Origin of the sequence: Bacteroides zhangwenhongii, assembly GCF_009193325.2 — a bacterium.
GTDB classification, from domain to species: Bacteria; Bacteroidota; Bacteroidia; order Bacteroidales; family Bacteroidaceae; genus Bacteroides; species Bacteroides zhangwenhongii.
In genome coordinates this window covers 2362601-2420271 of sequence record NZ_CP059856.1, presented here as the reverse complement: position 1 = coordinate 2420271, position 57671 = coordinate 2362601, and the positions used below count along the sequence as shown (strand labels likewise).

Sequence of the window (57671 nt, the reverse complement as noted above, 5' to 3'; positions counted from 1 at the left end):
TAAAATGATAGTAAGTATTCGTTCTGAAAATAGCACTTTTATTAAATAAATTTCCTCCTAGAAACTTAAATCTGAAAATAACTATAATAATGATTGTACCTATACAACTTTTTATAGCTGCAGTATGTATGTTTATTTGTTTAATTAATTAAGGAGGAATAAGATGTTGAACGTACTGACATTTATGAAAGAAGTAGCCGATGGGTTACAAATGGGAGGAAACTTTGGGACCGCCCATGTATATCGCAGCAGTCTCAATGCCATTATCGCTTATTGTGGGGGTGAAGATTTTACATTTAACGAGATCACGCCGGAGTGGTTAAAGGGGTTCGAGATTCATCTTCGTAAGCGCAAGTGCAGTTGGAATACAGTGTCCACTTATATGCGCATACTTCGTGCCGTGTATAATCGTGCTGTCGACAACAATGAGGCGAAATATATCCCTCGTTTGTTCCGTTACGTTTATACCGGAACCCGGGCGGAACATCAACGTGCTTTGGAGACAGGGGACGTGGAAAAGATATTTGCCGGATTAATTTTATTATCCGGAGTAAATCCGGCCATGCAACGCGCACGACACTTTTTTATTCTTATGTTCCTGATGCGCGGTATGCCTTTCGTTGATCTCGCTTATCTTCGTAAAAGTGATCTGCATGGCAATGTCATCACTTACCGCAGACGGAAAACAGGACGTCCCCTTTCGGTGACCTTGACTAATGAGGCGATGAGAATAGTAAGAATGTATATGAATCAGGATGTACATTCCCCCTATCTGTTTTCGTTCTTAAGAAGTCCTGAAGGGACAATGGAAGCTTATCGGGAGTATCAGTTGGCACTACGCAGTTTCAATCGCCAATTATTGATATTAGGAGAGTTTTTGGGAATACCGAACAGATTAAGTTCGTACACCGCCCGGCATACTTGGGCTACTACCGCTTATTATTGCGAGGTGCATCCTGGAATTATTTCACAGTCTATGGGGCATTCATCCATTACTGTGACCGAGACGTATTTAAAGCCATTTCAGAATAAGAAAATTGATGAAGCAAACAAACTCATTATTGATTTTATTAAACGCTCTTTCGATTGCGTAATCATCTGATATATTGTCTGTTACTTTATAGGTAACGGCATTGAACAGCGCTGCAAAGATGCATATATTTCCGGAAACAAGCAAACAAAAATAATATTATTTCGGAGAAACTACTAAAAAAAAGAAAATAATAGGGCAAAACTGAGGATTTCTTTCTACCGGACTTTTTATGATCTGAGTAATTGATATAATGATTTCCTTCCCCTCTGCCGTTTTTACTAGCAGGGGTAAAAAAGTTTCATCTCCATTTGAAATGCTTTTTCCATATAGACTACTCAAAAGAGCAGGAACAAAGGTTCTCCCGTTACCTATAAAGTAACGGGGATGCTATTATTGAAACTTAGTGTTTAATAATATATTATTAATGTAATTTTTAAGTAGTTATGAAAAGAAAATTTGTAAAAGTGATGTTCCTTGGAGCGTTGACTTTGTCCACAGTCACCTATGTAGGCTGTAAGGACTACGACGATGACATCGACAATCTGCAGACACAAATCGATGCAAACAAAGCCAGTATTGCTGAGCTGCAGAAATTTGTTAAAGAGGGGAAATGGGTTAAAAGCGTTGAGCCAATCACCGGAGGTTTCAAAATTACCTTTAATGACGGAACGCCCTATGAAATTGTAAATGGAGCAAAGGGGGATAAAGGAGATACTGGAGCAACTGGAGCAGAAGGTCAAAGCTCTATTTTGACTGTTGACCCTACTACAGGCGAATGGCTGATTAATGGTGAAAAGACCGGATGGTCGGCAAAAGCTCCTTATATTCAAGACGGATATTGGTACTACTGGAGCAAAGAAGCTGGTAAATTTGTGAAAGGAGATAAAGCTACAGGTGAACAGGGAGAAGAGGGGCCGGCAGGTGCTAATGGTTTCTCTCCTTATATAGCAAACGGTACTAATGGTGATAAAGGATATTGGTACTTCTACGAACCGGACAATAAAGATGCCATTACTAGTGGTGACTTGAAAGGTTGGGTAAAAGGAGCTTTCACTGATGCAACAACGACCCTTACAAAGATTGAGGATAGACCATGTTGGCTTTTGACACAGCTTGACGGTGATGAGACTAAAGAGGTTATTTTGCCTACAGCTGACAATTTGATAAACATAAAAGGAGTAGCTATTAGTGATGATGGAAAGATATCTACTGACGGAACTAAAGAAGTGACATTATATTACGGAATATTAAAAAATGAGGTAAAATTTGGTCCTAAAGAGGACCAAAATACTTATTCTAAAGATAAAGTTTTGACCAGTAACAATGCCGTAATTAATGTGATGGTGAATCCGGTAGACATTTCATTAGAGGAATACACTTTTACTTTACAGAATTCTAAGGGAACAAATACTTATCTTGAACTTGGAAAACCTGTACAGAATGTAACTCCTAAGGCATTGACACGTGCTGAAAGTACTCCAAATATCGGTCTCTATGATTTGTCCGTTAAAATAAAAGACGGTTTGAATTCATCTGCAGAATTGCCGCAGGCAGTTTATGCTTTGGCTACAAAGAATGCTTGGGATAAGACAATTATGTCCGCTTATGATGTAAAGGTTACATTGAGCAACCAGAATATTCCAGAATTAACAGATCAGACATTGGCTGCAATTAAGAATTGTGATGAGACTTATGTTTTGGATGACCTGCTTAAAGAGGCAGGTGAGACAAACCTAGGTTATGTTGCAGATTATTATTACACAGCAGATAATGTGGAGATTAAGAAAGATGTGGAAACCGGAAAATGGCAGATTCTTTCTAAGATTGGTCAGTCTGTAATAGTAACTGTACATTATTTGACAGTAGAAGGTGTAGAAAAGTCTTCTACATTAACCATTCAGTTCAAGAAAAAACTGGAAATGGTAACCGTTGATCCTATTAACTGGACTGTGACAGATGCAAAGGATGGTAAAGAGAAGAAGGTATCTTTGGAAGTAATCAAAGACTTACTGGATAAAGAAGATTATAGCGTAGTTTATCTAAGTAAGGCTGCTTTGGATGAAACTCCTGCTGAAACTGATATTGATTATGCGGTTGCTCCTGTTGTTAAAGCTGAAAATGGAGGTATTGCTTTGTCAGTAGCAAAAGATGCAAAGGATAAGAAGTGGTATTTAACGGCTATTTTCGATGAAACGAAAGTTACTGCAACAGAACATACTATCCATTTAGCAGTGAAAAACGCAAAAGGCGAAGACGATCTTGGTACATTATTGGTGAAAGGTATTGATCTGAAAGTTAATATTACAATGCCTAAAACTCCAGTTTTTGTATTTGATAGAATTCCGGGCTATTTTAGTGAAAATGGAAAAGGTAATACAGCTAAAGCATACGGTACTCCTGTTGCTGGTACTGAAGGTAAAGATAAGGTTACTTATGATTTGACAAAACTTTACACTAATGTAACGAATAATATGGATAATATTTCTTATGCGGAAGATGACTCGGAAGCATGGAAGGGTGCTCAATGGTTGCAAAGTGATGTAAATCCTGTTTTGTCATTACCTGTTGGACCAGATAATATCGGTAAGGAACATGGATTGATAGTTAGCTATCAACCTTATGGGAATAAGAATTTAGCTGCTATCTTGGATGAGTTTAATTTGACAGTTTTGTCTGAAATCGCAGAGGGTACGGAAAAAGGAACTGTTTCAAATAAATATCTTTCTAATGTAGTAAGGGAATTTACATTGAATTTGACAGATTTTGTATGGAAGGATTATAAAGGTGAATCTATAGTATGGAGCTCAGATTCAGAAAACAGAATTAAATCAATTACATTAGTTCCAAGTGATACAGCTGGTAAATATATGGATTTATCTGCTACTGATTTCAAAGCAAGCACTCCAATTAAAGTGACCTTGAAAAATAGCGTAGGTGTCATCTTATCACCTGAGTCAGAAGAAAATAGCTACATCGAAATGAAGGTTCTTGACGCTTGGGGTATAACTTCTACGGTTAAGATTCCTGTACCTATTAAAAACGAAAATAAATAAGATTTCTTCGCAACTAATGATGTGAAGAATATGTCGAGAAGAAACAACAAAAGGGATGCCTCCCTTATTTCCCACAGGTATCCCGCATAGTATTCTAAAAACATCTTTTTGATTTGTTGCTAGGTGAAAACTAGCGCCCTCATTTTCCTAATATAAAAAGATGTCTTTTAAGAATATAGAAAAACCCGGGCTTGTGAAAGTCTGGTTTTTTTGTATTCTTAATATTAATCGTATATTTGCGAAAAGAATCAAGATCGGGAATGATGAACGAAAACGTCTTAGCTAAACTGAAGATACTTGCAGAATCTGCCAAGTACGATGTTTCCTGTTCTTCCAGTGGTACGGTGCGTTCCAATAAGCCGGGAACGCTGGGAAACACTGTGGGAGGATGGGGGATATGCCACAGTTTTGCCGAGGACGGTCGATGTATCTCGCTATTGAAAATCATGCTTACCAATTATTGCATTTACGATTGTGCCTATTGCGTCAACCGTCGTAGCAACGATCTTCCCCGCGCTACCTTTTCCGTTTCGGAATTGGTGGAGCTGACGATGGAATTCTACCGTCGTAACTATATCGAAGGGCTGTTTCTTAGCTCCGGAGTGGTCCGTAATCCGGACTATACAATGGAGAGACTTGTGCGTGTAGCCAAAGATTTGCGGCAAGTGTACCGTTTTAACGGTTATATCCATCTCAAGAGTATTCCCGGAGCCAGTCGCGAATTAGTGAATGAAGCCGGATTGTATGCCGATCGTCTTAGCGTCAACGTCGAAATTCCCAAAGAAGAAAACCTGAAACTTCTGGCGCCGGAGAAAGACCATAAAAGCGTATTTGCTCCGATGAAATACATTCAACAAGGCGTGTTGGAGAGCAAAGAAGAACGGCAAAAGTTTCGCCACGCACCTCGTTTCGCACCTGCGGGACAAAGTACCCAGGTGATTGTGGGAGCTACCTCCGAATCGGATAAAGATATTCTTTTCCTTTCGTCGGCACTTTACGGGCGCCCCACCATGAAACGTGTCTATTACTCGGGCTACGTTTCCGTGAATACGTATGATAAGCGTCTTCCGGCATTGAAACAGCCGCCTCTGGTACGTGAAAACCGGCTCTATCAGGCTGACTGGTTATTGCGCTTTTATCAATTCAAGGTAGATGAAATTGTGGATGATTCTTATCCGGATCTCGATCTCGAAATAGACCCGAAACTTTCGTGGGCTTTGCGCCATCCCGAACAGTTTCCTGTCGACATCAATAAGGCAGACTACGAAATGTTGCTCCGTGTGCCGGGAGTAGGGGTGAAGTCGGCGAAACTGATTGTTGCTTCCCGTCGTTTTTCGCGGCTGGGATTTTATGAACTGAAGAAGATAGGAGTGGTGATGAAGAAAGCGCAATATTTCATCACTTGCAAAGAACTACCTCTCCAGATGCAGACAGTGAACGAACTTTCTCCGCAACGGGTGCGCAGCTTATTGTTGCCGAAACCGAAAAAGAAAGTGGATGAACGTCAGCTGTTGCTTGATTTTGGCGAATAGTAAATATGCTTGGTGTTTTTTATGAATGTTTATATTTACGATAAAACCTTTGATGGGCTGCTGACGGCTGTGTTCGACGCCTATTTCCGCAAGACTTTTCCTGATGCTTTGCTGTCGGAAGGAGATGCTTTGCCTTTATTTTGTGATGAGCTGCATACGGTAGTGACCGATGAAGAAAAGGCCGGGCGTGTGTGGCGGGGATTGCAGAAGAAAGTTTCCTCTTCCGCTTTGGGTTGCCTCACGCAAAGTTGGCTGTCGGAACTTCCGGAAATAGGAATACTTATTTTTCGATATATCCGTAAAGCAATCGATGCACCCCGCTCTATTGAAACCAATTTTGGTGATCCGGACGTTTTGCAATTAGCGCAAATATGGAAGAAGGTGGATGGCGAACGTGTGCACCTGATGCAGTTTGTCCGTTTCCAGAAAGCTGCCGACGGTACATTCTTTGCCGCTTTCGAACCGCAGTATAATGCGCTCCCGCTGACCGTTCACCATTTCAAAGACCGTTTTGCCGATCAGAAGTGGATTATTTACGACATGAAACGCCGTTACGGATTTTATTATGATTTGCAGGAGGTGACAACTATCTCGTTTGATGATGACAGCCGTGAATCCCATTTGATTACGGGGATGCTGGATGAAAGCCTGATGGACAAGGATGAGAAGCTTTTCCAACAACTTTGGAAGACATATTTCAAGGCCATTTGTATCAAAGAACGCATGAATCCGAGAAAGCACAGGCAGGATATGCCTGTACGTTATTGGAAGTATTTGACGGAGAAGCAAAAGTGAAAATCACCATAAGGCAACTTTCCCTAAATTGTCTATTTCTAATTTGGCACTTATACCCATCGCTTTAAAGACTTTAGCTAGCGTGGAAAGAGTTAAGTTTTTCCCGCTTTCTATGCGGGAGATTTGGGCTCTTTGTACGCCTATCAGATTTCCTAGTTCTTCTTGAGTGAGATTTTTGGATTGTCTGGCTTTTTTTATGGCTTCTCCAATAAGGAAAGATTGTAAGTCCTCTTCAAATTTATTACGTGCAAGAGTTCCTTTCTTTCCTATATGTTTATCTATAATTTCTTCTTCTGTATAAAACTTCATCTTTTCCATATTCTTATTTTTTAGAATTAAAATATATTTTTCTTATCTCTTCCGCTTTTGTTATTTCTTTGGAAGGAGTCTTCTGGGTTTTCTTTATAAATCCATGGGTAGCAATGACTAAAGTATCTACTCCATCCACTTTATCCCAAAAAGCTAATAGTCTATATTGGTTTTTGTTATAGAGTGTCCTGAACTCCCATATATCTGTATTGTCTAATTTTTTAAAGAGTTCCGGGTCTATAACAAATTTAGACTTTGCTATGTTGTAGATAATTTTGTCTTTTACTTTTGGGGGCAATTGGTTAAGAAAATTGTCCGCTTCTTCTGAATATACTATTTTAAATTTCGCTTTTGCCTCCATGGATTTATTTTTTACGTAGCAAAGGTACTGAAAATAGTTCTATATATGGAAACATTTGAGATGTTTTTTTTAAAGGAGTTATATGTACTTTTCTCTTATTCAATCCTTTGCACCGTTACATCCGGAAACTCCTGTATCAGCGAAAGCAGATGCCCTTCATCATTATTTCGCTTCGACTTGATAACCATCGTAACCTGATAATATTCTGTTTCACCCGTGTGTTGCGTTTCCATCTCGTAAGAGACTATCAGGTAGTCTTTAGAGTTGAATCTGTCCGCTATCTGTTTCAGTATGTCTTTGTTGGGAGTTGAGAAAGAAACCATCGAGCTTTTCATTCCGATGCTTTTAAATAGATAGCTAAGTAGTTCCAGTCCGACGAGGGTTAACACCGTGGCGGCAATGCCGATGGTGTACATTCCTGCACCTACCGCCAAGCCGATACCTGCTGTTGCCCAGATTCCTGCGGCGGTAGTCAGTCCGCGTACAATCTGTTTTTGAAAGATGATGGTTCCTGCACCGATAAATCCGATACCGCTGACAACCTGTGCCGCCACCCGACTGGGATCGAGTGTGACACTACTTTCTTTTATAATTTCTTGAAATCCGTATTGGGAAACAATCATAATCAAAGCACTACCTAGCGACACGAGAAAATGAGTGCGGTATCCGGCTTCTTTGGCATGGTATTCACGATCCAGTCCAATGATGGTTCCCAGTATTCCGGCGACCAATAAACGGATTACAAAATCCATATTCAACATCATGTGTTCAATCTCCTTTCTGTTTTTTATTGTTTGTGGAAAAATGCTTAGGACTATAAATATACAATTATTTCCCCTTTTTGTATCAATCATTTAGTAATATTTGAACGTATCCAATTCATTTTATCGTATATTCGCAGATTCAAATAAATGTTTAATCCCGCGACCGAGCAAATAATGAAGAAAAGAATTTTTTATATAATCAGCTTTCTGGTGATCTTCTGTATTGAGGTGTTGATAGCTTTGTATGTGCGCGACCGTTTCATACGTCCCTATGTCGGAGATATGCTGGTTGTGGTGCTGGTATATAGCTTTGTACGTATCTTTCTACCGACGGGGATTCCGCGGATGCCGTTTTATGTCTTTCTTTTTGCCTGTTTCGTAGAAGTGTTGCAATACTTCCAGCTGGTGGAAACATTGGGCATTACGAACCGCGTAGCCCGAATTGTGCTGGGTTCTACGTTCGATTGGGGAGATATTGCCTGCTATGCTGTGGGATGCGTTTTCATTGTCTTATTCGAGCATTTCGTCCGGCGTAGATCGTAGAGGATTTATTTCTCTTCCGCTTTGGTTTCGGATGGGTCCAGGCTGTGGCCGCAATATTTGCAAAACTCTGCATTATCTTCGTGTCCGGAGCGATGGCAGTTGGGACATTCTTTGTCTCTCCTGCGTTTATACTCTTTCATCATGGAGGCAGATACGATACCTGTGGGTACGGCAATAATCGTGTAACCGATCAGCATGACACAGGCGGAAAGGAATTTTCCGAGGCCGGTGGCGGGAGTAATATCTCCATAACCTACGGTAGTCATGGTGACGATAGCCCAATAGATGCTGTTCGGGATATTGTTGAACTGGGAGTTGGGTTGCGTTCCTTCAATCATATACATTAGCGTTCCGATGGAAGTCACCAGAATGACGACAAACAAGAAGAACACTGCAATCTTCTTACTACTTTCACGCAAGGCAGTGAGCAGCCGTTCCCCCTCATTCAGAAAGTTGAAAAGCTTGAAGACGCGGAACACACGTATCAGGCGGAAGGCACGGATGATGAGTAGATAACGGGCACCCGGGAAGAGCAGGCCGATGTAAAGAGGCAACGTGGCCAGTAAGTCTACGATACCGAAAAAGCTGAATATGTATTTCCGGGGACGGGGTGAACAGTAGATCCTCGTCAGGTATTCGAAAGTAAAGAAGCCGGTGAAAAGGAATTCCATAATGACGAACGGAGTCGTCAGATAGGTGGGAAGTCCTTTCAGACTTTCGATGATGACGAGCAATACGCTGACCAGAATACAGGCGATAAGAATCACGTCGAACAATTTCCCGGCAGGGGTGTCCGATTCGAAGATGATGACGTATAACTTTCGTTTCAGTTTCTCGTCATGCAAAAAACGATGGATTCTTTCTTTCAGTTTCATATCAATAGTGCTTGGCCGGAATTAAAGAAAAAGCCTTTTTAGTCGATAACCCACTGTTTATTGTAGGCAACGGTCTTTTGCGGGTTGTAATACATTCCCTCTTGTGTGGGAATATAGAGAATGTATGTCTTTCCGGTCTTGTTTTTCAATGAAGTGTCGCGCAGCCAGGGGTTGGCATCACGGAGTTGGGCATAGGTGATTCCCTGTGACTTTGCGTAGTCGTTCAGATCGTCGATAGAAGTGTTGACGGTTACCTCTTTATAAGGAATAGGCGGATACAGATGTTCCCGTTTCAAGAGGAATCCGTAACGTTGCGGGTTATTGAATATCTCTTTGGCTGCCAGCAGGCGGAACATGTAGCGGGAAGTTTCCTCTACCAGCCATAAGTCCATGGCATGACTTGCCAACTGCTTTTCAAGTTGGGAGGAGATGCGTCCCTGTCCGGCGTTATAGGCGGCGGAGACAGCCATCCAGTCGCCATATTTGGCATACGCTTGTTTGAAGTATTTGCAGGCGGCAACGGTTGCTTTTTCAATATGATAGCGTTCGTCTACGTTATCGTTCACTTCCAGCCCGAATTCCCGTCCGGTGGCAGGCATAAATTGCCACAGACCTGCTGCTCCTGCCGGAGAGCGTGCAATGTTATTCAGATTGCTCTCGATGACCATCAGGTATTTGAAGTCATCAGGAATACCGTTTGCTTTCAGTATCGGTTCGATGATGGGAAAGTAACGGTTGGCACGCTTGATTAATAACATGGTGGTGGAGTGCATATAGGTGAAGGCCATCATCTCGCGGTCCATCCGTTCGCGGCGGTCATAGCGCCGGAGGTCGATCGTTTCCCCGTCGAAGGTGACCTGTGTGGGAACAGTAGGCGGAGTGACACAATAAGGCACTTCCGATTTGGCGGAATGTTGTTCGTTCACCTGGCTGCTGCCTGTCAATACTGGGATGGAAGCGCCGATGCAAAATACTAATATAAGTGTAAGAATATAGTTGATTTTCATTCGTCTTTTCATTTTATAACCTTTTTGGATGCTTCAATGTTTAAGTCTATCTTGCAAAGATAACCTCATTTTGCTTTTTTCAAAGAACTTTTCTTGCATTTTATACGTTTTTCTAATAGAGTTAAAATAAACAACGAATCAAGATGAATATAGCAATGACCGGAGCTACCGGATATATAGGTAGACATCTTTCTAATTATCTCACAGAAAAGGGCGGACATCGGATCATTCCTCTGGGAAGGTCGATGTTTCGCGAAGGTATGTCCGGTTATTTGATTCAGACACTGACCCATTGTGATGTTGTCATCAACCTGGCAGGTGCACCTATCAATAAACGTTGGACACCGGAATATAAACAGGAGCTTTTCAACAGTCGTATTGTCGTAACCAATCGTATTATCCGTGCTTTGAATGCAGTCAAGACGAAACCGAAACTGATGATTTCGGCTTCTGCCGTAGGTTATTATCCTTCGGAAGCGGAGGTGGACGAATATACCCGTACCCGTGGAGAAGGCTTTCTGTCCGATCTTTGCTATGCGTGGGAAAAAGAGGCGAAACACTGTCCCGAACCTACAAGGCTCGTTATCACACGCTTTGGCGTAGTGCTTTCTCCGGACGGGGGAGCGATGCAGCAGATGCTTCGCCCTTTGCAAGCTACCAAGATAGCTACCGCCATCGGTCCCGGTACGCAGGCTTTTCCGTGGATATCGATACGTGATCTTTGCCGTGCAATGGAGTTTTTTATCACTCACGAAGAGACACGTGGGGTATATAATCTGGTTGCTCCGCAGCAAATCTCGCAATATGCTTTCACCCGTGCGATGGGAAAGGCTTATCGGGCATGGACGACGATGGTGGCCCCGCAAAGGATTTTCCGTATCTTATATGGTGAAGCGGCATCCTTCCTGACTGCGGGCCAGAGAGTCCGCCCAACGCGTCTGACGGAAGCAGGATTTCATTTCTCCATTCCCAATGTCGAACGTCTTTTCAGAGGTACAAACCATAGTACGGTTACCTCTCTCGACCTGCACCGGTATATGGGACTTTGGTATGAAATAGCCCGCTACGAGAATCGCTTTGAATACGGACTTGTAGACGTCACGGCTACTTACACGCTCCGTCCCGACGGCATGATTCGTGTGGAGAACCGGGGATGCAAACGTAATTCTCCTTACGACATCTGCAAGACTGCCAACGGACACGCCAAAATACCCGATCCCACACAGCCGGGCAAACTGAAAGTGTCTTTCTTCCTTAGTTTCTATTCTGATTATTATGTCTTGGAACTGGATGAAGAGAATTACAATTATGCCCTGGTAGGCAGCAGTACTGATAAATATCTCTGGATACTAAGCCGTACACCCCAACTGCCGGAAGAAATCAAGAAGAAACTCGTCACCGCTGCCGAACGTCGTGGATACGATACGAGCCAGTTGAAGTGGATCGAGCAACTCTGATCGCAATCTGCGCCTGATAACCTAAGATTATTTTGCCGGAGTGCTTAACGAACAATGAGACAACTTTAAAACAACAGAAATTATGGATTACGAAATTATTCATCAGCCCGAACAAAAATTGTTCAAGACAGAAGTAGACGGTCGCACCGCCTTTGTACAATATCGCCTGATAGGTGATTCTCTTGATATTATCCACACAATTGTGCCACAACCTATTGAAGGGCGGGGGATTGCCGCTGCTTTGGTAAAAGCTGCTTACGCCTATGCATTAGCTAACGGGATGAAGCCGAAAGCAACATGCTCTTATGCAGTGAAGTGGTTGGAAAGACACCCGGAAATAAATGGTGGTATTGATTGATTTCAAAGAAGATACTTTGTCAGCTAAAAATGCGTCAGAAACATAATTCTTAATAGTTTCCGACGCATCTCTGTATTACTGATTTACTGTTTCCACCTCTTCAACTGTGGAAAGTACTCCTTCATCGTTTTCCGTGCTTCCTCCACAGTGTATTTCACTTCCGAGTCTTTATTGAACTCATCCAGATAATTCAGATTAAGCTCAATCATCTCGTCCATGGTACACTCTTTCGTGAAATGTCCGTCCGCATAGCAATAGTGGCAATAATCTTCGTTCTTGCTACCGTCCGCTTCTTTTCCAAAAGTTGAGTCGTCTATCGGCATACCGCAACTTTGACAAAATTTTTGTTCCATCTTTTTTTGTTAGATTATAAGTTTATGTTACAAGACAAATGTAAGTAGAAATATTGGAAAAGAAGTGATCCGGTTTTGCTATTTATTCATTTATTTCTTTCCTGGTTTACTTTTGGTGTTAATTGGTTTTCACGGGCAGCCGTTTCCACATCCAACGGGGAATCATTTTCCAGAAAAAGACCAGTATCCGGTAGCGCCAGTCGATTACTACTATCCGTTGTTTCCGCTCCAGTGACCAGGCGATGTGACGTCCCACTTTCGCTGCATCCATCAATAGCGGATAATGTTTTCCGTCGTTGAGCAAGTCGGTGGCAACAAATCCGGGACGGATATCAGTAAAACGGATATTCAGTTTTTGTAAATATGAAAGTTGTTCGAGAGCATCTATGTAAGTGTTCTGGAAACGTTTGGTGGCAGAGTAGGCAGGAGCCACCCCAAGTCCTTTCGTTCCCGCGATGGAGCTGATGACTGCCAAGTGGCCGCCTCCGCTTTTTCTGAAATAGATGAAAGCGGTATCCACCATGCGGATAAATCCCTCTACATTGGTGTATGCTGTGTTCAGCTCCACCTCCATGTTCAGATTCGTATTCTGGAAACCGATGCCCGAGCTAAGAAGAAACAAATCCATGCCGCCCACCTTGTCGATGAGCATATTCAATTTCTCGCCTGCATCTTCCTGGGTTACGTCCAACGCTTGAATTTGAATCTGATCCGGTGCTGCCCGTTGCAGGTTTTCGAGAGCAGATTGCCGTCTGCCGGCTACTCCGATTTGCCATCCATCCAGTAACAGACATTTTGCAACTTCTTGCCCGATGCCGGAGGTAGCGCCAATGATAATGGCTTTTTTCATTACTGATTTTTTAGTAAGTTATAGGTTCAATAAATGTCGTATGGCCTGCCAGGGTGCATAAAGCAACATCCTCGGTCCGGAGAAACGCATCACCTGTCGCATTCGTTCGCGCATGACGGGCTTGTAACAATGTACGGTGCATTCCTTGCATGCACTCTTCTTCTCTCCAAACGGACAATGGTCGAGACGGGCGTGGGCATAGCGGAGCAACTCTTCACAGTCGGCACAAAGAACTGTATTTTTTTCTTTTTTCCGGCAATAGAGGCGGATCATCAACTCTACCGTTTTCTTTTCGTGCGCAATGCGTGATGCTTTCATCTCTTTCTTTTTTACACTTTGGAGTGACAAAGATAGCGAAGATTATGCAGAATTTGTATCTTTGCGGCATGAAAAAGTTATTGTGTCCGCAATGCAAGATTGCAGCTATGTATGTGAAGAATGAACAGGGTGACAGGCTGCTGGTTTATGTGCTCGAAGATGGTGAAGTCGTTCCCAAATATCCGGAAGATTCGATGGAGGGGTTCGATTTGACAGAAGTCTTCTGCCTGGGATGCTCGTGGCATGGTTCACCTAAACGGTTGGTGAAACGATAGACCGGGGGCATTCATGCTCTCATTCTGATTTTTTGATTTATGTCAACTAAAAGAGGAACGCAAATCGAGAACTAATTCATTGAATTTTCCGTATCTTTGCATCCGATTTTAGAACATAGACGTATGGCAACTTCTAAAGAAATGACGGCAGGGTCGGCATTACCTCTCATTTTAAAGTTTACGCTGCCGCTTTTACTCGGCAATCTGTTGCAACAAACGTATTCGCTTGTTGATGCTGCAATTGTAGGAAAGTTTTTGGGAATTAACGCGTTAGCTTCTGTTGGAGCCAGCACATCGGTTGTTTTCCTGATTCTTGGATTCTGCAATGGATGTTGCGGAGGTTTCGGGATACCCGTTGCGCAGAAGTTTGGTGCACGTGATTACAGTACGATGCGCAGTTACGTTTCCGTCAGTTTGAAACTGGCAGCGGGGATGTCTGTGGTCATTGCTCTTGTTACCAGTATCTTTTGTGCGGACATACTCCGGATTATGCGCACGCCGGAGAATATTTTCGAAGGGGCGTATGCTTATTTGCTTGTTACGTTTATTGGCGTTCCTTTCACTTTCTTCTATAATCTTCTTTCAAGCATCATCCGTGCGTTGGGAGACAGCAAGACGCCTTTCTGGTTTTTGCTGTTCGCTGCTGTTCTGAATATCATTCTCGACTTGTTCTGTATTCTGGTACTCGGCTGGGGAGTGGCGGGAGCTGCCATTGCTACTGTCTTTTCGCAGGGGTTGTCGGCTGTTCTCTGCTATATTTATATGTACCGGAAGTTTGAAATATTGCAGGGTACTCCGAAAGAACGCCGGTTCCAGTCGAAACTGGCTAAGACACTGCTTTACATTGGTGTGCCTATGGGATTACAATTCTCTATCACGGCTATCGGCAGTATTATGCTTCAGAGTGCGAATAATGCGTTGGGAACGGCGTGTGTGGCTGCTTTTACATCTGCCATGCGAATCAAGATGTTCTTTATCTGTACGTTCGAGAGTCTGGGAATTGCGATGGCTACGTATAGCGGACAGAATTATGGGGCAGGAAAACCGGAGCGTGTCTGGTTGGGAATCAAAGCGAGTGCTTTGATGATGATCGTTTATGCGGCATTTACGTTCGTTCTTCTGATGGTGGGAGCCAAATATTTTGCATTGATCTTTGTAGATCCGTCGGAAACGGAAATACTGTTGGATACCGAGTTATTCCTGCATATCTCCTGTATGTTCTTCCCGATGCTTGGATTGTTATGCATCCTGCGCTACACGATTCAGGGAGTGGGATATACCAATCTTGCCATGTTTTCGGGAGTGGCGGAGATGATTGCGCGTATCCTTGTCAGCATTTACGCTGTGCCTGCATTCGGCTTTATTGCTGTCTGCTACGGTGATCCGATGGCTTGGATAGCGGCAGATTTGTTCCTCGTACCGGCATTTATCTACGTTTATCGCAGGTTGAAGAAGCAGGTGTTCACAAGTACGGTTACTGTTTAGAAGTCGGCCTCTTTCTGTATGCGTAGAATCTTTCCGCTGATGGGATGACGGAACTCTATATATTCGGCGTGGAGGTATAGTCTGTCCGCTTTCTTTCCGTAAAGTTCATCCCCAAGAATGGGGCAACCCAATCCCTCCGGATGGGCGGCGTGTACCCGTAATTGGTGTGTCCGTCCGGTCAACGGATAGAAAGCAATCCGGGTGTGTTTTTCTGATTCACAGATGATTCGGTATTCTGTAATCGCTTCTTTCCCGTGTTCTCTACTGACGATTTGCCGGGGACGATCAAGGGGATTCAAACAGAGAGGGAGTTCAATTCTTCCTGTTCTTCCGGGCGGCAGTGCTGTCTTCTCTACTGTTGCTGTTGCCCCATCCAACACGGCTACATAGCGTTTCTTGATACTTCTGCTTGCAAATTGTGCCTGCAAATGTTGATGTACCTCTTTCGTTTTAGCTACGAGCAATAATCCGGAAGTCGCCATATCAAGGCGATGTACAATCATAGGTCCGGTAGCATCGGGATACTTCTTTTTCAGGCGGTGATAGACTGAATCTCTGTCCTCCTCCTTTCCCGGAACGGACAACATTCCTGCCGGCTTATTGACTACCACTAACCATTCATCTTCATATACGATTTCCAGTTCTTCATCCTCATGGATGGAGTTCAGCAACGGATTCTCGTCTACTTTCAGTCCTTGCAACATGTGCTGCAAAATAGGTTCACATTTTCCCTTGCAGGATGGATAATAATATCCATGATGCCGGATTTCGTTTTTAGGAGAGTCTCCCCACCAGAATTCGGCCATAGCCAATGGCTTTAATTGATGAAGATATGCATATTGCAACAACTTAGGCAAAGCGCATTCACCCGCACCGGCAGGAGGAACTTTCTGAACTGTCTGCTCGAAGATTGTGTATAGGTCTTTCACTTCTCCTCTGGCATTCAGCATCCGGAATTGCTCGAACAATTTTCTTTGCAAGGCTGCCGAACGTTCTTTCCGTTCGGTTTTCAGTTGTTCTATTTCAGTCTCGAAGTGTCTCGTTTCCGTTTCGAGTTCTTCCAATCGTTTCTTCCATTCTTTTTCCAGTCGTTTGTATTCCGCTTTCTGGTATTGGCTTTCCCGGATCAGGGAGGCTTGTTCCTCTTCGGAAAGGGTAGAGGGGGATTGGCGGCGAATCTCTCTCGCCTCCTTTGCTGCTTTGAGTTCTGCTTTAGCCTGATTCAAAATAGCTTTAGCCTGTTCTGTTTCCGTCTTCCACTTTTCTTTTAAATCGAGATAAGAACGATTGTTTTCTAATTCACGAATACGGATATTGATGGAAGATATTTGTTCTTCTTCAATTTTGAAGAATCCTTCCGGTTGCAATAAGTCGTAGACAGGAGGGACAAAATAAGGATGCAGATTCTTTCCTGCCAGATTGCCGGAGAAAGCAGCGAGATAGCCAATTTCATTGACTGCTTCTTTTTTTGTAGTCTCTTGTTTATTTTCTTTTTGTACAATCAGTATCCCGAACATTTTTCCGAAAGCTAACTCTTCTTGCCATTCCTTCCGGCTCGCGATATGTTTTTTCACTTCTTCCGCTGCCAACACACACAATGGATGAGGCGTATAGTGGAAAGGATAAGTGAATTTATCCGGTAACGCAAGGTGAGAAATGGGTTGCTTGAAAAAATGTATCATCGGTTTATATATATGAATGAATGTGATTACCTTTGCAAAAGTAAAGTAAATCCGTGAATTATTGAATGAAGTAACATGAATAGAATGGGAGAGAAACCTAAATTAGCCTTTCTTGGCAACAGTCACATGGCATTTTGGGCATTGGATGTCTACTTTCCTTCATGGGAATGTCTGAACTATGGTGCTCCCGGTGAAGGGCTGGCTTATGTAGAGTCTTTTACCGTAGACACTTCCGATTGCCAAGTCGTCATTCAATTCGGAACCAATGATATTTATCAGTTGAATGATGAAAATATGGACGATTATGTGGAACGTTATGTAAAAGCGGTCCTTGCCATCCCTTCACTGAAAACATATCTTTTCTGTATTTTTCCACGTAATGATTACGATGATTACAGTACGGCTGTGAATCAATTCATTCGTGTCCTTAACCGGAAGATATACGAGAAATTGCAGGGGACGGACGTTGTCTATCTCGATGTATTCGACCGTTTGTTGCTGGATGGCAGGCTGAATCCGGAGTTGACTCTCGACGATTTACATTTGAATGGCAGAGGTTACAGTATTTTGTCAGAAGCACTGAAACGGGCTTCCGGTTTGTAAAACATACCTAAATACTTCATTCCTTGCTTTTATTTATAAATTTGGTGGCATATCAGTTTATTTTTCCTATTTTTGTCCCCAATTTAATAGTAAATAACCCCCATAAAAACGATAAGACTTATGGAAAAAGTAATTATCAATTCGTATGAAGAATTCGAAAAACTAGTAGGCCAACAGATAGGTGTTTCCGATTATGTGGAACTCTCGCAGGAACGTATTAATCTTTTTGCTGATGCAACGCTGGATCATCAATGGATTCATGTAGATACGGAACGTGCGAAAGTAGATAGCCCTTATCATAGCACGATTGCTCATGGCTACCTGACATTGTCTATGCTTCCTTATCTGTGGAATCAGATTATCCAGGTAAATAACCTGAAGATGATGATTAACTACGGTATGGATAAGATGAAATTCGGTCAGGCTGTATTGTCAGGACAGAGTGTGCGTCTGGTGACTACTTTGCACTCATTGACCAATCTGCGTGGTGTGGCAAAAGCAGAAATTAAGTTTGCTATCGAAATAAAAGACCAACCAAAGAAGGCGCTGGAAGGAATTGCTGTATTCCTTTATTATTTCAATTAATGGCAAGCAGTTAAAGAAACAGATTTTATCCCCGGAAATGATCGAAATACGTCTCAAAAGTTAGATACAAAAACTTTTGGGGGTGCTTCAGATGGATCGTTTCCGGGGATAATTTTATCCTTTTACTCCCATAAATCTGAACGGCTGTGCCGGTTGAAATTCTTTCGTTGCATTTCCATGATAAGTTTCGCCGTTGGCGATAGATAATTTGAGTACCGGAGCTCCTTCCGACAAGTCTGTTTCCCGCAGGTTTACCCAGAATGTATTAGGTGTCAGACTTGATTCGAAGAAGTAGAGCAGATTCTTACTATCCGATACCGTTCTCCATTGTGTGGTGGAAATTTCCGGAAATTCGGGAGTGGATATGCCATAAGGAACAGAAGTATTACGGATAACGCTGAATACACTTGCCACGGCTATCCTCACATCATCTGTTGGGGGCAGGGCATTGATATAAAAACTGGCTCTTGCAAAACGGTCGGACGGCCGGTTGGTTCCGGGCAGGAAGCTCAATCCTCCTATTGATTTCCAGTATTCGTTTAGTGCCAGTTGCTTGTTGTAGGTAGGGGAGTTGGTCATCACTTTGTACTCCTTGCTGTGGTAGACAGTCAGCTTTCCACCCGTATATTCGAATATCGCACAATCGCCCGTTGCGTCAGAAATAGATAAATGCAAGGTTGCCAGGCGGGAACCATCCGGCATCAGGTCTGATACCACTTGGAAAGTGTTTTCATCAATGAGAGCGACCGCCTCGTCTACGGTGGCGAAGTTATCCAGCATATATTGCACCCATGCAGTAATGGCAAGTCCCGGTTTACTTTGATCTCTGACCGGATACTCCGTTTCGGGCAACCATAACAGATTGGCAACCAACCCTTTTTCATTCATCCCGTCTGTACTGGCAATCTCGAAAGCTGAAGTCACCACGCTGCCATACTTGGACGTCCATTTCAGGGAGTTGGCTCCCGTTTCTCCATTTCTTTCCATACCTTTGGGAAATACCCAAAGATTGCTGTGCATTTCTGTTTTCCAGTCCATAGACCGGCCGGTTGCCACCATTCCATTTTTTCCCGAATAAACGACTCTTGTACACATAATTTTAATTTCTAGTTAAAGGTTTATTATAAGCTGCTTTCACGGGGTATCCAACCGATACGGATTCCTTTCGCAAAAGCATATTCTCAAAACAATAACGTTCCATTTATGTTTTATAATAAAGCATTGATATATGAAAATGAAAAAGATTTTAGCAGTTTTATTAATCCTGTTGCTTATACTTATTCTGGTTTTGGTAGTACGGACCGTAACCTATAAATTTGGTAAAGTGCCCAAGAATGTGGATGATAAAGAGCTGGTGAACACAGCTCCTTCGGAGCAATCCGTACGTCGTTTTGTCGGAGGAATACGAATCCCGACAATCAGTAATGAAGTGTATGAAGAGACTGATTTCAAGCCTTTTGATGAATTTATGAAGTACCTGTCCGATTCTTATCCGGAGGTATATAGGGTGATGGATGCAGATACCATTAATACATATGGGCTGGTGTTTCATTGGAAAGGCAAGAACAGTGATCTGAAACCGATATTATTCTTGTCCCATTACGATGTGGTTCCGGTAGTCGGATATGATCCGTCTACGGCGACTGTTGCGGATACGGTTTTCCGGTTTCACGACAAACCGTTGCCTCCCATCGGTACTTATTCGGAGAAGTGGGATTATCCTCCCTTCTCGGGAGCTGTTGCAGGCGGACGCATATACGGTCGTGGAACACTTGATATGAAATGTATGCTCTTCTCTCTGATGGAGGGAGCGGATAACCTGATAGCCGAAGGCTTCCAACCGGAAAGAGACATCTGGTTTGCTTTCGGGCAAGACGAGGAAGTGAGCGGACGTCAGGGAGCTTTCAAAATAGCTGATTATTTTAAGCAGAAAGGGCTGCGTTTCAGTGCGGTTTATGACGAAGGAGGCATCATTGCAGCTCCCGGTTCGGCAATAGAATCCATACAAGAACCGTTGGCATTGGTGGGAGTGGGAGAAAAAGGCTTTCTGACCTTGCGTCTTACGATAAAAGGGATGGGAGGTCATTCTTCGATGCCACCTTCAAAGAGTTCTCTGGTGTATGCTGCGGAAATCATAGAGAAGCTGAATGACAACCAGTTCCCGGCAGAAATCATTTCTCCCATAGCTGCATTCTTCGATAATGTAGGAGGGGAAATGGGATTCTTTTCGCGGATGGCGATAGCCAATCAATGGCTGCTCGAACCGTTACTGCTGAAGACTATGGAAAAATCTCCCGCCTCCAATGCGCTGGTACGCACTACAACCGCCATCACGATGGCTAAAGGCAGCGATGCGGCCAATGTATTGGCTTCGGAGGCTGAGGTTACTGTAAACTTCCGCATTTTGCCCGGTGAATCGGTTGCCGGGGTGATAGAGCATGTAAAGAAGTTGTGTGAAGGTTACGATGTTGCCATCCATGTGGTATCGGAACGTGAGCCTTCAAACATTTCTCCTGAAAACGTTAGAGGCTTCGAGATTATCAAGGAAGAGATGGCAAAAATATATCCCGCAGCTATCGTTACCTCTTATATTACGATCGGGGGTACCGATTCCTACAAATATCAGACGGTGAGCGATGACATCTACCGTTTCTTGCCTATTTGTCTGAACCAGTACGAGCAGCGTACGATACATAACGAAAATGAGTATATATCTCTGGAGAATTTCGGGAAGATACAATGGTATTTTAAGGAACTGATGAAGAATTATTAGTTCTTCTTTGCCTTGATTGCCTCCAACGTGTTTTTGCGCACAGAGCGGATAGCGGGAACCAGTAATTCGGGTTCCATGATTTCCAGCATTGTGCGCAATTCCTGTTGTAGCTCCGGGATGGAACGGGTCAGTTGGTAAGCAAGTTTGATGCAAAGTGACTGCACTCCGGGCGGTTCCTGCCGGGATACCATACGCTCTATGCAGAAATCCAGCAAGTCCACCCGTGGAGGGTCGGCTAGCGGTTGCTGACATAGCAGGTTCAGGAGCATTCTTCGTTTTCCTGAATGCGGGCAGGTAAGCGCTGCATCAATCAATTCATTTTGTTTCCCGCTCAGCCATTCTACTTCCGGTTTCGAGAAATGGGTACAAACCCACAGTGCCTGGTAAGAGATGATGCTGTCCTCATCATATATCAGCCGGTAGATTTCTTCTCTGAGGCGTTCGTCGTCTTGTACGTAATGAAGTATCTCTCTGATATTCTCGATGTGTACACGCTCAGATAGTCTTGCACGCAGGTTCATATGGCTCTCGTTTTTTGGGGAATGAGTTGTTTTTACTTGTTGCCGTTCTCTGCCTCCGGCAGTTGCAGATGGAGAATTGGATAAGGCTTGCCCATACCGTCTGTTTCATCTCGGCCTATGATCCGGAATCCCATGCGGAGATAAAATCCGAGCGCTTTGTCGTTCTGCTCGTTTACATCTACTTTGTTCATCTGTTTTCTCCGGATGGCGTATTCCAGCAATCGTCTGCCATATCCTTTTCCCTGTTCGCCGGGGCTTACGAACAGCATTTCGATGAGTTCGTCGCTCAGTCCCATAAAGGCGACAATCTTCCCATTGGTATTGCGGATGATATACAGTTCTACAGCCGATAAGTAGTGGTTGCGTACCAATGGTTTGTAGAATTGGATATGCTCTTCCGTGAGGAAGTGATGCGTATGGCGCACGGAATCTTCCCATACTTGCAGAATCTCGTCGTAGTCTTCCGAAGCAGGTCGGCATATATTAGGCAGATAATAACACAGGTGATCGTATATATTTCCGTTGTAAGTAAGTTCCGCCTGATGCAGTACACCTTCACAGATAAAGCCGTTGCGCTCCAATACTTGCTGAGACCGCTTGTTGTGCGGATAACAGTTGGCGGTGATGAGGCTGAGCTGAAGTTCGTTGAAACCATAGTTAAGCACAGCTTGTACCGCTTCCGTCATATATCCTTTTCCCCAGTGAGCCTCGTCGAGCCAGTATCCCAGCATACGTACTTGCGGGTTCTCCCGCTTCGGGTCGGGAACGATGCCGATGGAGCCGATGAGCTGTCGGGTGTCTTTCAGTGTTATAGCCCAGATATCCTCCTGACCGATAAACACGTTCTGGAGGATTTCACGCGATTCTTCTATCGATTTATGGGGAGCCCATCCGGCATTATTGCCCAGATTCGGATTCTGGCAACAAGCGAAGAATGTTTCTGCATCATTTTCCCGGAAAGGCCGGATGAGTAAGCGTTCCGTTTCAAACGAACAATCATCCTGTGGTTCGTCTGCCTGCGGGGGGCATACGCATTCTATCCGGTTACCGTCAGGATCAAGAACTACACTTTCGAAATAACCATCTCCCGAAGTACGTGGCTCGCCTGCTATGGTGTATCCCTCGGAGCGCATTTGTTCCGTGAAGCGAAGCACTTCTTCCCGACTGGGGAAGGTGAAGGCAAGATGCGTCAGTCCGAGACGATTCTCTTCTATCGGAGTATTTTGTACGTCTGTCCGGCTCATCAATTCCAGAGAAGGACCTTCTCCGAAAGAGATGAAATAGGACTCGAATCCTTTCTTCGGATTGATGTATTTTTCATTACTCGTTCCACCCAGAAAGCGGACATAGAAATCTTTTAATTCTTCCAGACGAAAAGTCCAGATAGCGATATGATGTAGTTTCATGCTGATTTTGATTTTAATTTTTGTCTTTATCTTTATTGTTGTTGCTGTATTACTTTGTTGTCCGGATTACATATTTATAGACAATGCGGGAAATATCGGCGATAATCTTACTGTTTTCCAGACTGCTTTCCGCAGAGTCTTTCACGAAAACGGCTATACTGTATGCGTGTCCGTTGGGCAGGAGAACGAAGCCAATGTCATTGCAGCCTATCTGCTGCCCTTTCGCATTGAAATCTCCCGTTCCTGTTTTATGTCCTACGGTCACCCCTTTATCCAGTAACGGAGCAACCAGACGGTCCTGCCCGGTCTGGCATTCTACCATTGTCTGTTCGATGAAGTCTTTGTAGGCTTCATCGAACAATGTTTTGCGGCGGAATATTTCCAGTAATTTGGCAGCAGCCAGCGGTGTGCTCCAGTTGCTATAGCAGAGGTCTAAGTCTTCGTGCATATCATTCTCCGTATGAGTGACCTCGCAATCACGAATCCCCAGTGATTGTATATACCGGTTGACAGAATCCGGCCCGCCTTGATAATTGAAAAGAATATCACAAGCATTATTGTCGCTCTGTTGCAGGGTGTATTTCAATAAATCAGCGATACTCATTTCGAACCCTCCCTGTGGGAACTGATCTCGCAACGGACTGTATGTATTCGGTTTTAAATCTGATTTCTTAATTGACAACAGAGTCCCTAACGGCAATTTCTTTTTATCCATATAATCGGCCAAGGCCACTGCCTGATGGAACTTGAAAACACTCATCAGCGGATAGTGGGTGTCGTTATTCACAGTGACTGTATCTTTCCCATCGATAATAACGGCAATCCCTATTTCCGCCTTTTTCCCTTTAATAGCTTGTTCTAACAGTGTCTTGAGCTGGCTCTGTCGGGCAAAAAGGAGAGTCGGTATCAGACAGAGAAGAATAATGAATGAGCGCATAATCTATTTTTTGTTAAACAGGTTTCTTATTTCTTGTTGAAAGCACAAAGATATGAATACTAAGCTTAGAGACAAATTCTTATTCAAAAATAGTGATGTTGGACAAGAAATACTTATTTTTGTGAATTAAACAATTAATGAGTCGATGTTATGTTAAAATGCCAGTCGGAATTGTTTCAGCCGTCATTAAATTTGGTGGATGGCTTGAAGACGAATACAAAAGAGGAATTAAAGCGGATGGCGAAAATCCTGCTTTTACCTGTTCCTACCAAATTGCGCAAAGATGAGTATGTAACTTATTTTGCAGAAGCGGTTTTAGCCTGTCCTGATATGTGGCTTCCCCGGTTGACACATTATGAATTGACATTACTTGATAAGTTAGTGAAAGCGGGATCTGGTAGTTACGTAGAATGTACAAATTCTTTTTTGGTGACTACTTTGGAAATTCTTTCTTTCATAGCAACGGACTGTAATCACATGGATGAGAGTAAAGTCCGTTATATGATCTGCGATGAATTGCGTGAGGCAGTAGCTCCTTATCTGAATAAACTGTTGACTTCCAAAAAGCAATCTGTCCGTTTTATGGTAGAACAGTATGCCTGTGGGATCGTAAATTTATATGGTTTTCTCTCTTATTCGGACTTATTGTATATATTGGTAGGCTATTTGCAGCATTCGGCGACAAGAGAAGAAATAGCTGACAGTTTGGCTAATTCGGCATTGATACAGCGACTAACCTTTGAAGTGGAAAATGGTTATAATACAAACCTTTACATAGAGTCTCCTTTTTTGGATGATTTTGAATATTTGGAGGAACAATTGCATCTACGTCGTGATATACCGGACAGGAAGAAGTTCTCTAAAGAGGAAGCCTTTTCAGCGGGAATGATGCCATTGAGTATCATTCCTAATCCGTGTTTGGATGAATTGAAGGAATATATGATGAAGAAATTGCGGTATACGGAAGAAAAGGCGGATAGCAGTTTATTGTATATGTGGTATACTGGCCAAACTGTAGATAATCCAATGTCTATTATCAATTCTTTTATTAACCGTCAGCTTTCTTCCATGCAAGAACTTCAAGAGGCCATTGAAATATTTATGGATTATTTGAATCACTCTCCCCGTTGGTTCTTGAAAGGTTATTCTTCAGAGGAGGTATTCGTTTTATTTGAAAAAGAAAAATTGAAAAATAATCCTCCCCGTATTGTCGCAGGTCCGAATATGAAGGCTGCCGGTATGGATATTACTCCGGAAATGCAGGCGATGGTGGACAATATGTTTCGTGCTGTACCTACCGGGCACACAGTCGGAAGAAATGATCCTTGTCCCTGTGGAAGTGGGAAGAAGTATAAAAAGTGTTGTGGAAGAAATAATTAAGCGGAAGATAATTGTGACAAGAATGTAACATAAATACAGAAGAGGGTACGAGAATAAAAAGGTTATACAAAAGAGTAAAATATTCATTATGATTGCATTGGATAATTTTGAGAGCTGTGTGCCATATAGAATATTACTGCGCGGAGAAGAGTATTATGAAATAGGGGCTGTTTCTGAATTGGAAGAAGATTCGCCTGGTGAATGGACTGCGACAGTAGAGGGTACGGAGAATTATAGCGTAGAGATATCTATGGACGGAAAAGAAATAAAGTCTTGGTACTGTGATTGTCCGTATGATGGGGAGATTTGTAAACATGTCGTAGCAACCTTACTGGCAATTCGTGATAATGAGAAAAAGGTGAATCGCAGTGCCTTTTCCAAGGTGAAAGTAGAGGTAGAGGAAGCCGTCGTTATAGATGAAACTGTGGACATACAACAATTGCTGTCATTCGCTAACCCGCAAGAACTTTCACAATTTATATATGAATATGCCTCTATGCATTCAGAATTTAAAACAGCCCTTTTGAATCGTTTTATGGCTAAAGAGTTGTCCGCAACATCAAAAGAAAAGGATTACAGAGCAGAGATTCAGAGCGTGTTTAATGACTCTTATTATAACAGAAAGTCTCGTTACCATAATCGTTATGATGATTTTGACTGTGATTGGGAAACTGTTTTCAATCGGATGGATATTTTTTTGGAGAAAGCAGACTTCTTTTTGAATGTGGGAAACATAGATACTACTATTGATATAGCTCTTCAAACTCTTCGTTCAATCGGTGAGAATTATGAGGATGGACTTTTGTATAATGATGATCTCTATCCTTCTGATTATTGTGAGCAGGCAGGAGATTTGCTGATAAAAGTAATCGAGCACCCAAAGACTACCCAAAAGCAAAAGACAGCAATTCTTCAGGAACTGGGCCAGCTGGCTAAACTATCTACTTATCGTGATTATGACCTTTATGATATAGACGAATTGCTGATGAAGATAAATCTTTCTGTTCAGCCGGCAGAAAAAGCGTTGGAATTGATTGACAAACTCTTGGAAGAAAGAAAAGATACTTACGACTTATATCAAATCGTTCTTCGGAAAGTCAATCTGTTAACCGGACTACATGAAGAGCAAAAAGCGGCTGATACGATTCGTCAATACCTTTATTTAACCGAAATTCGAGAAATGGAGGTGGATAAATTGATTGCCAGTTGTCAATATGATGAAGCTATCCGTTTGCTGAATGAAGGAATAGAGATTGCGGAAAAAGAAGAACATATCGGAACCGTAGATGAATGGTTGAAAACTAAATTGAGGATTTACGAGATGACTCATCAAACTTCTGATGTCATTAATACATGTCGTTTGTTGTTTGTGTCGGGTAGAGATCGGTTAGAATATTATAGTAAACTTAAAACTCTTGTTCCGAAAGAAGAATGGAAGAGCTTTCTGGATACGATGATGAAAGAGACGCAGTTTAGTAAATATTTCTCTTTTGGTGAAAATGATGAGGCGGAAATCTATGTGAGAGAAAAGGATTATGAACGTCTATTCATGTTATTGTTATCAGTAAACTATAATCAGTTGAAAGCATTGATGAAATATGCCCATCATCTGAAAAATACTCATTCGGAGCCATTGATTGCTATGTATGCTTCTTTGTTGAATGATTACGCTGAACAGAATATGGGAAGGAATCATTATGAATTTGTAGCACAGGCGTTGTTGTGTGCAAAGAAGCTTAATGGGGGACAGGAAGCTGTGAAAAGGTTAGTTGCAGAGTTCCGGATAAAATATAAACGTCGTCCGGCAATGATGGAAGTATTGGCGAGGTTTTAAAATACTTAGTTAACGTGAGTTCGATATAATTCAAAACAAATTTAGTTGCCTGTCATTGATAACACTCACATCAATGGCAGGCTTCTTCTCAAAGAAGCAATAAGCGGCAATGGCTGATAGTGCATTGGCGATGAAGTTGTTGAAGGACCGGTGCCTTGAGTGTTCTATTTGCGCGATATTCTTCGATTCATCGTTGACCGTTTCAATCAAGGCTCTCTTCCTCAGCAGAATCTTATCGGCTATGCTCATCAGCGAGTTCTTCATATTGTTCTTTACCTTGGTGACAAGCTGTATGCCATTAAGAAAGAGGTTCTCAAACAAGGCCTGTCCGATATACCCTTTGTCGGCACATAGCTTTCCTTTTATATTTTCCAAAAATTTTCCTTGTTTCAGGGGCTCGCGGTCATCCACATTGCCCGGAGTAAACATGAAGTTCAGTATCTCCCCTTTGTCGTTGATTATCAGATGAAGCTTAAATCCGAAGAACCATCCCATGGAACATTTTCCACGTTCGGCAAGTCCCTCAAAGGTCTTGTGAATCAGTATCCGCTGGTTGCGGCAGACACGCAAGGGAGTGGAGTCGACAAAACTGATGCCCGTACAGGTGCCCAGCAAAACCTTCTTAATAAAAATGGTCAGTGGAAGCAACACTTCCTTTTCCAGTTCCACAAAGCGGTTGTAGGATACACGTTTGGGAAACAGGTGTGTCAGGTGTTTGCAGACATACTTCTTATAATAATGCTTGAAGCATCTGAAACCGCCCGAATGAAACAGGATAAGAATAACCATAATTTCAGCATCGCTCATCCGGTTAGGCTTGTTACGGTGCTGATGTTTCTTGTCTTCAACCATATATTTTTCTTGTTGCAATGCAAATTCTTTGCTAAAATCATCTGCCATACAATAAATCTCTGTAACTTTGGACTCTGGGAACATAGTGATAATCGTTTAAATGTTATAATTTAGCACTATAAATTTAATACTTTTATCGCTATGTTCCTAATTTTCAGAGAAATATTTATTTGCTTATATCGAACCCACGTTAAGGTTATGTAATTTGGGGAGGAACGAAATAAATATTTGTTTATAATCTTATGAATATGGGATTCATCGGATGATGCTTAAAATACACAATGAGTCTATATGTGTTTAATGTATCTTTATATAGCTTATTATTTCATCTAATTGGGATGCAATATTTTTAAAATCTGTATATAAGTCGAGAGTTTTGACATAGATTCTATTTCCACATATACTGGTTTCTAAATCAGGAGTAATTTCTTCATTTGTTTTTGCATATAAAAGCATACCTGCAACATTGCTTGAATTTTGTATATCATAGTTTTTTACATAGGTGAAAATCTGGTATAAGTTGTTAGAATGAAGGGTTTGTTTGTTATATTGTTTTTGCATTGTTTGCGAATAATATTTGGTGTCAATAATAAGCGTTCTTCCATTGTATTCTAACATGATATCTGATTGCATACATGGAAGTAATTCTAGTGCTTTGTTATCGGGTTGATAGTCAATATTCCATTTTATTCGGGAGGTACTGGTCTTTAATTCAGGGTGTTCTGTTTTGTAATATTCTAATACAAATTTCTCATAAAGCCGATGCATGTATTCATCAGAAAAAGTTGCCATGTGATATTTACCATCTTCAGTTGTCTGTAGTAAACCTTCCAAAATGAAATAACAAATATTCATCAGCATTTTATAGGTCTGATTATTACGTTGAAAATAGAGTGTATTCCACTTTACGATGGATGGTTCAATGGTATTAATGTTGACGAAGAATGGTAGGACTTTCTTTAATTTGTTTTTTCGTTCTTTGGCTACTATCTTTTCTTGGAGAAGAATACTGATTGTAGTTTTTAATATTTGGTTAAATATATTATTTTCTGATAGTTCATCAAATTCACATGATAGGATCTGCTGACATTGTATTCTATGCTTAATAGTTTTTGTTATGTCAATTTTCCCTCTCATTGTAGATAGTGATTCTGTTCTTGGTACATATTCACGATATAATCCTTGTTTTAATTGATACGAAATACCTCGCGATAGGATTTCTGCAAACAAGTCTTCTATATGCTCGAATTTTTCAGAAGCTATATTTGCATAGTTGTTACGCTTAAGTACCTGAAAGGCATAAGCTAGCATGTAATAAATATTTTTGATTAATATATTTTTGTCGTTTGTCATTAGAATAAGCTCTTTAGTTCATTTTCCCAAAAATCAACTTTTTGTTTATCATCAAACCAATATTCATGTAACATAGGAATAATGTCATAGAATATAATTTCTTTTACTTTATCACAAGATTCTAATCCACATAAATAGCTGTGTCCTATTTGGAATCCGTCACCGAGTGATTCATCTCTGGATATTTCATCATTTAATCTCTTGAGCGTTTCAATTAATTTGTCGAAAGTGGTATTATGTAATTCATTTTGGTACTTTTGGAAGCCGATTGAATCAAATCCTGGTTTCATGTTGTAGAAACAGAATCTTCTTCTCAATGCATAATCAATCATAGCCAAGCTGCGATCTGCGGTGTTCATCATACCTATGATGTGGAGATTGTTTGGCACAGAGAAAAGTTCTCCATTGTGTGCTAATGCTATTTTAACATTACGGTAATCTTTTTCAATTAGCATTAATAATTCTCCGAATATTTTACTCATATTACCACGATTGATTTCATCAATTATGAAAAAATAATCGTGTTCTGGATCATTTCCGGCAGTAATACAAGATTTGTAAAATATTCCCTTCTTTAGTTCGAATTTTTCTTCTTGAGGTTTATAGCCCATAACAAAATCTTCGTATGAATAATTTTGATGGAATTGGACTATTGAGATTCTTGAATCATCTTTTTCTCCCATTATTGTATAAGCCAGTCGTTTGGCAGAGTATGTTTTACCTACTCCCGGGGCTCCCTGCAATATGATATTTTTTTTGTATTTGAGTATACTTTTTAGGGTTTTGAGTTCTTGTTCATCAAGGAACACATCATTTAGAAAATCTTCATCTGTGTATCGGCTGATATTTTCATTTGTTCGTTTAATAGGATTTGTATCTCGAATTATATCCATAATGAAATCATATTCATTTTGGGTAAGTTTGAATAAACTGCCATTAGGATTAGCGAAGAACTCCATATTATTGAGTTCCTCGCAGTTTTTTAAAATCGAATAATCAATAGGATAAGTAAGCGATTCAGTCTTTTGGAAATAGATATGTTTTCCATCATTCTTTTTGTAAATCTTAGCAAGTGCAACTACTTGTTTGGTAGGAGTTGCTTCATAACAGATTGCTATATCACCAGCTTCTGCATCTAAAAAATTCTGGAATACACGACGTTTATTTCCATTGTCATTATATAAAGTGTATGACTGAATTTCTCCTATGCTCCAATTGGACAAACTCCACATTTGAGGATTAGCATTTAGCCACCAGTAGTGAAGTTTGGAAGTAGGGGGAGTTAAAGGAGGGATGTCTTTTTCTTGCTTTTTTCCTGCTATCTGAAATGTTTTTTGATTTTTCTGATTATTCTTATCTAAGAAGTATAGAAAATCTACAGTAGTAGTTGTTAATTCGAGATCTGGATCACAATTCGGAGTGCGAGTGAGGACATCAGAAAGCATTGCTTTCAGTTCTGTATCTTGTTGCAAAATCCATTTGATTTCATTATATAATTCGTATGCTTGCAATACAGTATTGGGAGTAGCACCTTTTTTGAAGGTGTAACTAGTATTTAAAATTTGAGATACTCGCGAGAATTCCCTTGGTTTAAATATGTAATATCGTTCTGGATATCTAAGCCATAAATAGGTGCTTATTGTTCTATAATCTTGAAAGTGATTTCTCCAAGTGCTTTTGTATTTCTCAAGTATAAAGTCTGATTCTTTAATAAATTTATAAATTCGATCGGAAAGGGGAATATGTTCATTATATAAATCAATAAACATCTTTCTTACATCTTCAGGGGCAACCATTGCGAAATTCTTTATCATGCGTCTAGGAAAATAATGTTGTGCTCCTAGAAGATTTTGAGTTTTCGAAAGAGAAGTTTTAAGCATTTGTGTGAAATCTGGGGACTTGATATCCCAATGGGATTGAAACCAGCTTACTGCTTCCCATTTATACTTTTCATCATTCCAAGAGGAGAAGAAATTTGCCTTATAATCTTTTATTTCCTTCTCTAACTTATTTATGTCTATATTCATAATAGGGTATTTTTATTGTTGTTCTTTGGGGTATAATATTCAACTCTTTCATCTGCCGCCATTGGAGGATATGTTTCGTTATGAAAATCATATTTTCTAGTTTCGTTGAGTAATGAGTTGTAATTATCAGAATCATTATCAGTCCATTGTTCACATTGATGAATAACTGTTTCCAGTGCATTTTCAGCTTCTTCTGGTGGATATTTGTATTTTTTCAGAAGTCTTTTTATCATACGACGCATCCCTGCTCTGGCGGATTCTTTCTTCTGCCAGTCGATTGTACGATTTTTGCGTAGGGCGTCTGTTAACTCCTTTGTCATCGCAACTAGTTGTTCGTTCGTATATATATCTTGTACTGCTCTCGGTTTGGTCAAAGCATCGTAAAATGATTTTTCTTCTGCAGTAAGTCCTAATTCATTGCCTTGATTTTCTGATTCCGAGATTTCTGCAGCAAGCTTTAATAACTCTTGAATGACTTCTTCATTAGTAAGTAATCCTTTCAAATAGTTAGATAATGCTCTGTTTAATAAATCAGAAAACTTTTCCGCTTGAACTAAATTAGTTTTTTGATATATGGTAACTCTTTCCGCCAAAAGTTTCTTTAATAGCTCTATTGCTATATTTTTCTCTTTCATTTTGGATATTTCTTCCAAGAATGCTGCGTCAAAAATGGAGAATTCGGCTTTTACATCCGAGAATAAATTGATTACACCTTCACTTTTTACACTTTGTTTGATAAGTTCGCCAATACGGGCGTTTATTTCTTTTTTGGAAACTTTACCTTTGCCTGTCATTCTGGATAGTAATATGCGTACTGTCTCAAAAAAAGCTGCTTCATAGCGTTGTTGCTCATTAAGCAGGCTACGGCATAATGTGATTGAACTATGTAATAAGGATGATTCCTTTTGGAATAGTTGCATTTTATCATTCTTATTACTGTCCATGAGGAAGTTGACTCCACCTTTGATAATTTGTGCACGATCGTTATCAGTGCCGGATTGGAATTTGCTATAATCAAAACCGTGGAAGATATCTCGGCAAACTTCCAATTTCTCTTGAAACTTAATAAGAGCAGTTTTTTTGATATCGGGATTGCCGAATCTTTTTTGATCTCGTACTGTATAATCGTGCATTGCTTGTTTCAATGCTTTGGCTATCCCGATATAGTCGACAACAAGACCACCAGCTTTATCATTAAAGACGCGGTTCACACGAGCTATTGCTTGCATGAGATTGTGCCCACTCATTGGCTTATAGACATACATTGTCGCCAGAGATGGTACGTCAAAGCCTGTAAGCCACATATCTACGACTATGGCTATTTTCATAGGGTCATTGTTGTCTTTGAATTTCTTGGCAAGTTCTTTCTTGTATTGTTTGTTGCCAATAATGTCATGCCACTCTTCCGGATCTTTATTACTACCTGTCATTACCACCTTCACTTTATCAGTCCAGTCGGGGCGAAGTTCTAAGATTCTATGATAGATACTCATTGCGATAGGGCGGGAATAAGCGACGATCATTGCTTTTCCTGTTAATTCAAATTGCCTGTTTTCTTCGTAATGATTTATAATATCTTTACACAGTGAATCTATGGTAGCAGGTGCGCCAAGTATCTCTTCAAGGTGCGACATTTGTTTTTTACTCTTTTCTATCTGTTCTTCAGTAGCACCTTCTGACACAAGTATTTCATATTCGTCATCTATTGCTTTCAATGTATCTTTGTCAAGATTCAGGTTGATAACACGAGATTCATAGTACACAGGACAAGTTGCACCATCGGATACTGCTTGTGTCATATCGTAGATGTCGATATAGTCGCCGAACACTTCTGTTGTATCTCGATCTTTAGTAGAAATGGGTGTTCCTGTGAAACCTATAAAGGACGCATTGGGTAATGAATTATGTATAATTCTTGCAGTACCGATTGATATTTTTCCAGTTTCTTCGTTTACTTTTTCTTCAAATCCATATTGTCCTCGATGTGCTTCATCGGTCATGACTACAATATTTCGTCTTAGAGATAGAGGTTCGTCAGATTCTTCAAACTTCTGCATTGTAGTGAATATTATTCCGTTGGCTTCTCGTCCGGCTAATAGTGATTTTAAATCTTCCCGGCTTTTTGCTTGTATGGGGATTTGGCGCAAGAATTGTTGGCATTTGGAGAATTGAGTATAGAGTTGATCGTCCAAATCATTCCGGTCGGTAATAACTACTATAGTTGGTTGACTTAATTCATCCTGAAGAAGATGAGCGTAAAATACCATTGATAGTGATTTTCCGCTTCCTTGTGTATGCCAGAATACTCCGATTTTTCCGTCACCTTGTGTTGCCTTTTTAGTTCGTTCTACTGCTTTCTTCACAGCAAAATATTGGTGATAGGCGGCTAAAATCTTTGCAGCACCTGATTCTTCTTTAGAAAAACAAATGAAATTCTTGATAATGTCAATGAAACGTTCTTTTATGAATATTCCTTCAAAAAAGGTATCATAATCAATAAACTGGGAACTTTCATATTTCCCGTCTTTGGTTTTCCATTCCATATAACGGTCTTCATTGCTGGTGATTGTTCCCGCTTTTGAGCAAGCCATGTCACTCATTACACAAAAGACATTATATACGAAAAGTGAGGGAATTTCTTTCATGTAATTACGTAACTGAAGATAGGCTTCAGATACATTTGTTTCTTCTCTTGATGGAGATTTTAACTCAATCACAACGAGTGGCAAACCATTGACAAATAGAATTATATCAGCACGCTTTTCAGAATTTTCAACGAACGTCCATTGATTAATAACTTTAAAGTCATTACGTTTGATGTTTTTGTCATTGTAATCAATCAGGTAGATGATGTCGTTACGTTGTTCTTTTCCGTCAAAAAAAGAGACCTCGATCCCATGTTGAAGATAGTCCATGAAAAGCTCATTCCTCTGTGGCAGGCTACCTATTTCGATATCTTTTAGTTTAGATATGGCTTCATCAATTGCCGGGCGAGGTTTTCCATAATTGATAGTGGTTAAGCTTTCAATTAATTGTTCTTCATAAAAAGGTACATAATAGTCCCGTTCAATATTGGGACCATATTGATGTTGATAGCCTAAGTTCTCGAAGAGAGCTATCAATGCTTTTTCATAACTACCTTCTGTAAATGACATATTTTCGTTCTTTTTCTAAGTTATCTAAATATGAAAAATATATTTCTTTGTATGCTTGATAGTCTTGTTTATATAATGCTTCGGAAGCAGATAAAATAACTCCACCTAATTCCAGAGGATTTTCTTCGTCAAACAATTCGTTAAATTCTTGGCAGTCTTCATAATGTATGCGTGAGTCTCTTTTACTTGCATGATTTATATAATAATGTATAATAAATCCACCTAACACATCTGCTATTTTGTATGCCAGTAAGGACATTGTTGTACTCATTGAGATATGGTTAATGTCTTGACCGTGAGACGCAAATCCGGAAATATTTCTTATTTCCGCTAATTTTTGGGAGACTGATGCTATTCTCCTGGCAAGTTCACATAAATCATCTTTATAGTATTCATTTGTATCTATCAGACAATTTATTGTTTGTTTCACTAAAGTTTGAAATTGCCCATAGTTGTCATGTTCGATATTTTGATTAGTAAGTATTGTTTTGCAAATACTTTCAACTAAACTTTTACAGGTTTCTATACATAATGCAGGATTCGTTTCAACTGTCTTTTCGATGGTTGAAATATGAGTTTCAAAGTTGTTGAAACTCGGTGTTTGGTTAATATATTTTCGAATCCAAAGCATAGTGAATATTAGGCGATTAATTTTAAATTATCATTTATCCGACGGTTCAACTCGATTTTATCGTCGAGGGAGGAAAGTAATTCCGCAATGCGTTTTTGCTCGTTTATGCTTGGTGCTGCAAATGAATAATTCCTCATTGTTTCCAATGATACATTTTTAATTGTAGTTCCTGTGGATAAGTGCGTTATGCTATTTTTGAATTGTTTGGAGGCAACAACGTAATATATAAAATTCAAGTCGAAATCCTCTGAAACATTGAAGTAACATGCGCTTTTACCCAAGATGCATGCTTCTCCTTGATATTTTGCGACATTACCGATTGTCCCATTAATAGAAACCAATATTGTACGAGAGTTTAGATTTTTTTTATACTTATTGGCTTCATCTTCTGAAACCCGCTTTGTAGATTCTTTTATTTCGATTTTTCCATCAACAAGATTATTCCCATTGATAAAAAAAACAGTTCCATTTTCGTCATATTTTGGAGTACCATGTAAACCATCACCTAAAACGGTGGTTGCATCTTTTAATTGGTATTCTTTCCACTCTTCCATAAATGAGAATTTAGCAGTTTAAATTGTTGATATTAAGTTCTCCTGACATTAATTTGGGTAGCAATGAGTTTCTTAATGTCGTTAGATTACGACTTTCTGATGCAATCCGTACTTTTTCTCGAAATAAAGCATTAACCAACTTTGAGAATTTAATAACGATATTGTTAGGTGGTACTATGATTCTAAATTTGTCAATATCGCACTTTCCTAAATGGCTAACGGTTGTTCCTGTTTTATAACTTTGTACGAACTCCAATTCTGGTTTTATTAGATGAAGTACATAATAGTTAGATACCATAGCGTCTCTTGCTATAAATTTACAACATCGTTGGTTTAAGATTCCTGTTTCACCTAGCCAAATAGTAGGAATGAATTCAGCATCCATTCCTGCCACGACATCCCCAGTTGCAATATATTCAGTATTTGGTAAAATTTCAGTCGTATAGACCTGGGGGGAATATGTTTTTAAATCTCTGATACGAATTAAAGGAAGTCCATTATTAGATTCATTAAACAATGAAGAACTATATGGTGCACCATATACCACATCTATTTGCTCATAGATGCTGCCTATATACCACCCTTTCGGTATCATTCCAAACTCCGATTTCACGAACTTTTCACCTCTGAACGGTTCAAAATCCACGAACCACGATTTGAACAACGCCTGTGCCTGCTGCTCTAAATTATCATTTATCCGACGGTTCAACTCGATTTTATCGTCGAGGGAGGAAAGAATCGTAGATATTTGTTTTTGCTGCTCTAAAGGAGGAATTTGGCAAATAATGTTCTCGAATGTATTTTTCGTTATTGTATTAAATACTGCTCCATGAGATGCATGTTGCAACTCTCTAACCTTTGTTTTTGTTAGGTAATATAGATAATCTGGAAGAATACGATTATTATTAGCTCTTATTCCAAAACAAGATTGGTTAAAGGCCATTTCAAAAGGTAGCATAGCTATTTCTCCCACTGTTCCTCTAGCAGAAATTATAATGTCATCTTTGTTTAATAGTTTGGTGGAACTATTTATGAGGCCTAAATCTGTTATAGTCTTTTCTGTATTATAAACGTATTTAGAACCACCACAGAAATCTTTTACTGAAAGCCAAGGAATACGACCATTCCAATATGCTTTTTTAGTAGTTTTGGGTGTACCTCCTCCAATAAGTGATGCTATCTCTGTATATTTATATTCTTTCCACTTTTTCATGTCATTGAGGATTTTCAAAATAACTATCAATATTATTTTTCAGGCTTTGTAAGCCTTCTATTTTTGTAAAATCAAAAGAATTAATCCATTTTAAAATATGCTTTTTTACATTTGGTATGTAATCAGTTACAGAAACATTACCACTGCTAAAATTTATATTAAATGTAATAAACCCTGCACTTGTTGTGGAAATTAAAAAACCACTGCAATAAATTTGATTAGATTCGTTAGAAAATAAACTCAGATTCCATTCTTTATTTGCATCCTTCGACCTTATACAAGCATACATAGCCATAATTCCAAGTGGTGATGCTAAATTTATATATCCTTTAATATAAGCATCTAAGTCAAAATTCACAAGATGATTGTTCGCTCTTTCACCTGATATTGATGAAGAAAAGGATGTAAGTCCTAATAATCTATCAGTTTTTTCTTCGACACGATTTACTGCCATAATTATTTTTGAAATATTTTCTTGCAGACTTTCGGCTGATTCAGCATATGATGTAGTCGCTTTTTTTACACTTTCAGCCGCTTTGTTTAAAGTTTCAACTTGGCTTGCTGATTGGCTATTGCTATAGAATGAATATATTATTGTTATTACTGCTAAAATTATTGATATCAAAGCGGAAGCTAGTGATATGAAATCCAAAACATTTCTATTCCCATAAAAACAATAAGAGAATATTGATATTGCAAATATAGACAATATACTTGCATAATATATGTATGATCCCCAACCACGCTGTTGTCCCTTACTGACTCTATATGCAGAAACAGCTATTGCCATTATTATAATAATGGTGCAACAGATGATAATCGTTTGTAAAATACAAGGTGTTAAAATCGTATTCATAATCATATTTTTATATTTTGTTCATATTATAGTCTTCATGAATAGATGACTACTTAATCATTAATTTTCAGTTAATACCGATTGTTGCAAAAGACGTAGTTCCAAGTCATGGCTTATTCTCCTCTCTACAGTTCGTAGATAGAGGTCTTCGTATTCTTTTTTTCTGTTCCATAAATGAGAATTTAGCAGTTGGTTTGACCATCTAATTTAGCTTCTATCTCTTTGATGGATGGCATTGTACCTTCCACCTTTTCGGGATAGAGTTTTTCAAGCTCATATTCGGATATTCCGAGGGGCTGGCTGCTTGATTCCAAAGCATATTGAGCCAAAGTATTGTTTTTCTGCTTGCAAATAAGTAATCCAATTGTCGGATTATCGCGTCCCTCCTTGCGAAGAAGATGATTGCAAGCTACAACATAGCCACCTAACTGACCGGCATCGGCAAAGTCGAACTCACCGATTTTCACTTCTACCACCACATAGCAAGACAGTTTGAGGTTGTAGAAGAGTAAGTCTATAAACTTTTCTTTCTCTGCTATTTGTAGGCGATACTCTTTGCCAACATATGCGAACCCTGTGCCAAGCTCCAATAGGAAGTTTGTGATGTTATTCAGCAATGTGTCTTTCAATATGCGTTCATTATATTTTCCACGCAAACCAGTGAAAGAGAAGTCGTAGGGGTCGCGTGTCAGTTCCTGTGCCAAATCGCTATCTACATCAAGGAGTGTACTCTTGAAATTTGTCAGAGCTTTGCCGCTGCGTTCATACAGATTTGTACCCAATACGTTGAGTAATATATCTCTGCTCCAACCATTTTCCAATGTTTGACGGACATAGAACAACGCCTTGTCGGAATCATTTGAACATTTGTCAATGATATAGCGGTGATGTCCCCAAGGAATTGAGAACAAATCGGAATACAATCTTTCCACAAGTTGTGGAAGATTTGCCTTTTCAGATTCTTCCACAACTTGTGGAAGATTTACAATCTGTTGGTTATAAAGAACATAAAAACGTTTTGCGTAGCGGATAGAAGTTTCGGACAGTCCTTCGACATCTGGCATTTCATGGCGCAAATCACGGCTTAGTGTAGCGTAGAACTTACTGCCATACTTGTTGTCAGCCTGTTTTTCCTCTATGTCCTTGCCAAGTTCCCAATAATAGCGAAGTATTTCTTTGTTCACTTTTATTGCCGCCTTGATTTGGCTGCCACGATAACGCTTTACAAGCTCCTTGACCCATAAAATGTAATCCTTATCTAATATGCCGATAGATTTACTCATAATTATATTTCTATTTCACTGATTTTTAGTTTGCCAGACATTAACTTCGGAAGAAGTGTGTCGCGCATTTTGGCCAACCTTGCATTTTCAAGACTGTTAGAAAGTATCGTTTTGATAAAAGGAAGAACTATTTCTCCAAACCTTTTTACATATGGACTTTCTTTTGAGTAGATGGGCAGACATTCAACATCTTTTGTATTTATGCCAGGGATTGCAGCCTTGCCTCCATTTGAATTAAATTGGTTTATAATGTATGGTGTATGCATATAAAAATATGCAAACGCATTATAGCCATTATCCATTAAGTCTAAAAGGAAGACATGCTCGTTGATATACATTTTGCTGAAAGGAAATCCTTCTCCAAAGATAGAGAAATTTGGAATAAAATATCCCGGCTTGCCTCCGTCTTTGTAAATCAATAGCTCATATCCATTAATCTTTCCCTTTTTTATAGTTTGGGCATATTCTTGGGGAATATATTTTGTCTTAGAATAGTCATAATATCCCAATCCCTTAATATTTTCCGCACCAATGCTCGGAATACCTTTTAAAGTAGCACCACCTTTCGGTCTCTTTCCACTTTCTATATTGTGAGGTATATTTTGAATGTATACTATTGGTAGCTCTTTGGGGGTAGTTCCCAGCTCTGAATCCACAAATTTGCCATCCCTGAACGGTTCGAAATCCACAAACCAAGACTTGAACAACGCTTGTGCCTGCTGCTCTAAATTATCATTTATCTGCCTGTTTTTGTAAAACAGATGATTCTTATTGTTATATGTATTGTATCTTATCCGCATTTTAATTAATGTATTTACGATGAGATAGTTTTACGTTATTTTGATTAACCATAGCATAATGCATGGTAGTATCAATTTTTACATGACCAAGTAACTTTTGTACTTGTTCTACAGGCATTCCTTTATCTATAGCCATTGTAGCAAGTGTTCGTCGGAATTTGTGAGGATGGACACGAGCAATTTTTGAAGAATGCCCAATTTTACGTAACCGAACCTCTACACCCGATATTTGCAGTCGATTATGTGGCTTGGCAAGAGAGACAAATAATGCCTTGTTTCTGTCTTTACGGGAGCTAAGATATTGTTGCAGATGTATTTTAGCTCTTGCATTGAAATACACTATCCGTTCTTTATTTCCTTTGCCAAAAACAATGCATTCTCGTTCATTAAAATTGATGTCTTCTCGGTTTAGTTTTACTAATTCACCGACACGCATTCCGGTTGAGCATAAGAGATCAATCATTGCAAGATCACGAATTTCCGTACAGTTGTCGCGAAGGTGCTCGATGTTCTCATCAGTAAGCACTTCTTTGATTTGTGTGCCGGTTTTTACTTTATGGATTCTATGTATAGGACTCTTTATAATATAATCCTCTTCTTCAAGCCATGAAAAGAAGGAAGAAAAGATTCGTCGAATATTATCTATTGTCACTTTACTGGACTTATGCTTGCGTTGGAATACAGCCAAATATGCTCGTATATCTTCTGTAGAATAGTTTACTACTTTTTTAGGCATAGTCTTGAAAAGTTGTTTGACTGTTGAACTATAATATTTGATAGTCGGAGTAGTACAGCCTTCAACTTGCTTTGCGGACAAAAAGATTTCAAGCAGACGGTCGTTTGTAGCAGCATTTTCATGCTCTTTCTCACCGTCTTTTGTAATAGTGTATTTACTTATAACTTGAAGTAATACTCCATTAAGTTGAGCCATTTGTTCTATACTTAAAACATCTGTCATCGCATTGCTAATTTCTTGAATCAAATTTTCTTTCATATTCTTCTATTATTGGGTTAATTAATAAATCGAAGAATATAGTAATATTTATTTGATTGTGAATCCTATACTAGATAATTGTTTGCGAATTTCTTCTTCGAGGTCATGGGATTGTGCAAATAAATCAGATAATTCAGAAGTCAAACGTTCCATTTTTTCTTGAAACGGTTCTCCGTCATCTTCTGTTTCTGCAATTCCTACATACCGTCCCGGGGTGAGGATATAATCTTGTTTAGCTACATCCTCTATTGATACAACAGCACAATAACCTTTTTCATTTTCTAAAGTTCCTGAATTGAAAGCATCAAAAGTACCTGCTATTTTCATACGAAAATTATTTGTGCCGTTTTAGTTTATAACGGCTGTTTTTACTTTGTTTTTATGTATTCTCTGAGCCAATGACACAAAAATAGAGAGCACTCACTGTTGGGCAAGTGCGCGGCTGGCATGTTCGGCAATTTATATTTATACTGCTGAGTTGATGTTGAATTTTCATACACGTGCTCATAATGTCACAAACTTTGCCTCTCAGCAGTTGGGACCAGTTTCATTTTCGGACTCGGGATGTTCCAGTAAAATTCGGCCTTGGATTAACTCAGTCCCCAGTTTTATATTGTGTAGGCTAATCTTTTTTCTTCGTCAGGACTACATGGTAGCCAAGTTTCTTTAACTCACCTTTCAGGTATTCCTTGCGTTGCTTCTCTTTCTTCTCAGGCACATAACTGTCTCCAAGCTCCTTGTATCTTCCGTCTGTTGACAACACATAGTGTATGCACTTGAGAAGGGAGTGCCCAACGGCAATCAACGCCTTTTTGTTGCCCTTGCGTGGGGCAAGTCGGTTGAAGCGTTCCATGAAGAACGTCCCTTTTGTTCGTGAGGCAGCCCATGCGGCTTCAACGAGTGTAGCCCTTACATGCTTGTCTCCGTGGCTCGTCCTTCCGCTCTTCTTCTTGCCAGCACTTTCGTTGTTGCCTGGACACATTCCTGCCCAGGAACAAAGATGCGCCGCAGTAGGAAAGTTGCCCATGTCAAGACCAATCTCGGCTATCAGTTCCTCGCAGGTGCGGTTTTGCACTCCGGGTATCTCGCTCAGCCTTGCAATGACATCTTCGTAGGGAGAGAGGATTTCCTTGATATGCCTGTCCATCTCCGTGATTTCCTCCGTGAGCCGTCTGTTGCATGAACGTATCTTCTGAAGCATGTATATCTTGTGGCTGTTCATATAACCCGTGCATGCCTCAAGCATTTCCTCCGCGGAATGCAGACAACGCTTGTGTCGTACAGACTCTATGTCTGCCAATGTCGGAATCCTGCCATCGCAAAGCATTTCTATCAGTTTGGTCGCAGTTGAGCCGCTCGTGTCGCTCAGAACGCTGGACAACTTGACATTGCCGTCCTCAAGCGTACGGATGATGCGGTTCTTGTTGGCCGACACCGTTTCTATCAGCTTGCGGCGGTAACGAGTAAGATCCCTAAGCTCGCGCTGCTCACGAGGGGGAATAAAACTGGGCTTGAGCAATCCTGCCATTAGCAACTGGCATATCCACTCACTGTCGTTCTTGTCTGTCTTGTGACCCGGAACATTCTTGATGTGACGGGCATTGACAATCCAGATGTTGCGGATGTAATCCTCGAACACGTTGTATATCGGTTTCCAATACACTCCAGTGCTCTCCATCGCAACGTGAGTGATTCCTAATGATACCAACCATTCTCTCAATTGTGTCAAAGAACTCGTGAAGGTGTCAAAAGACTTGGTCTCCTTACAGATCCCTTCGCCTTGGACCGTCGCTACCACCACCTTCTTGTGGATGTCCATACCGCAACCGCGCGATACAACCTGATCGAAATGAATCCCTGCCATAATCGTCATTATTAGTGATATGCTAAGATATACTAATAAGACGTGCGACAGAACATTTTCATTTACTTTGGCGACTTCTAAATTGTCATGAGGGTTTCATTATATCTTCTTCGGATAATTCACGGAGTTTGCGAGTAACCATACTACCCATATTACGGGCATCAACGAACAGTATTTTATTCGTCTGCTTTTTAGCCCGGTTGAGGAACCATAAAGAGACCGGAATACCTGTCGTATAAAAAAGTTGGGAAGGTAATGCTACAATTCCTTCTATTAGATCTGCCTTTATAATATTTTCGCGGATAGTTCCTTCACCGCCTGTTTGCGAGGATAAAGAACCATTGGCAAGTACCATTCCTATACGTCCTTTGGGGGAAAGATGATGAATCATATGTTGAAGCCAGGCAAAGTTGGCATTTCCAGCAGGAGGTATACCATATTTCCAGCGTACATCATCCTGGAGTTTGTTAGCTCCCCAATCACTTAGGTTAAACGGAGGGTTTGCTAGAATGTAATCAGCCTTTAGTGTAGGATGCTGGTCATCAAAAAATGTGTCAGCGTTGAATTTTCCAAGGTCAGGCTCAATGCCTCGAATCGCCAGATTCATTTGAGCCATTTTCCATGTAGTAGGATTGCTGTCTTGACCGAATACTGATATGTTATTGATATTTCCATGATGTCGTTCGATAAATTTGGCTGATTGTACGAACATGCCACCAGAGCCGCAAGCCGGATCGTATACACGTCCGCTATATGGCTGAAGCACTTCAACTAATGTACGGACAATACATGATGGTGTAAAAAATTCACCGGCAAGTTTTCCTTCTGCTTCTGCAAATTTGGAGAGACAATATTCATAGGTACGCCCTAGTATGTCCTTACTGTCCCCATGTTCTTTCATTTGAACGTTTGTAAATAAATCCACAACATCCCCTAAACGGCGTTTATCTAATTCTGGTCGTGCGAAGTTTTTAGGAAGAATCCCTTTTAAACGAGGATTTTCTTTCTCTATCAGTCGCATGGCATTGTCGATGACAGTGCCAATCTCCGGAGTATGCGCTGCTTCTGCTATGACCGACCAACGAGCCTCTTTGGGTACAAAGAAAATATGCTCATAGGAATATTCATCTTTGTCTTCCTCAAAGCCTTCTCCTTCATTGATGAGAGCTTGATGTTTTGCTTCAAAACTGTCTGATATATATTTAAGGAAAATAAGTCCTAAAACGACTGATTTATATTCTGATGCATCCATGTTGCCACGTAATAAATCAGCTGCTTTCCATATTTGTTTTTCAAATCCTAATTCGGCTGTATTTGTCTTTGCCATACTATTATATTTTTGTCATTGTGATTAATGTTTATGTACTCACTTTAAGTTCACAGAAACTTTTAATGAGGTTGATGCAAAAGTAGAAAATAATTTCCATAGTGCTGTCATACTTTAAATGAGAAGTAAATGTAGGCATTATTATTGATGTAATTGTTATAGTTGGAGTAAAATTTATTCTTTTGGTTGTTAGAATATGTAGGAACTCCTATTCTAACAAAAAAATGATTTGCAATGAGCATTCTAATGCAAGTTTAATACTTCGCTTAACTTATCTCCAATAATTTTCTTCTCATTACTACCGATGGTAGACAATCTCACCAACGGAATTCCGTACAACTCTAAGATACGATCCTTTTTAATATCACGTTCAGACTGACTTGTCCCTGATTTGTGGAATGTATAACCATCCGTCTCAATAGCCAATACCGGTTGTTTACTCACACGATTATAAATCAGAAAATCAATATGAGTGTTTATATTTGCAGCATATTTGCTTTCCTCTTCATTCAATAGAGAATAATCCTGAATCAACATATAGAGTGGTAAATGGCAAATGATATTCAAATGACGCATATTGATATTTTCTTTCAGGATATCTTCAAGTAAGGCAAATGTAAGATTCTCGGAATCGTATTCGGATATTTTTTTATGCTTCTTCAAATAGGCAATTCGTGCATCTGTATATTGCTCATATAGGTAATCGAATATAGAATGAATCTTACTGGTGGAAACAGTGCCATTGTTATATTCGATATAAGCGATCAAATCGCTAATATTGCAGTCTTTGGGTTGTTCGTTTCCCGATACGACTAAATAAAATTGTGACTTAGCCCTCGAAACAGCAACATTGAGCAGGTTGGGATCGTCGGAAAAGGAAGTGATGACATCGTCGACAGTGGTCATAATGATAGCATCCTTTTCTCTTCCCTGAAATTTATGGACTGTTGCGACATCAATATCCTCTTCAAGTGCGGATTTTACTGCATCTACTTGTTTGTTATATGGAGCAATGACGCCAATTTCATCTGTTTCATAAGATAGATTCGGTAGTACTTCCTCTTTGATAACATCTATTTCCCGTTGATTCATGTGACTGCGGGAATGGTTACCTTTGGCTGTCCGTATGGCACAAATGACATCCTCTTCTCCTTTATCACGTGTCATGATGACAAGATCTCCACCATAGAATTTCTGATTGCAGAAGTTGATGATTCGAGGATGGCATCGATAATGTTCCCGTAACAAGGTCTGCGGTACATTTGGAATAACTTTGCAGATGGATTGCAAAAAACTCATATTGGCACAATCATATTCCGGCTTAATCAGGCAGGCATTAGCGATAAAGTTTAGCTTTTCCTTATCTTCTTCTGTGATTACATTGGGGAGTTGCATGGTGTCGCCGACAATGATTGCATTTTTAGCACATGACAAGGCTAAAGCTCCGGTTTCAACGGAAACCTGCGACGCTTCGTCCATAATGATATAATCATATACAGCATCTCGCTGTAGACTGCTTAATGATGAAAAGGTCGTACTTAATATAATAGGGTATTCTTTTTGTACCTCTCGCCAATTATTTCTTAGATCAGGGAGTGTAAAGATGGGTTTGTCATGATTATTGCCATAGGTGTGAAATAACTGATTCTTTAGATATTTCATTGATGTATCAGCCATTTGTCTAGCCATTTCTGCTGCATCTTTGTTGGCAAGTTCCTTTTCTAATGTGTCTATTTCAACTTCCAGTTCTGCATACTTTGTTTGGTAGAATAAGATTTGGAAGTCGGCGATAATCAAACTCATCTCCCGTTTATAAAAACCTTTATCGGGGATTTTACAAATCGCTTTGCTCCTGAATTTAAAGAATAACCATTTCAACCGTTGAATAAGAGCTGCTATTCCCCGAAGACTTGATGATTGTTCTTTTTCTGCAAATTGCTGACATTCATTCCATAAATTCAGAAGGTCTGCCGAACTGGAACTCTTTCGTTGTTTGAGAGTAATTTCTTTTGTGCCGAACTCTTGCAGATAATGTTGCCACTCTATTTTTAAAGCTTGTATTTCCTGTCTTGCCATGGCAAGGCGTTCCTGTTTGGAAAATATGCTTTTTAGTTCTTCTGTCTGATGATGTATCTGATTGAGAAATTGAGGTTGGTTGGCATCCGCATCATGCCATGACTCAAAGTTCTCCGGATATTGTTTTTCCTCTTCTTGAGTCTCGATGAATTTCTCTTTGTTAGCTGTGCTGCCAAGCAATGCAACAATGAAACCCATATCGTATTTGGATAACTTCTCAAGTACATTGACGATGGCGGAGTTATTATTAGATACTACCTGAACAGTCTTACCACGCACAAGGATATTGGCAATGATGTTCAGAATCGTTTGTGTCTTTCCGGTTCCCGGAGGTCCTTGCACAACGCTGATTTGATTTTCAAAAGCTGCCTGGACTGCTTTTTGCTGGCTTGCATTACAACCGAAAGGAAAAATCAAGGTTGAGGCAGTCTGGGTCCGCATTTTATATTTTTGTGGATTCAGATATACAGCAATAGCTCTGTTGTTTGCGATGAAATGAATTTTTTCATATTGTTTTGCTAATAGCTTCGTTCCGTCATCAGCTTTCAATTCGTTTGCATCGGCAACTTTCTTCAAATATTCGAATATGCTTTTCGAACGACTCTCTCCCAAGCATGATTCGATAATTTCTAAGTCCTTTTCTCTGTAATCATACTCTTTACCATTCTGAAAACGAATGTGCCAATAGTTGTGTGATCTGGCCTTAAAAATAGATAAGGCTTTAATGTTTGATAAAGTTCTCCCTTTACTGATTATTTGATAATTATTGGGGTCCGGTTTGTCCGGATCAGTCAGCCAAAGAACATTTTCTTCTTTGTAAGTATACGCACTGGGAACATTCCGGAATACTACCTTATAGTTGCCATTATGATTTTGGCAGCTTTCTATTTCAGGAGTCTTGATTTGACCTTTTATAATAATCAGATTTTCGGAAGTATCTATCATAGGCTTGTGTGTAAATATAATAAGTCGTGCTGCTGTTTTTATTTATTATTTTGGATATAAAAGTAAGAATATTTTCCAGAATATCAAAACCGAAGTAGAAAAAACAGTGAATGACTTTATTCAGCTTTGTATTGTTATAAATATAGAGTGAGATTCGGTTTGGGAGTATTGAACGTGATAAAAGAGATTTGTTTTGCCAATGAAATCATTATCTTTGCAAGGTATATATTAATGAACGAGGAGGATATTATGCTTGCATACACATATATTGAACACGGAAAGTTTGAATTGCAGGAGAAAGCGAGACCGGAAATAAAGGATTCACGGGATGCAATCGTACGTGTAACACTTGGTAGCATCTGCACCAGTGATCTTCATATTAAACATGGCAGTGTGCCGCGTGCTGTGCCCGGAATAACTGTCGGGCATGAGATGGTAGGTGTGGTAGAACAAGTAGGGGCTGATGTCACTTTGGTGAAGCCTGGTGACAGGGTGACTGTGAATGTCGAAACTTTCTGCGGTGAGTGTTTTTTCTGTAAGCATGGATATGTGAATAACTGTACTGATCCTAATGGCGGTTGGGCTTTGGGTTGTCGAATAGATGGCGGTCAGGCGGAATATGTCAGAGTTCCTTATGCGGATCAGGGTTTGAACCGTATTCCGGATACAGTGAGTGATGAACAAGCTTTGTTTGTCGGTGATGTGCTTGCAACAGGTTTTTGGGCAGCACGCATCTCGGAAATTACCGAGGAAGATACTGTTCTTATCATCGGTGCCGGACCTACCGGGATTTGTACTTTGTTGTGTGTGATGCTGAAGAAGCCAAAACGCATTATTATCTGTGAGAAGTCTCCTGAAAGAATTCGGTTTGTCCACGAGCATTATCCTGATGTGTTGGTGACTGAACCGGAAAACTGCAAGGAATTTGTTCTCAAGAACAGTGACCATGGTGGTGCAGATGTTGTTTTGGAAGTGGCAGGGAGTGACGATTCCTTCCATTTGGCTTGGAATTGTGCCCGTCCTAATGCTATTGTCACGATTGTAGCCCTCTATGATAATCCACAGCTTCTTCCTTTACCTGATATGTATGGCAAGAATTTGATTTTCAAAACAGGGGGAGTGGATGGCTGCGACTGTGCCGAAATCCTTGCACTGATTGAGGAAGGTAAAATTGATACTACTCCTCTTATTACACATCGGTTTCCATTGAATGAGATTGAGGAGGCTTACCGCATTTTCGAGAACAAGTTGGATGGGGTTATTAAAGTAGCAATTTATAAATAATCTATTATGCCTATTATTGAAATATCATCTTTATCTTATCCTGGAGTTGAGATATTCAGTGCTCTCACTGAAGCTCAGTTGCGTAATCACATTGAACTTGATAAAGGGCTTTTTATAGTAGAAAGTCCGAAGGTTATCAAAAGGGCCTTAGAGGCTGGTTATGAGCCTTTGGCAATTTTGTGTGAACATAAACATATTATTGGTGATGCTTCTGATATAATAGAACGATATGGTAATGATTTACCAGTCTATACTGGTAGCAGGGAATTGCTTTCTAAGCTTACTGGTTATGTTCTGACGCGCGGTGTCCTTTGTGCAATGCATCGTCCTATTTTGCGTAGGGTGGAAGAAATCTGTCATGAGGCCCGGCGTATTGTCGTGATTGATGGCGTTGTTGATGCCACTAATATTGGTGCTATTTTTCGTTCAGCGGCAGCATTAGGGATGGATGCTGTATTGCTGAGGCGCAATTCTTGTGATCCGTTGAACCGCCGTGCGGTCAGAGTATCTATGGGAGCTGTTTTCTGTATTCCGTGGACATGGATGGACGGTTCTCTCTCTGATCTTAGTAATTTGGGCTTTCGTACAGCTGCTATGGCACTTACAGATAATTCGGTATCCATTGATGATCCTATCTTGATGGCTGAACCTAAATTAGCTATTGTGGTGGGTAGTGAAGGGGATGGGCTCGCACATGAAACGATTGCGGAGGCTGATTACGTAGTCCGTATTCCGATGTCGTATGGTGTTGATTCACTTAATGTGGCTGCTGCGGCTGCTGTAGCTTTTTGGCAACTTCGTGTTCCATAAGTTCTTTTCATTTCCCAATCTCTCCATTTATTCGTTTTCTTACTATGGAATATGCCTTTTGGAACAAAGCGGAATGTTCCATCGTCTGCATCATTTCATGGAAACGGTGTATTGGTATAACAAAGGTAAGCTCATTTGTCGGTATCAACGGACGTGCAGACGGGTCTAACATACCGATAAAGCAACTTCGACCATTCTTCCGGTTTTCTTGTATGGCAAAGGTCACAATGCTACAACATCCCGATGCGAACCGTGTACATACAGCATCATCTGCATCGTTGTCGTAAAAAGCCCATGTACACAAGCCTGAAAGTATATCAGGTGTGGCGAAAAACAAAATACCTTCCACTTCATCAAGAGAGGATAGTTTATCCATACGGACAAAATTCAAATAAGGCTTATCCGTCAGGTGGATGTCTAAGCGATGTATGTATTTCTTGATTTGTTCGGGAGTCTGCTTGTAGTGTTCCGTTTCTGACACAAATTTGGGTAGCCTTTCCTGCATAGGGGCAAAGGCAGTGTACAGGCTTCCTCCACCGCACAGTACATTGTCGGCACTTAGAGTCAGTGAATCACCTTCACATACTTTGCGAATGGTACCTATCATGCAACGCGGTATTTTATTTATCTCTGTAACAGGTATATGGCTATATCCGAAAGTGACAGGAAGTGGAACTGCATTACCGAACGCCTCCTTATATGTTTGCAAGAATTTCTGTATCATGGTGTATCACATTAACTTTCTTCAAAGTTATAAGTTTAATTTCAATTTTCATCATGTATTGTAATAAAATACAGATTGAGATAAGAACTCCAACTTGTTTTTATCGAAGAATCTGCTGAGCCTTAATTTGGATCAGTCCGAAAAACCGGTTTGAACTCTATACTGTACGGAAAGGAGCCAAATACTATTTTTATTTCTTTTTCTGCCTAATCAGATTAGCCGCGTTACTTATTCTTTTTGCGTTTGACTATAGTCTTCCGCAAGAGTAACTATAGTATACTTTGCGTACAACTATAGTCATACGCAAAGTATACTATAGTTATACGAAGTAAAAGTAACGAATGAAATGAGTCTAAATAGTGAATCGATTATAAAAGAATGTCTATAGAAATCAATAAGAATAGGAAGGCTATCATTGTTTAATTCAAAACAAATCAAAAGAAACAAATTGAAAACAACTGGAGTTTCGGATTGCTCCCTTAATTAGTTCATTTTAAATTAGGAAACTATTAGGAAACAATAGTGCTGATTTAACCTAATTTCGGCTTCTGAATGATTACCATCAATAAAAAAAGTCCTCATAAGTATTTAACTTATAAGGACTTATCTTGGGTGGCAGATGGGACTCGAACCCACGACATTCAGAACCACAATCTGACGCTCTAACCAACTGAACTACAGCCACCATATCTGCGTTTCTCTAACGCGGTGCAAAGATAGATATTATCTTTTAATCTCCAAAAGATTCTACTATTTTTTTTCGTAAAAAGTATATTCTTTTATTCCTCGATTGTGCTTGCTGAAGAGGGATCGCGTATCATTTACGAAGATCTTCAGAGAGTTACGAGCATTTACAGGAATGGAGTCTGTCGGTAAGTTGACAGGGAGTAATTGGTGATTTTTCTTTCCTGATTGTGTAGGTCGGGCAGTCCATACTAAACTATACTCACATTTGTTGAGACGGGTTATGCTGTCTTTTACCAACTCCATCTTTACCATAAGTCCTCCATCTGTGTGACGTGCAGACATATTGGAAATATAATTTCCCAATGAATAAACTACAAGATGTTTATCATTTGTCACACTGTCTTCACGAACTTCAATTGGTTGAACAACGTGAGGGTGGGAACCGATCACATGATTTACTCCTTTTTGAATCAACCAGTCTGCAAGGAATTTCTGTTCCTTATCCGGTAACGACTGGTATTCGATTCCCCAGTGCATACAGGCGATAATAGCATCCGGTTTCATTACTTTACTTGTTTCTATATCTTTGGCAATGATTGCGGTATCAATATAATTGACGATGTTAGGAGGAGTAACGTATATGCCGTTCGTGCCATACGTATAGTTAAGTAGAGCAATGCGGAATCCTTTTTTTTCAAGAATGAGCGGATATTTCTTTTCACGTTCTTCGGGATTTATATATGTTCCGGCGTGAGGAATGGACAAGGAGTCGATTAAGCGGATCGTACGTTCCAATCCCGGTTTGCCACGGTCAAGACTATGATTGTTGGCTGTGACAAGGACATTAAATCCGGCATTGTGTATGGCGGTGAGAAACTCATCCGGTGCACTGAAAGCAGGATAACCTTTGTATGGTTTTCCTCCTAAGGTCACCTCAAGATTTGCTATGGCGAGGTCTGCTGTCCCTATTTCCTCTTTAACATACTCGAAGCAGGTAGTATAGTCATATCCTTTAGCGGTTCGTGCTGCATTGATCTGCCCCTGATGTTGCATAAGGTCTCCCACAAAGAGAAGACGGAGAGTATCGGCAGGTATGCAACTTTTGCTAGCCGAGAGTGTGTCAAGCGAGTTGTTATTAATAGAATCTCTCCTTGTCTGCGACCGTGAAGTGCAAGACAAGGAGAGAAATATGATTACCAAAAACAATGTGTATCTCATTGATAGATGGCTTTCTTACCGGCTAAAAGTGTATTTTTCATTAACGATACAATCGTCATCGGTCCGACACCACCTGGTACCGGAGTGATGTAGGAGCATTTGGGTGCCACTTCGTCGAACTTAACATCACCTGTCAGTTTGAACCCGGATTTTTTAGTGGAATCCGGTACGCGGGTGGTACCTACGTCGATTACTACCGCGCCTTCTTTCACCATTTCGGCTTTTACGAAATTAGGTTGTCCCAAAGCAGCGATAATGATATCGGCTTCTTGGCATTCTTTTACCAGATCCTTGCTGCGGCTGTGGCATACGGTAACAGTCGCATCTCCCGGATATGCTTTCTGCATCATTAATGCAGCCATTGGTTTGCCTACGATATTACTACGTCCGAGAACTACGCACTTTTTACCCGAAGTTTCTATCTGATAGCGTTTCAGTAATTCAAGAATACCATTAGGGGTGGCAGATACATAGCAAGGAAGTCCGATAGACATACGACCTACATTGATCGGATGAAAACCGTCCACATCCTTACGGTAGTCGATTGTTTCGATTACCTTCTGTTCGGAGATATGTTTCGGCAACGGAAGCTGAACGATAAAACCGTCTACATCATTGTCTTCATTCAGCTCACGCACTTTGGCCAGCAGTTCTTCTTCAGTCACATCACTCTCATAACGAATAAGAGAAGATTTGAATCCACAAACTTCGCAGGCTTTTACTTTGGCGGCTACGTATGTTTCACTGCCACCGTCGTGCCCTACGAGGATAGCTGCCAAGTGCGGGCGTTTACCGCCGCGTGCAACAATTTCAGCTACCTCAGCGGCAATTTCTTGTTTCACTTGTTCGGAAATTGCTTTTCCATCTATCAGTGTCATATTTTCAAGGTATTTATTGGTGGGTTATCTTTTCATCTTCGGCATCATTTTGCCCATTTTGCTGCTGGTAACCATCTTCATCATCTTGCGAGTCTGGTCAAACTGTTTCAGCAGGCGATTGACTTCCTGAATGGTCGTTCCGCTACCTTTGGCGATACGTGTACGACGTGAACCGTTCAATATTTCCGGGTTGGAACGCTCTGCCGGAGTCATGGAGTAAATGATAGCTTCGATACTTTTGAACGCATTATCGTCAATATCGATATCTTTGATTGCTTTTCCTACTCCCGGAATCATGGAAGCAAGATCTTTCAAGTTACCCATTTTCTTGATTTGGGCAATCTGGCTGAGGAAGTCATTGAAGTCAAATTGATTCTTTGCAATCTTCTTCTGCAAGCGTTTAGCTTCTTCTTCGTCATATTGTTCTTGCGCACGTTCCACCAGTGATACGATATCACCCATACCGAGAATACGGTCGGCCATACGAGCTGGGTGGAACTGATCTATTGCGTCCAACTTTTCGCCTGTACCGACGAATTTGATAGGTTTATTGACTACCGAACGGATGGAAAGAGCTGCACCGCCACGTGTGTCACCATCGAGTTTGGTCAGTACTACACCGTTAAAGTCTAGACGATCGTTAAATTCTTTGGCTGTATTTACTGCATCCTGACCGGTCATGGAGTCTACCACGAACAAAATTTCGTTCGGGTTGATTGCTTCTTTGATGGCTGCAATCTCGTTCATCATTTGTTCGTCTACTGCCAGACGTCCGGCGGTATCGACAATGACGAGATCGTATCCTTTAGCTTTAGCTTCCTGAATAGCGTGCTGTGCGATTTCTACCGGATTTTTGCTGTCCAGTTCGCAGTACATCGGTACTTCTATTTGTTCTGCCAACACGCGTAACTGTTCGATAGCTGCCGGACGATATACGTCACAAGCTACCAGTAACGGTTTGCGATTCTTTTTACTTTTCAGCATTCGTGCCAATTTGCCGGAAAAAGTAGTCTTACCCGAACCTTGCAGACCTGACATCAGGATTACTGCCGGGCGAGAATCAATATTAATCTCGGCTGTCTCTCCTCCCATTAACTGAGTAAGTTCGTCGTGCACAATCTTCACCATCAACTGGCTCGGTTTCACTGCCGTAAGCACGTTCTGACCAAGTGCTTTCTCTTTCACCGTATCAGTGAAATTCTTTGCCACTTTGTAGTTTACGTCGGCATCAAGAAGAGCCTTGCGTACGTCTTTCAGCGTCTCCGCTACGTTGATTTCGGTGATTTTGCCTTCACCTTTCAGAATCTTGAATGACCGTTCTAGTCTTTCACTTAAATTATCGAACATAGTTGTTTAATTACTAATTAATATTTGAGCCTGCAAATGTACAAAAATCTCTCGTATTTATATCTTTTTATTCTGCCATTTTGCTTTTTTGAGGTAAATATAACTTGTTATCAGCAGTAAGGTATAGTACAGTATCTCAATTGTAAAGCAGATTTCAATCGGTGCTTTCAGCCACATTCCAATGAAGATGATATATGAACCGTAGATGATTATTGTGATCGTTTCGAGCAACAAAGCCGCTTGTGTATTTCCTGTTCCTGAGATACCATTGAACACGACATTGGCTACCGATGCAATCAGCATGGCGCAACAGATGACATATACTGAAGGTACGGATTCTGTAATGAGTGCGTTTTCACTGGTATAAACGGAAAGCAGGAACTGCGGGAACAATGCTGATAATGCAACCAGTCCTAGCATAATGAAAAATGAGAACCGGGCGATTTTGTTGATGAGCGGCATTACGTATCGGATACCTCCCGCACCGATGGCATTGCTCACAAGGCTATTGGTCGTGGTTGCCAGCGCATTGACTGGGATTAGCAATACTACATAAATACTCCGGACGATGTTGGCGATAGCCAGTTCCCGCTGTCCCAATCGTTCAACGGCTACGAAAAATACGAACCAAGTGGCCATCGACAGAAAGTATTGTAGCATTGTGAAACAGGAAATACTCAGAATCCGCATCAATAACGCCGGATCGAATGTGCGTAATCGATTCAGACCGTATTTTTTCAAGTCGACTGTGATATATGTGTAGATGAGGAAGAAGAGAATAGAGGAGGCTTCTGCCAGTACGGATGCAATAGCAGCTCCTTTAATTCCCATTTCGGGCATACCAAACTTCCCGAAGATCAGCATATAATCTAATATCACATTGGTCAGTGCCATGACAACAGCATTGATTGTTAATACTTTGGTGCGTGTGATACCGATATATAACGCCCGGAACATAACGTTGACGAATGAGAAGAAGAAACCATAGATACGCCAGTCCAGAAATTCCATTGTCCCTTCGTAAATGGACTCGGAAGAAACGAGCAAGTGCATGATATCTCCTCCGAATGCTTTGGTGAAGCCGAACAGCAACAATGCCATAGCAAACAAGAACATGACTCCCTGAATCATAACCGGACCTACATCTGTATAACGTCCCTCGCCATTACGCCGGGCAATAACTATTTGTGAACCGGTACTGAATCCGAATGCAATGGTGAATACACATATATAGAACAATCCCCCCATTGCGGAAGCTCCGAGTGCTACTTCACTTACGTGCCCGAGAAATGCCGTATCAGTGACATTGATAACATTTTGTGCCAGCAAGCTTAGCAGTATCGGGTAACTGACACTCCAAATTTGTTTGTTGGTATACATAATTAAGCGTTTAAGTTTACATCTTGCAAAGATAACGCTTTATTTCGATTCGGAACTAATAGGGTAGATGAAAACTATTTCCGGATTTTCGGGAGTTTCCTGATTAACGAAGTAATCTCCACCGAAATGCTGTAATAATAACAGGTTGATATCATGCCGTATGATGGTCTCTTGCGATACAAACGCAGGATCTGCCAAAGGTGAATTGCAGATCTGGAAATGTAATACGTCTTCTTCCCGGCTTAATATAAAGCGGATATACCTCTCTTGTCGATGCTCTTGCGGATAAACCAATGCACTGAGTAAAGCCTGTGTTAGTCGTCTTGTATCGGTATGGATGATTATTGGACTATCTATCTTGGTAGAAAAATCGACATTGATACCTGTTTGCTCATTTTGTACACGTGCTATATAACACACCTCTTTACATAGTTCGATGACATCATAATCTTGTACTTGAAATTTCATCATTTGAGCTTCTAGTCGGGATAAATCGAGGACGTCATTGACGAGTTTCATTAATTTCTCCGAACTTTGGTGTATGATATTAGTGTATTCCTGCCTTGCCTCCTTGTCTATATTCGGTTCGCAGGCAATGAGTTGTGAAAAACCGACTACATTGTTGAGCGGAATACGGATATTATAGCTCATTTTTGATAAAAAGCGATTTTTCATTTCATTAGTTTGTCGCACTGTTTCCGTAGCTTTCCTGATTTCGTATTCCGAATGTTTTAAAGCTTTGCGTATCACGAAGAGCCTTGCCATGAAAATAAACAGTAAAATCAGAATAACGAATATAAAAACTAGATATAGGAGTTGGGTTCTGTTATTTCGTTTTTCCTGTTCCAATTCATTCTTTTCTATATTGTATTTCTTTTTTATCTGTTTCATTTGGGTATTTGAAAGTTCTGTTGTGACAGAGTCTTTTAGGGACAACGCCTGTTCGTAGAATAGGATAGCTTTCTCATTTTGCCCTACCTGTTTCCATATTCTTGCTTTTTCAAGTAACTGTTCGGCATAGTCGTTGGGAAAATCCTTTTTCAGCATTGTCAATGTTGTATCGATATAGTTCAAGGCTTGTTGATACTTTCCTATAGTTCGGTTGTATTGAGCGAGTGTATCGAAATAGAGTATTCTGTATGTGAAATATGTATTCTTATTTAAGTATTCCTTAGATTTTATCAGATGAGAATATGCTTGTTCGGGAGCGTTGATATTCAGATAATAATAGCAGTAAAAAAGTTCATTGAAAAGATATACATCAGTAAATCCCTCTTTCAAAGAAGGATTCTCAGCAATATGCTTGTGAAGTATATTTTCTTGTTCTTGTATATATTTGAGCAGCTTTTGATTATCTTTCCTTGCTTTAGTAACTGATATTAACTGTGACAGTACTGAAATCCGGTCTACGGGATGGTCTTTTGCAGTAAGCATCCGGTAAGCCTCTTCCAATGCCTTAATACCTTCGTCCCAACGCTGACTACCTACATAAGCATTGCTTAGGCATTGGTATGCGGCTATGAAACCTCGTTTATTATTTATTTGGATAGATTGCTGCTTCATTCTTTGGGCCTCACTGATCGCAAGTTCATATTGCCTGCTGTTGGTATATAAGTTTAGCTGGAAGCGTTTTGCTTCAAAGAAATAGTCCCATAATTCGGACTTCTTGACGTAAGGTCGCATGATGTTCAACCATTTACTTACACTGTCTTGGTCATTATGATTATAATAGTACAGGATGTGATAATAAGCTGACATTCCGGCGTATTTATCGTTGTGTAATAGTAATGCTTCTTTCATTAATGTATCTGCGTATTGGATACATCGGCTATTATTCTGTTCTATTCTGATGATTTGGCTAATGATATTCAGACGAATGGTATCGTGAGGTATTGTCTGTAATACTTTTAGCAAACTGTCAGATGCAGAAGTGTAGGTGCTTGCTTTCCCGTTCAGGGAACAGCATAGCACAAAAAGCAGGAGAGCTATTCGTTTCATGCGATGTCCTCCTTTCTTACTTGTTTGTTAATGGGATGTGTGAACAGAAAGCGTGCTCCTTGATTGTAATCCGGGTCAATCCATATTTTGCCACCTAGTTGTTCGATAATGAGTTGGCAGATGGATAGGCCGAGTCCTGTGCCTTGTGCATTCTCGTCTAGTTTTTCAAAGCGGTTGAATATCTTGTTTTGGTGATCTTTGGGAATTCCGCAGCCTGTATCAGTTACAGAGAATAGTGCTGTATCTTCTGTCTGTTTTTCTAGCTCCAATGTGATAGTTCCTTGCGGAGTGAATTTTGTAGCGTTTATGAGCAGATTGATTAATAG

At 40.4% G+C, this 57671-nt stretch carries 49 protein-coding genes, 1 tRNA gene and 2 pseudogenes (1 of these 52 cut by a window edge); 16 read left to right on the top strand and 36 right to left on the bottom strand.

Features of this window, described 5'->3' with window-relative positions:
• The first annotated feature begins 163 nt into the window (after nt 1-163).
• The 4 genes from GD630_RS09875 to GD630_RS09860 all read left to right on the top strand — a co-directional run bounded on the left by GD630_RS09875 (nt 164) and on the right by GD630_RS09860 (nt 6413).
• Nucleotides 164-1102, top strand: coding sequence for a tyrosine-type recombinase/integrase (locus GD630_RS09875; protein WP_143868314.1), 939 nt, complete (start codon nt 164-166; stop codon nt 1100-1102).
• Between the two features lie 374 nt (nt 1103-1476).
• Nucleotides 1477-4086 carry a hypothetical protein gene (locus GD630_RS09870; protein WP_143868316.1) on the top strand — a complete coding sequence of 870 codons (2610 nt, stop codon included), beginning with the start codon at nt 1477-1479 and terminating at the stop codon, nt 4084-4086.
• 263 nt (nt 4087-4349) lie between these two features.
• Entirely contained in the window at nt 4350-5618 is a 1269-nt protein-coding gene (locus GD630_RS09865; RefSeq protein ID WP_004304808.1) for a putative DNA modification/repair radical SAM protein, read from the top strand.
• A gap of 21 nt (nt 5619-5639) precedes the next feature.
• Nucleotides 5640-6413, top strand: coding sequence for a TIGR03915 family putative DNA repair protein (locus GD630_RS09860; protein WP_009000641.1), 774 nt, complete (start codon nt 5640-5642; stop codon nt 6411-6413).
• A 3-nt stretch (nt 6414-6416) separates the two neighbouring features.
• Here the strand turns inward: GD630_RS09860 and GD630_RS09855 are convergent, their stop codons facing one another.
• From GD630_RS09855 to GD630_RS09845, 3 genes are all read right to left on the bottom strand, one after another.
• Nucleotides 6417-6731 (bottom strand): helix-turn-helix domain-containing protein, encoded by a 315-nt coding sequence (locus tag GD630_RS09855; protein ID WP_143868318.1) that lies wholly within the window; start codon nt 6729-6731, stop codon nt 6417-6419.
• Nucleotides 6732-6735: 4 nt separating this feature from the next.
• Nucleotides 6736-7083 (bottom strand): type II toxin-antitoxin system RelE/ParE family toxin, encoded by a 348-nt coding sequence (locus GD630_RS09850; protein ID WP_143868320.1) that lies wholly within the window; start codon nt 7081-7083, stop codon nt 6736-6738.
• 95 nt (nt 7084-7178) lie between these two features.
• Nucleotides 7179-7847: an MgtC/SapB family protein gene (locus GD630_RS09845; RefSeq protein ID WP_143868322.1), complete on the bottom strand. Its 669-nt coding sequence runs from the start codon at nt 7845-7847 to the stop codon at nt 7179-7181.
• A gap of 174 nt (nt 7848-8021) precedes the next feature.
• Here GD630_RS09845 and GD630_RS09840 point away from each other — a divergent pair, with 174 nt between their 5' ends.
• Entirely contained in the window at nt 8022-8390 is a 369-nt protein-coding gene (locus tag GD630_RS09840; RefSeq protein ID WP_029425794.1) for a ribosomal maturation YjgA family protein, read from the top strand.
• A gap of 5 nt (nt 8391-8395) precedes the next feature.
• Here the strand turns inward: GD630_RS09840 and GD630_RS09835 are convergent, their stop codons facing one another.
• Nucleotides 8396-9265: an ion transporter gene (locus GD630_RS09835; RefSeq protein WP_004301970.1), complete on the bottom strand. Its 870-nt coding sequence runs from the start codon at nt 9263-9265 to the stop codon at nt 8396-8398.
• Nucleotides 9266-9303: 38 nt separating this feature from the next.
• The gene (locus GD630_RS09830; protein ID WP_143868324.1) at nt 9304-10284 is read right to left on the bottom strand and encodes a lytic transglycosylase domain-containing protein; all 981 of its coding nucleotides are present in this window, start codon (nt 10282-10284) and stop codon (nt 9304-9306) included.
• 131 nt (nt 10285-10415) lie between these two features.
• Between GD630_RS09830 and GD630_RS09825 the strand changes: the two genes are divergently transcribed.
• Both GD630_RS09825 and GD630_RS09820 read left to right on the top strand, forming a co-directional pair.
• Nucleotides 10416-11729 carry a TIGR01777 family oxidoreductase gene (locus tag GD630_RS09825; protein WP_122137397.1) on the top strand — a complete coding sequence of 438 codons (1314 nt, stop codon included), beginning with the start codon at nt 10416-10418 and terminating at the stop codon, nt 11727-11729.
• A gap of 82 nt (nt 11730-11811) precedes the next feature.
• A complete protein-coding gene (locus tag GD630_RS09820) occupies nt 11812-12087 on the top strand; it encodes a GNAT family N-acetyltransferase (RefSeq protein WP_143868326.1) in 276 nt (91 codons plus the stop codon).
• Between the two features lie 83 nt (nt 12088-12170).
• On the opposite strand, the gene GD630_RS09815 is transcribed toward GD630_RS09820, so the two are convergent.
• The 3 genes from GD630_RS09815 to GD630_RS09805 form a co-directional block, all read right to left on the bottom strand.
• Nucleotides 12171-12440: a zinc ribbon domain-containing protein gene (locus GD630_RS09815; protein WP_004301976.1), complete on the bottom strand. Its 270-nt coding sequence runs from the start codon at nt 12438-12440 to the stop codon at nt 12171-12173.
• A gap of 118 nt (nt 12441-12558) precedes the next feature.
• The gene (locus tag GD630_RS09810) at nt 12559-13290 is read right to left on the bottom strand and encodes an SDR family NAD(P)-dependent oxidoreductase (protein WP_004301977.1); all 732 of its coding nucleotides are present in this window, start codon (nt 13288-13290) and stop codon (nt 12559-12561) included.
• An 18-nt stretch (nt 13291-13308) separates the two neighbouring features.
• Nucleotides 13309-13608 (bottom strand): nitrous oxide-stimulated promoter family protein, encoded by a 300-nt coding sequence (locus GD630_RS09805; protein WP_007765573.1) that lies wholly within the window; start codon nt 13606-13608, stop codon nt 13309-13311.
• Between the two features lie 68 nt (nt 13609-13676).
• On the opposite strand from GD630_RS09805, the gene GD630_RS09800 reads away from it, so the two are divergent.
• Both GD630_RS09800 and GD630_RS09795 read left to right on the top strand, forming a co-directional pair.
• On the top strand, nt 13677-13883 hold the full coding sequence (locus tag GD630_RS09800; RefSeq protein ID WP_007750505.1) for a hypothetical protein: 207 nt from the start codon (nt 13677-13679) through the stop codon (nt 13881-13883).
• Between the two features lie 123 nt (nt 13884-14006).
• Entirely contained in the window at nt 14007-15368 is a 1362-nt protein-coding gene (locus tag GD630_RS09795) for an MATE family efflux transporter (protein ID WP_143868328.1), read from the top strand.
• Here the strand turns inward: GD630_RS09795 and GD630_RS09790 are convergent.
• Nucleotides 15365-17050 (bottom strand): RluA family pseudouridine synthase, encoded by a 1686-nt coding sequence (locus GD630_RS09790; RefSeq protein ID WP_143868330.1) that lies wholly within the window; start codon nt 17048-17050, stop codon nt 15365-15367. The two genes, GD630_RS09795 and GD630_RS09790, sit on opposite strands and share 4 nt — an antisense overlap.
• Before the next feature lie 75 nt (nt 17051-17125).
• Between GD630_RS09790 and GD630_RS09785 the strand changes: the two genes are divergently transcribed.
• Together GD630_RS09785 and GD630_RS09780 are read left to right on the top strand one after the other, a co-directional pair.
• Nucleotides 17126-17653 carry an SGNH/GDSL hydrolase family protein gene (locus GD630_RS09785; protein WP_143868331.1) on the top strand — a complete coding sequence of 176 codons (528 nt, stop codon included), beginning with the start codon at nt 17126-17128 and terminating at the stop codon, nt 17651-17653.
• Nucleotides 17654-17773: 120 nt separating this feature from the next.
• Nucleotides 17774-18238, top strand: coding sequence for a MaoC family dehydratase (locus tag GD630_RS09780; RefSeq protein WP_004301986.1), 465 nt, complete (start codon nt 17774-17776; stop codon nt 18236-18238).
• A gap of 114 nt (nt 18239-18352) precedes the next feature.
• Here GD630_RS09780 and GD630_RS09775 read toward each other — a convergent pair whose 3' ends face one another.
• A complete protein-coding gene (locus GD630_RS09775; protein ID WP_143868333.1) occupies nt 18353-19333 on the bottom strand; it encodes a linear amide C-N hydrolase in 981 nt (326 codons plus the stop codon).
• 133 nt (nt 19334-19466) lie between these two features.
• Between GD630_RS09775 and GD630_RS09770 the strand changes: the two genes are divergently transcribed.
• Nucleotides 19467-21011 carry a M20/M25/M40 family metallo-hydrolase gene (locus GD630_RS09770; RefSeq protein WP_143868335.1) on the top strand — a complete coding sequence of 515 codons (1545 nt, stop codon included), beginning with the start codon at nt 19467-19469 and terminating at the stop codon, nt 21009-21011.
• Here GD630_RS09770 and GD630_RS09765 read toward each other — a convergent pair.
• From GD630_RS09765 to bla, 3 genes are read right to left on the bottom strand one after another with little or no spacing between them, the layout of a single operon-like run.
• Nucleotides 21008-21532, bottom strand: coding sequence for a hypothetical protein (locus tag GD630_RS09765; protein ID WP_143868337.1), 525 nt, complete (start codon nt 21530-21532; stop codon nt 21008-21010). The genes GD630_RS09770 and GD630_RS09765 overlap by 4 nt on opposite strands.
• Before the next feature lie 32 nt (nt 21533-21564).
• Nucleotides 21565-22938, bottom strand: a complete 1374-nt coding sequence (locus GD630_RS09760) for a GNAT family N-acetyltransferase (RefSeq protein ID WP_143868339.1) — start codon at nt 22936-22938, stop codon at nt 21565-21567.
• A gap of 49 nt (nt 22939-22987) precedes the next feature.
• The gene (bla, locus tag GD630_RS09755; RefSeq protein ID WP_143868340.1) at nt 22988-23875 is read right to left on the bottom strand and encodes a class A beta-lactamase, subclass A2; all 888 of its coding nucleotides are present in this window, start codon (nt 23873-23875) and stop codon (nt 22988-22990) included.
• Nucleotides 23876-24025: 150 nt separating this feature from the next.
• Between bla and GD630_RS09750 the strand changes: the two genes are divergently transcribed.
• Together GD630_RS09750 and GD630_RS09745 are read left to right on the top strand one after the other, a co-directional pair.
• Nucleotides 24026-25255: a YecA family protein gene (locus tag GD630_RS09750; protein WP_143868342.1), complete on the top strand. Its 1230-nt coding sequence runs from the start codon at nt 24026-24028 to the stop codon at nt 25253-25255.
• Between the two features lie 88 nt (nt 25256-25343).
• Entirely contained in the window at nt 25344-27089 is a 1746-nt protein-coding gene (locus GD630_RS09745) for an SWIM zinc finger family protein (protein WP_143868344.1), read from the top strand.
• A gap of 30 nt (nt 27090-27119) precedes the next feature.
• Here the strand turns inward: GD630_RS09745 and GD630_RS09740 are convergent, their stop codons facing one another.
• The 15 genes and pseudogenes from GD630_RS09740 to GD630_RS09670 all read right to left on the bottom strand — a co-directional run bounded on the left by GD630_RS09740 (nt 27120) and on the right by GD630_RS09670 (nt 47019).
• Complete coding sequence (locus GD630_RS09740) at nt 27120-28025, bottom strand: IS982 family transposase (protein WP_182505749.1); 906 nt, start codon at nt 28023-28025, stop codon at nt 27120-27122.
• A gap of 213 nt (nt 28026-28238) precedes the next feature.
• On the bottom strand, nt 28239-29294 hold the full coding sequence (gene mcrC, locus GD630_RS09735) for a 5-methylcytosine-specific restriction endonuclease system specificity protein McrC (RefSeq protein ID WP_143869324.1): 1056 nt from the start codon (nt 29292-29294) through the stop codon (nt 28239-28241).
• Nucleotides 29294-31321 carry an AAA family ATPase gene (locus GD630_RS09730; protein ID WP_143869322.1) on the bottom strand — a complete coding sequence of 676 codons (2028 nt, stop codon included), beginning with the start codon at nt 31319-31321 and terminating at the stop codon, nt 29294-29296. Before GD630_RS09730 ends, mcrC begins: the two co-directional genes overlap by 1 nt.
• A complete protein-coding gene (locus GD630_RS09725; RefSeq protein ID WP_143869320.1) occupies nt 31318-34476 on the bottom strand; it encodes a type I restriction endonuclease subunit R in 3159 nt (1052 codons plus the stop codon). The genes GD630_RS09730 and GD630_RS09725 overlap by 4 nt, the downstream gene beginning before the upstream one ends.
• On the bottom strand, nt 34457-35107 hold the full coding sequence (locus GD630_RS09720; protein WP_143869319.1) for an abortive infection family protein: 651 nt from the start codon (nt 35105-35107) through the stop codon (nt 34457-34459). The genes GD630_RS09725 and GD630_RS09720 overlap by 20 nt, the downstream gene beginning before the upstream one ends.
• 8 nt (nt 35108-35115) lie before the next feature.
• Nucleotides 35116-35661 carry a restriction endonuclease subunit S gene (locus GD630_RS09715; RefSeq protein WP_143869317.1) on the bottom strand — a complete coding sequence of 182 codons (546 nt, stop codon included), beginning with the start codon at nt 35659-35661 and terminating at the stop codon, nt 35116-35118.
• Nucleotides 35662-35671: 10 nt separating this feature from the next.
• A complete protein-coding gene (locus GD630_RS09710) occupies nt 35672-36874 on the bottom strand; it encodes a restriction endonuclease subunit S (RefSeq protein ID WP_182505748.1) in 1203 nt (400 codons plus the stop codon).
• 1 nt (nt 36875) lies between these two features.
• Complete coding sequence (locus tag GD630_RS09705; protein WP_143869311.1) at nt 36876-37730, bottom strand: hypothetical protein; 855 nt, start codon at nt 37728-37730, stop codon at nt 36876-36878.
• Nucleotides 37731-37912: 182 nt separating this feature from the next.
• Entirely contained in the window at nt 37913-39013 is a 1101-nt protein-coding gene (locus tag GD630_RS09700) for a PDDEXK nuclease domain-containing protein (RefSeq protein WP_143869315.1), read from the bottom strand.
• 2 nt (nt 39014-39015) lie between these two features.
• Nucleotides 39016-39702, bottom strand: a complete 687-nt coding sequence (locus tag GD630_RS21315) for a restriction endonuclease subunit S (RefSeq protein ID WP_182505747.1) — start codon at nt 39700-39702, stop codon at nt 39016-39018.
• Nucleotides 39703-39814: 112 nt separating this feature from the next.
• Entirely contained in the window at nt 39815-40807 is a 993-nt protein-coding gene (xerA, locus tag GD630_RS09690) for a site-specific tyrosine recombinase/integron integrase (protein WP_004304867.1), read from the bottom strand.
• 48 nt (nt 40808-40855) lie between these two features.
• A pseudogene (locus GD630_RS09685) lies at nt 40856-41131 on the bottom strand (N-6 DNA methylase); the annotation flags it as partial.
• A gap of 298 nt (nt 41132-41429) precedes the next feature.
• On the bottom strand, nt 41430-42671 hold the full coding sequence (locus tag GD630_RS09680; RefSeq protein ID WP_238482909.1) for an IS110 family RNA-guided transposase: 1242 nt from the start codon (nt 42669-42671) through the stop codon (nt 41430-41432).
• 94 nt (nt 42672-42765) lie between these two features.
• Nucleotides 42766-43998 (bottom strand): annotated as a pseudogene (locus GD630_RS09675) (N-6 DNA methylase); the annotation flags it as partial.
• A gap of 243 nt (nt 43999-44241) precedes the next feature.
• The gene (locus tag GD630_RS09670) at nt 44242-47019 is read right to left on the bottom strand and encodes an AAA domain-containing protein (protein WP_143866582.1); all 2778 of its coding nucleotides are present in this window, start codon (nt 47017-47019) and stop codon (nt 44242-44244) included.
• Nucleotides 47020-47268: 249 nt separating this feature from the next.
• Between GD630_RS09670 and GD630_RS09665 the strand changes: the two genes are divergently transcribed.
• Nucleotides 47269-48303 carry an alcohol dehydrogenase gene (locus GD630_RS09665; protein WP_394368257.1) on the top strand — a complete coding sequence of 345 codons (1035 nt, stop codon included), beginning with the start codon at nt 47269-47271 and terminating at the stop codon, nt 48301-48303.
• A gap of 6 nt (nt 48304-48309) precedes the next feature.
• Nucleotides 48310-49113 carry a TrmH family RNA methyltransferase gene (locus GD630_RS09660; protein ID WP_143866579.1) on the top strand — a complete coding sequence of 268 codons (804 nt, stop codon included), beginning with the start codon at nt 48310-48312 and terminating at the stop codon, nt 49111-49113.
• 7 nt (nt 49114-49120) lie between these two features.
• Here GD630_RS09660 and GD630_RS09655 read toward each other — a convergent pair whose 3' ends face one another.
• The 8 genes from GD630_RS09655 to GD630_RS09620 form a co-directional block, all read right to left on the bottom strand.
• Nucleotides 49121-49837 (bottom strand): DUF169 domain-containing protein, encoded by a 717-nt coding sequence (locus tag GD630_RS09655; protein WP_143866578.1) that lies wholly within the window; start codon nt 49835-49837, stop codon nt 49121-49123.
• Between the two features lie 611 nt (nt 49838-50448).
• Nucleotides 50449-50522: transfer RNA gene (locus GD630_RS09650), tRNA-His, on the bottom strand.
• A gap of 65 nt (nt 50523-50587) precedes the next feature.
• Nucleotides 50588-51742, bottom strand: a complete 1155-nt coding sequence (locus GD630_RS09645; RefSeq protein WP_143866576.1) for a CapA family protein — start codon at nt 51740-51742, stop codon at nt 50588-50590.
• Entirely contained in the window at nt 51739-52620 is an 882-nt protein-coding gene (gene folD / locus GD630_RS09640) for a bifunctional methylenetetrahydrofolate dehydrogenase/methenyltetrahydrofolate cyclohydrolase FolD (RefSeq protein WP_007765672.1), read from the bottom strand. The genes GD630_RS09645 and folD overlap by 4 nt, the downstream gene beginning before the upstream one ends.
• 24 nt (nt 52621-52644) lie before the next feature.
• Entirely contained in the window at nt 52645-53967 is a 1323-nt protein-coding gene (gene ffh / locus GD630_RS09635) for a signal recognition particle protein (RefSeq protein WP_007755762.1), read from the bottom strand.
• 57 nt (nt 53968-54024) lie between these two features.
• On the bottom strand, nt 54025-55347 hold the full coding sequence (locus GD630_RS09630) for an MATE family efflux transporter (RefSeq protein WP_007765678.1): 1323 nt from the start codon (nt 55345-55347) through the stop codon (nt 54025-54027).
• Between the two features lie 39 nt (nt 55348-55386).
• Nucleotides 55387-57345 (bottom strand): tetratricopeptide repeat-containing sensor histidine kinase, encoded by a 1959-nt coding sequence (locus GD630_RS09625; RefSeq protein WP_143866574.1) that lies wholly within the window; start codon nt 57343-57345, stop codon nt 55387-55389.
• Nucleotides 57342-57671: the 3' end of a sensor histidine kinase gene (locus tag GD630_RS09620; protein WP_143866572.1), read on the bottom strand. The gene runs 1518 nt beyond the window's last position; 330 of the gene's 1848 nt are visible here — the last part of the coding sequence; the start codon falls outside the window, past its right edge — the gene reads right to left on this strand; it ends in the stop codon at nt 57342-57344. Before GD630_RS09620 ends, GD630_RS09625 begins: the two co-directional genes overlap by 4 nt.

Coding starts and splice junctions, on each gene's coding strand:
- GD630_RS09875 (WP_143868314.1), top strand. CDS start 164: ATGTTGAACGTACTGACATTTATGAAAGAAGTAGCCGATGGGTTACAA.
- GD630_RS09870 (WP_143868316.1), top strand. CDS start 1,477: ATGAAAAGAAAATTTGTAAAAGTGATGTTCCTTGGAGCGTTGACTTTG.
- GD630_RS09865 (WP_004304808.1), top strand. CDS start 4,350: ATGAACGAAAACGTCTTAGCTAAACTGAAGATACTTGCAGAATCTGCC.
- GD630_RS09860 (WP_009000641.1), top strand. CDS start 5,640: ATGAATGTTTATATTTACGATAAAACCTTTGATGGGCTGCTGACGGCT.
- GD630_RS09855 (WP_143868318.1), bottom strand. CDS start 6,731: ATGGAAAAGATGAAGTTTTATACAGAAGAAGAAATTATAGATAAACAT.
- GD630_RS09850 (WP_143868320.1), bottom strand. CDS start 7,083: ATGGAGGCAAAAGCGAAATTTAAAATAGTATATTCAGAAGAAGCGGAC.
- GD630_RS09845 (WP_143868322.1), bottom strand. CDS start 7,847: ATGATGTTGAATATGGATTTTGTAATCCGTTTATTGGTCGCCGGAATA.
- GD630_RS09840 (WP_029425794.1), top strand. CDS start 8,022: ATGAAGAAAAGAATTTTTTATATAATCAGCTTTCTGGTGATCTTCTGT.
- GD630_RS09835 (WP_004301970.1), bottom strand. CDS start 9,265: ATGAAACTGAAAGAAAGAATCCATCGTTTTTTGCATGACGAGAAACTG.
- GD630_RS09830 (WP_143868324.1), bottom strand. CDS start 10,284: ATGAAAAGACGAATGAAAATCAACTATATTCTTACACTTATATTAGTA.
- GD630_RS09825 (WP_122137397.1), top strand. CDS start 10,416: ATGAATATAGCAATGACCGGAGCTACCGGATATATAGGTAGACATCTT.
- GD630_RS09820 (WP_143868326.1), top strand. CDS start 11,812: ATGGATTACGAAATTATTCATCAGCCCGAACAAAAATTGTTCAAGACA.
- GD630_RS09815 (WP_004301976.1), bottom strand. CDS start 12,440: ATGGAACAAAAATTTTGTCAAAGTTGCGGTATGCCGATAGACGACTCA.
- GD630_RS09810 (WP_004301977.1), bottom strand. CDS start 13,290: ATGAAAAAAGCCATTATCATTGGCGCTACCTCCGGCATCGGGCAAGAA.
- GD630_RS09805 (WP_007765573.1), bottom strand. CDS start 13,608: ATGAAAGCATCACGCATTGCGCACGAAAAGAAAACGGTAGAGTTGATG.
- GD630_RS09800 (WP_007750505.1), top strand. CDS start 13,677: ATGAAAAAGTTATTGTGTCCGCAATGCAAGATTGCAGCTATGTATGTG.
- GD630_RS09795 (WP_143868328.1), top strand. CDS start 14,007: ATGGCAACTTCTAAAGAAATGACGGCAGGGTCGGCATTACCTCTCATT.
- GD630_RS09790 (WP_143868330.1), bottom strand. CDS start 17,050: ATGATACATTTTTTCAAGCAACCCATTTCTCACCTTGCGTTACCGGAT.
- GD630_RS09785 (WP_143868331.1), top strand. CDS start 17,126: ATGAATAGAATGGGAGAGAAACCTAAATTAGCCTTTCTTGGCAACAGT.
- GD630_RS09780 (WP_004301986.1), top strand. CDS start 17,774: ATGGAAAAAGTAATTATCAATTCGTATGAAGAATTCGAAAAACTAGTA.
- GD630_RS09775 (WP_143868333.1), bottom strand. CDS start 19,333: ATGTGTACAAGAGTCGTTTATTCGGGAAAAAATGGAATGGTGGCAACC.
- GD630_RS09770 (WP_143868335.1), top strand. CDS start 19,467: ATGAAAATGAAAAAGATTTTAGCAGTTTTATTAATCCTGTTGCTTATA.
- GD630_RS09765 (WP_143868337.1), bottom strand. CDS start 21,532: ATGAACCTGCGTGCAAGACTATCTGAGCGTGTACACATCGAGAATATC.
- GD630_RS09760 (WP_143868339.1), bottom strand. CDS start 22,938: ATGAAACTACATCATATCGCTATCTGGACTTTTCGTCTGGAAGAATTA.
- bla (WP_143868340.1), bottom strand. CDS start 23,875: ATGCGCTCATTCATTATTCTTCTCTGTCTGATACCGACTCTCCTTTTT.
- GD630_RS09750 (WP_143868342.1), top strand. CDS start 24,026: ATGTTAAAATGCCAGTCGGAATTGTTTCAGCCGTCATTAAATTTGGTG.
- GD630_RS09745 (WP_143868344.1), top strand. CDS start 25,344: ATGATTGCATTGGATAATTTTGAGAGCTGTGTGCCATATAGAATATTA.
- GD630_RS09740 (WP_182505749.1), bottom strand. CDS start 28,025: ATGTTCCCAGAGTCCAAAGTTACAGAGATTTATTGTATGGCAGATGAT.
- mcrC (WP_143869324.1), bottom strand. CDS start 29,294: ATGACAAACGACAAAAATATATTAATCAAAAATATTTATTACATGCTA.
- GD630_RS09730 (WP_143869322.1), bottom strand. CDS start 31,321: ATGAATATAGACATAAATAAGTTAGAGAAGGAAATAAAAGATTATAAG.
- GD630_RS09725 (WP_143869320.1), bottom strand. CDS start 34,476: ATGTCATTTACAGAAGGTAGTTATGAAAAAGCATTGATAGCTCTCTTC.
- GD630_RS09720 (WP_143869319.1), bottom strand. CDS start 35,107: ATGCTTTGGATTCGAAAATATATTAACCAAACACCGAGTTTCAACAAC.
- GD630_RS09715 (WP_143869317.1), bottom strand. CDS start 35,661: ATGGAAGAGTGGAAAGAATACCAATTAAAAGATGCAACCACCGTTTTA.
- GD630_RS09710 (WP_182505748.1), bottom strand. CDS start 36,874: ATGAAAAAGTGGAAAGAATATAAATATACAGAGATAGCATCACTTATT.
- GD630_RS09705 (WP_143869311.1), bottom strand. CDS start 37,730: ATGAATACGATTTTAACACCTTGTATTTTACAAACGATTATCATCTGT.
- GD630_RS09700 (WP_143869315.1), bottom strand. CDS start 39,013: ATGAGTAAATCTATCGGCATATTAGATAAGGATTACATTTTATGGGTC.
- xerA (WP_004304867.1), bottom strand. CDS start 40,807: ATGAAAGAAAATTTGATTCAAGAAATTAGCAATGCGATGACAGATGTT.
- GD630_RS09680 (WP_238482909.1), bottom strand. CDS start 42,671: ATGGCAGGGATTCATTTCGATCAGGTTGTATCGCGCGGTTGCGGTATG.
- GD630_RS09670 (WP_143866582.1), bottom strand. CDS start 47,019: ATGATAGATACTTCCGAAAATCTGATTATTATAAAAGGTCAAATCAAG.
- GD630_RS09665 (WP_394368257.1), top strand. CDS start 47,269: ATGCTTGCATACACATATATTGAACACGGAAAGTTTGAATTGCAGGAG.
- GD630_RS09660 (WP_143866579.1), top strand. CDS start 48,310: ATGCCTATTATTGAAATATCATCTTTATCTTATCCTGGAGTTGAGATA.
- GD630_RS09655 (WP_143866578.1), bottom strand. CDS start 49,837: ATGATACAGAAATTCTTGCAAACATATAAGGAGGCGTTCGGTAATGCA.
- GD630_RS09645 (WP_143866576.1), bottom strand. CDS start 51,742: ATGAGATACACATTGTTTTTGGTAATCATATTTCTCTCCTTGTCTTGC.
- folD (WP_007765672.1), bottom strand. CDS start 52,620: ATGACACTGATAGATGGAAAAGCAATTTCCGAACAAGTGAAACAAGAA.
- ffh (WP_007755762.1), bottom strand. CDS start 53,967: ATGTTCGATAATTTAAGTGAAAGACTAGAACGGTCATTCAAGATTCTG.
- GD630_RS09630 (WP_007765678.1), bottom strand. CDS start 55,347: ATGTATACCAACAAACAAATTTGGAGTGTCAGTTACCCGATACTGCTA.
- GD630_RS09625 (WP_143866574.1), bottom strand. CDS start 57,345: ATGAAACGAATAGCTCTCCTGCTTTTTGTGCTATGCTGTTCCCTGAAC.